Origin of the sequence: Citrobacter sp. Cpo103 (assembly GCF_030332605.1) — a bacterium.
Classification (GTDB): Bacteria; Pseudomonadota; Gammaproteobacteria; order Enterobacterales; family Enterobacteriaceae; genus Citrobacter; species Citrobacter portucalensis.
In genome coordinates this window covers 40,051-95,887 of sequence record NZ_JAOWHO010000036.1, presented here as the reverse complement: position 1 = coordinate 95,887, position 55,837 = coordinate 40,051, and the positions used below count along the sequence as shown (strand labels likewise).

The window sequence follows — 55,837 nt, the reverse complement described above, 5'->3', positions numbered from 1 at the left end:
ACATGCCGGCACTGAGTGAAAAAATTATTAATCATAATACTGCAGCGGGATTATTTATGGGGACCGCCGCCCTGGCGGGGGGTATTTTTAACGCCGCCTGCATGACATGGTAATGGACGATCATGGCAAGAAAACGTAAATCCGGAAACAAAAACAGGGGGCAAGGGCATTCTGCCATCACGCGAATTGGGCGTCCGGCGAACCCCTTTGCAAGAAAACGCAGCCGTTACAGTGGAAAATACCTGACGCTGGCCATTATGGGCGGAGCGGCATTTTTTGTCCTCAAAGGATGTGCTGATGACGGCAATAACGATGGTGATGGTACCTTTTACTCCGCGGTGAGTGAATGTATTGACGATGGCAATAGCGCCACCGTTTGTGCCGATGGCTGGAACAATGCGAAAGCAGAGTTCTACTCTAACCTGCCAAAGCAAATGAGCAAGCAGAGCTGTCAGACACAGTTTGGCGACTGTTATCTCGACAGCATCGATCAAAGCTGGGTGCCGATATTCTCCGGTTTTTTACTCAGCCGCGTCATTCGCAAAAATCGCGACGAACAATATGTTTATAGCAGCGGCGGTTCTTCCTATGCTTCGCGCCCGGTCTGGCGTACAACTTCCGGGGATTACAGTTGGCGTTCCGGTAGTGGAAAACATGATACTGCAACCAGCCATAGTTATACGACGAAGAAAGTCTCGACGGTTTCACGCGGCGGCTACGGGCGTTCGTCCAGCGCGCGTGGGCACTGGGGAGGTTAACGATGCTGCGACATGATGTCCCTGTTCGTCAGGATTTGGACCGGATCGCCTACGATCACGGCTTTGATTTTCATATTATCGATAACGAGATTTACTGGGATGAGAGCCGGGCTTACCGCTTTACGCTCCGGCAAGTGGAAGAGCAGATCGAAAAACCCACTGCGGAACTGCACCAGATGTGTCTGGATGTCGTCGAACGAGCAGTTAACGACGAACAGATTATGCAGCAACTGGCGATCCCGCCGCTGTATTGGGACGTTATTGCCGAAAGCTGGCGCAATCGCGATCCCTCCCTGTACGGCCGCATGGATTTTGTCTGGTGCGGAAATAACGCCCCGGTCAAGCTGCTGGAGTACAACGCGGATACACCAACGTCGCTTTATGAGTCAGCGTATTTCCAGTGGCTATGGCTGGAAGATGCGCGTCGCAGCGGGGTGATCACACGCGACGCCGACCAGTACAACGCCATTCAGGAGCGGCTAATCTCCCGTTTTGCTGAGCTTTATAGCCCGGAGCCCTTCTATTTTTGCTGCTGCGAAGATACTGACGAAGATCGTACCACGGTGCTGTATTTACAGGATTGCGCACAGCAGGCGGGGCAAGAGTCACGGTTTATTTACGTCGAAGATCTGGGGCTTGGCGTTGGCGGTGTTCTCACGGACCTGGATGATAACGTCATTCGTCGCGCCTTTAAGCTCTATCCCCTGGAGTGGATGATGCGAGATGAAAATGGCCCTTTGCTGCGCCATCGCCGCGAACAGTGGGTTGAGCCGTTGTGGAAGAGTGTGCTCAGCAATAAAGGGCTAATGCCTTTGCTGTGGCATTTTTTTCCCAACCATCCCAACCTGCTGCCTGCCTGGTTTGACGGTGAAACGCCACAAATTGCGGCTGGTGAAAGCTATGTACGCAAACCGATATTTTCCCGTGAAGGGGGAAATGTCACCATTTTTGATGGTCAGCAGCAGGTCGTTGAGCATGCCGAGGGTGATTACGCCGAAGAACCGATGATCTATCAGGCATTTCAGCCATTACAGCGCTTTGGCGACAGCTACACGTTGATCGGTAGCTGGATCGTGGATGATGAAGCCTGTGGTATGGGGATCCGCGAGGATAATACTTTGATCACTAAAGATACTTCTCGTTTTATTCCTCATTATATTGCTGGCTAACCGTACTTTTGTGATCTCCCTCCGTCGCGAATAATGTGGTTCTGACCATACTTAAAGCGACGGCCATTGACGGAGGGAGACACAATGCACTGGCAAACGCATACCGTTTTTAACCAACCTGTACCGCTCAATAACAGTAACTTATATTTGTCCGATGGCGCGCTGTGCGAAGCGGTTATCCGAGAAGGCGCTGGTTGGGACAGCGATCTTCTCGCCAGTATTGGTCAGCAGCTAGGGACTGCCGAGTCGCTCGAACTGGGCCGTCTGGCTAATGCTTTTCCACCTGAACTGTTGCGCTACGACCCGCAGGGGCAGCGGCTGGATGATGTGCGTTTTCATCCTGCCTGGCATTTGCTGATGCAGGGATTGTGCGCCAACCGCGTACATAATCTGGCCTGGGAAGAAGATGCGAGGCAGGGAACATTTGTTGCACGGGCCGCGCGTTTCATACTGCATGCGCAGGTTGAAGCTGGCACGTTGTGTCCGGTGACCATGACTTTTGCCGCCACGCCGCTGTTACTTCAAATGTTACCCGCCCCCTTTCACGACTGGCTTACGCCGCTGCTAAGCGACCGTTATGACTCGCATTTACTGCCCGGAGGGCAAAAGCGTGGGCTGCTTATCGGCATGGGCATGACCGAGAAGCAGGGTGGTTCAGATGTGCTGAGCAATACCACTCAGGCAGAACGTCTTGCTGACGGCTCGTATCGGCTGGTGGGACATAAGTGGTTTTTCTCCGTGCCGCAAAGCGATGCCCATTTAGTGCTGGCCCAGGCTAAGGGAGGATTATCCTGCTTTTTTGTGCCGCGATTTTTACCTGACGGGCAGCGTAATGCTATCCGTCTTGAGCGATTGAAAGATAAGTTAGGCAACCGCTCCAACGCCAGCTGCGAGGTTGAATTCCACGATGCGATTGGCTGGCTATTGGGTGAAGAAGGGGAAGGTATACGCCATATCCTGAAAATGGGGGGGATGACGCGTTTTGACTGTGCGCTCGGCAGTCACGGTATGATGCGACGTGCTTTTTCCGTCGCGATTTACCATGCTCACCAGCGGCAAGTTTTTGGCAAGCCATTGATTGAACAACCGATGATGCGCCAAGTGTTAGGTCGGATGGCGCTCCAACTGGAAGGTCAAACGGCGTTACTGTTTCGACTGGCGCGGGCCTGGGACCGTCGTGCTGATGCTAAAGAAGCGCTGTGGGCCAGGTTGTTCACGCCAGCGGCGAAATTCTCCGTTTGCAAAAGCGGTATGCCATTTGTGGCAGAAGCGATGGAAGTGCTGGGTGGGATTGGCTATTGCGAGGAGAGCGAGCTGCCGCGTTTGTATCGTGAAATGCCGGTAAACAGTATCTGGGAAGGCTCTGGCAACATTATGTGCCTTGATGTATTGCGGGTACTAACCAAACAACCCGGCATATACGAGATGCTCAGTGAAGCCTTTGCGGAAGTCAAAGGGCAAGACCGACATTACGATCGAATGGTGCGTCAGCTCCAGCAGCGTTTACGTAAACCCAGCGAGGCATTGGGGCGGGAGATTACGCAGCAGCTTTTCCTGCTTGGTTGCGGAGCGCAGATGTTGCGCTATGCCTCTCCACCAGTGGCGCAGGCCTGGTGCCAAATTATGCTTGATACGTGGGGGGGACTACGATTGTCTGAGCAGGTGCTGAACGATTTGCTTCTGCGGGCAACTGGGGGATTACGGTAATAATATGCCTGATGGCGACGCTTTCGCGTCTTATCATGTCTACAGTTCACTGTAGCTCAGATAAGTTTACGCCATCCGGCAATGTGTTAAGCATAGAGTATGGCCTGTACGCGCCAGTTGTCGGGCTGCTGATCTTCGTACATTTGAATGATCCGATACCATGAGGCACCTTGTTCATCCGCTTTTAACGCGACAACACGTTCTACATCCTGCGGATTTCCTGCAATGTTACTGACAGATATCTGGCCAATTTCGTTCAGGCCAGTAACACAGTCAGCACTGGCGAATTCGGCAGACTGCGCCGTAGTACCTACCAGTCCGGCAGAAAGCAGCAGTGAGGATAAGGCAAGTGATTGTTTCATCGTCAGCTCCATTATTCGTACCCCTACACACGGCAGGGCATTCCATCGCGATAATAAACCTCAAGCTTCCTGCTGTTGGTTTATTGTGCACAGGTAAACGCATAGGGGCGCAAAGCAATGTAAAGCTGACTAAATTTCAAACCAATGTTATTTACGATACAAAATAGCCTGTGAATACCATTGGCCTGTCACGATAGTTTCATCCACTAATAAAACCACGTAGTAATCAGCTTTAGCCGCGGCGGCTTTGGCACGGATCTCTGCCAGCGCATCATCCGGAGAGCCTCTTACCAGCGCGCTAACCGTCCCTAATCGCTGTAACCCATTACTCTGGTCACGGCGGATCTCCTGCGGGTGGTCGGCAACGGGCGGTGCGGGTTGTGGCGTTCCCTGTAGCACGCTACAGGCGCTTAAAAACATAACCAACAACAAAGAGGCAAACCGACGCATAACTCTATCTCGTTTCCTGATAGCCATAGTGTAGTGCCTTATTAATTTCCCTTTAGGGGAATGTTCCCGAATTGTTATCTCTCACGCGATTTTCGAATGAAAATGTTGCGAAAGCGTAACCCAGTTCTCAACATTATGAATCATTGCCGAACACATTCGCTTGCGTTAAGTATTGCTGCATGGCATACCAGAAAGAAAGAGGCGACAAATGATCGAAATTGAAACACGACAGTTGGCGGGTATACCTGTCCTGCACGCCGTTCCGGCTGGCAAACGCGAATGTTCACTCCCTTGTGTTATCTTCTATCACGGGTTTACCTCTTCAAGCCTGGTTTACAGCTATTTTGCCGTTGCGCTGGCTCAGGCCGGGTTCCGTGTCGTCATGCCAGATGCGCCCGACCATGGCGCTCGCTTCAAAAGCGATGCCAGGGTGCGAATGCGCCGCTTCTGGCATATTTTGCAGCAAAATATGCAGGAGTTTACGACGTTACGTGCGGCGCTGGAGGCGGAAAATTGGCTTTCAGATGAGCGGCTTGCCGTCGGTGGGGCGTCGATGGGGGGAATGACAGCATTGGGCATAATGGCGCGCCATCCTGAGGTTAAATGTGTAGCCAGCCTGATGGGTTCAGGCTATTTTACCCGGCTTGCGCAGACGCTTTTTCCCCCTTTACTGGTTCAGACCCCAGAGCAGCAGGCGGAATTTGATGCCGTTATCGCCCCGCTTGCCGAATGGGATGTTACGCATCAGTTACCACGCCTCGCTGACAGGCCGTTGCTGCTGTGGCATGGACAGGATGATGATGTGGTGCCGGCTGTTGAAACCTTCCGCTTACAGCAAGCGCTGATTCAGGCAGGTTTGGACAACAATCTGACCTGCCTGTGGGAAGCGGGCGTACGACATCGCATCACGCCAGAAGCGTTGGCCGCAACAGTGACGTTTTTCCGCCAGCACCTTTAAACGCGCATAATGCTCACGCCCTGAGCTTCAAGCTGTTGCAGAATCTCAGGGTTTGCATTTTTGCCAGTAATCAGCATGTCGATTTGGTCGGCGCGACTGAACAGCATTCCCGCACGTTCACCGACTTTACTGCTATCGACCAGTACCACCAGTTTGCCCACCACGTTAAGCATCTTCTGCTCGGCCATCGCGGTCAGCATATCCGTTTTATACAGTCCGTCCGCGGTCAACCCTTTGCCACTGGTGAACATCCAGTGCCCGGCATACAGGCTATTTTCACTGCCTTGCGGGCTAAGCGTGATGGATTGGCTTTTGTTATATTGCCCTCCCATGATGATCACGCTGTCATGCTCCTGGTCGATCAGATAGTTCGCCAGCGGCAGATAATTAGTGATGATCTGCACCGGCTTGCCGCACATTTCGCGACCCAGCAGAAAGGCGGTCGATCCGCAGTTGATCACCACGCTTTCACCTGCATTCACAAGCTGGGATGCCGCCTTGGCAATGCGAACTTTTTCATCGTGGTTCTGTGCCTGGTGCAGATTCATTGGCGTCCAGCGCGGTCGCTGCTGGGTAATAGCTTCTGCGCCGTTGCGGACTTTCTTGAGTTTGCCGCTTTCATCGAGTTTGTTGATGTCCCGGCGTGCTGTGGCGGGTGAAATCCCCAGACGCTCAATCACGTTCTCAACGGTAACAAAGCCCAACTGCGCCAGCATATCCAGCAATATTTGATGTCTTTGTGCTTCAGTCATGAGCTATTCCGATACAAATTGATTTGAAAAGATGATATTTGAAATAGCCTGGAAATACTAAAGTAAATGGGAAAAAATGCCGGGATGGCCCGGCATTTTGTGTGGATCACAAGAACGATTTAAACGGTAAATCCGGTTCAATCGTGAAGCAGTCGTCAAAGCCGCGCGGATAGTGATATTCAAAGTTATCTTTGTCCAGCGGCCAGGTGAACTTGCCACCCACCTGCCAGATAAAAGGCTTAAAGCCATACTTCAGCCGATCCTTTTTCATCTCCCACAGTACGCGGATCTCCTGAGGATCGGCCTGGAAGTTTGACCAGATATCGTGATGGAAAGGGATCACCACTTTTGTATTCAGGGCCTCCGCCATACGCAGCATGTCGGAACTGGTCATTTTGTCCGTAATACCCCGTGGGTTCTCGCCGTAGGATCCGAGCGCGACGTCGATCTGGTGCTCATTGCCATGCTTTGCATAGTAGTTGGAGTAGTGTGAATCACCGCTGTGATAAAGCGTACCGCCCGGCGTTTTGAACAGATAGTTTACGGCGCGGGCATCCATACCATCCGGCAGCACGCCTGCCGCTTTTTGATCGGCAGGAAGCGTGATCAATGCCGTACGATCAAACGCATCAAGCGCATGAATTTCAATATCTTTCACTTTCACCACATCGCCAGGTTTTACCACGATGCAGCGCTCTTTTGGTACACCCCAACCGATCCACAGATCCACACAAGTCTGCGGTCCAATAAACGGCACGTCGTCGGCACAGTTCTGCATGACGGCTGCCGCAACATTTACGTCGATGTGATCGTTATGATCGTGCGTGGCCAGCACCGCATCGATCTGACGAATGGCAAACGGATCAAGAACAAACGGCGTGGTGCGCAGGTTTGGCTGCAGCTTCTTCACGCCCGCCATGCGTTGCATCTGGTGACCGGTTTTCATCAGCGGGTTACCGTGACTCTGTTTACCCGTACCGCACCAGAAATCGACGCAGACGTTAGTTCCGCCTTCAGACTTTAGCCAAATACCGGTACAGCCAAGCCACCACATAGCGAAAGTGCCAGGTGCGACCTGTTCCTGCTCGATCTCTTCATTGAGCCAGCTTCCCCACTCCGGGAATGTGCTCAGAATCCATGATTCACGCGTGATGCTTTTTACTTTACTCATCGCAATTACCTTCATGTTTGTTCAAATTGAATCAAATTGTGATTTGTTTTGATTGATACTGACATCATTTTATCAAGAAGGCAATGCGCTGATTTTTGGTGTTGAATGGAAATATGTGAACAAATTACAAAGTGACAAGATGGTTTATATGAAATGTATTTTTGTATTTTATTGTTTTAAATGAATTTATTTTGACGTGTATGAATTTGAAGTAAATCCACTCTGCAAGTAAGAGAATTATTTGCGTACTTCATCACATTTAATCAAATTCAATCTTGTTGTGATTACTTTTGAAAATTAGAGTGAGGGCACAACATCCTGGGCATCTGTAATGAATGTTCAGCAACTTCGTCTACTGGAGATCGTTATGGAGATCCTCTACAACATCTTTACCGTCTTTTTTAATCAGGTCATGACCAATGCACCGTTGCTGTTGGGTATTGTGACCTGCCTCGGCTACATCCTGTTGCGTAAAAGTGTCAGCGTCATTATCAAAGGCACGATCAAAACGATTATCGGTTTTATGTTATTGCAGGCAGGGTCGGGCATTCTGACCAGCACGTTTAAACCGGTGGTGGCGAAGATGTCTGAGGTTTACGGTATCAATGGCGCGATCTCCGATACCTATGCCTCCATGATGGCAACCATCGAACGAATGGGCGATGCATACAGTTGGGTAGGGTACGCCGTACTGTTAGCGCTGGCGCTGAACATTTGTTACGTACTGCTACGGCGTATTACCGGCATTCGAACCATCATGCTGACTGGGCACATCATGTTCCAGCAGGCGGGGCTGATTGCTGTCTCTTTCTACATCTTTGGTTACCCGATGTGGACCACCATCATCTGTACCGCGGTGCTGGTGTCGCTCTACTGGGGCATTACCTCCAATATGATGTACAAACCGACGCAGGAAGTAACTGACGGTTGCGGTTTTTCCATCGGTCACCAGCAGCAGTTCGCCTCCTGGATTGCTTACAAAGTCGCGCCGTATCTGGGTAAGAAAGAGGAGAGCGTAGAAGATCTCAAGCTGCCAGGCTGGCTGAATATCTTCCATGACAACATCGTTTCCACCGCGATTGTGATGACCATCTTTTTCGGGGCGATCCTGCTCTCTTTCGGCATTGATGTGGTTCAGGCGATGGCGGGTAAAACCCACTGGACGGTGTATATCCTGCAAACCGGTTTTTCGTTTGCTGTCGCTATCTTCATCATCACCCAGGGCGTACGTATGTTCGTTGCTGAACTTTCAGAAGCGTTCAACGGTATCTCTCAACGTCTGATCCCCGGCGCGGTGTTGGCTATCGACTGCGCAGCCATTTACAGCTTTGCCCCCAACGCGGTGGTCTGGGGCTTTATGTGGGGCACCATCGGCCAACTGATTGCGGTAGGTATTCTGGTTGCCTGCGGCTCTTCCATCCTGATTATCCCAGGCTTTATCCCGATGTTCTTCTCGAACGCCACCATCGGCGTATTTGCTAACCACTTTGGCGGCTGGCGCGCGGCGCTCAAGATTTGCCTGGTGATGGGGATGATCGAAATCTTCGGCTGCGTTTGGGCGGTGAAACTCACCGGTATGAGCGCCTGGATGGGCATGGCGGACTGGTCAATTCTGGCACCGCCGATGATGCAAGGCTTTGCCTCCATCGGCATCGTGTTTATGGCCGTCATTATTCTGATTGCACTGGCTTATATGTTTTTCGCAGGACGCACGTTGCGCGCTGAGGAAGACGCAGAAAAACAACTGGCAGAACACTCTGCTTAATAAGGAGTTCCGATTATGACCGTACGTATTCTGGCTGTGTGTGGCAATGGGCAGGGCAGTTCCATGATCATGAAAATGAAGGTGGACCAGTTTTTAACCCAGTCAAATATTGACCATACGGTAAACAGCTGCGCTGTGGGTGAATACAAAAGTGAACTGAGCGGCGCGGATATCATCATCGCCTCTACGCATATCGCCGGTGAGATTACCGTTTCTGGCAATAAATATGTCGTTGGCGTACGCAACATGCTGTCTCCTGCCGATTTTGGGCCAAAACTGCTGGAAGTGATCAAAGCGCATTTCCCGCAGGACGTGAAGTAGGGGGCGGCATATGAAATTACGTGACTCGCTAACAGACAATAATTCCATCCTTTTGCAAGCCGAGGCCAGTACCTGGCAGGAAGCGGTAAAGCTTGGTGTGGATCTGTTGGTTAAGGCCGATGTGGTTGAACCACGCTACTACCAGGCCATCCTTGATGGCGTTGAGCAGTTTGGCCCGTACTTTGTGATTGCGCCTGGCCTGGCAATGCCGCACGGCCGTCCGGAGGAAGGGGTCAAGAAAACTGGTTTTGCGCTGGTGACGCTGAAATCACCGCTGGTGTTTAACCACGAAGATAACGACCCGGTCGATATTCTGATAACGATGGCGGCAGTTGACGCCAACACACATCAGGAAGTGGGCATCATGCAGATCGTGAATCTCTTTGATGACGAAGCCAATTTCGACCGTTTACGCGCCTGTCGCACCGCGCAGGAAGTGTTGGATTTAATTGATAACGCCACTGCGGCGGCTGTTTAAAAGGATACCAAAATGTCATTACCTATGTTGCAGGTTGCGCTGGATAACCAATCAATGTCTTCTGCGTATGAAACGACGCGTCTGATTGCCGAAGAGGTCGATATCATTGAGGTGGGAACTATTCTTTGCGTGGCAGAGGGTGTGCGCGCCGTTCGCGATCTGAAGGCGCTTTACCCGCATAAAATTGTGCTGGCGGACGCCAAAATTGCCGATGCGGGAAAAATCCTCTCCCGCATGTGTTTCGAAGCCAACGCTGACTGGGTCACCGTCATCTGCTGTGCGGATATCAACACCACCAAGGGGGCACTGGAGGTAGCGAAAGAATTTAACGGCGACGTGCAGATTGAACTGACCGGTTACTGGACCTGGGAGCAGGCCCAGGAATGGCGTGACGCAGGGATTGGGCAAGTTGTGTATCACCGCAGCCGTGATGCGCAGGCGGCGGGCGTGGCGTGGGGAGAAGCGGATATCAGCGCGATCAAACGCCTGTCCGAGATGGGCTTTAAAGTCACCGTCACCGGCGGTCTGGCGCTGGAAGATCTGCCGCTGTTTCAGGGAATTCCGATTCACGTATTTATTGCCGGTCGCAGCATTCGTGATGCCGCCTCTCCGGTGGAAGCGGCCCGTCAGTTCAAACGTTCTATCGCCCAGCTGTGGGGATAAGGAGCGACTATGTTGTCGAAACAGGTCCCGCTCGGTATTTATGAAAAGGCACTCCCCGGCGGGGAGTGCTGGCTGGAGCGTTTGCAGCTGGCGAAGGAACTGGGCTTTGACTTTGTCGAAATGTCGGTTGATGAAACCGACGCTCGCCTGGCGCGTCTTGACTGGAACCGCGAGCAGCGACTGGCGCTGGTGGCCGCAATCGCTGAGACAGGGATACGGGTACCGTCCATGTGCCTGAGCGCTCATCGTCGTTTCCCGCTTGGTAGTGAAGATGATGCGGTACGCGAACAGGGGCTGGAGATCATGCGTAAAGCCATTCAGTTTGCGCAGGATATCGGTATTCGCGTTATTCAACTGGCGGGTTACGACGTTTATTACCAGCAGGCCAATAACGAAACGCGTCGTCGGTTTCGCGATGGGCTGAAAGAAAGCGTAGAGATGGCGAGCCGTGCACAGGTGACGCTGGCGATGGAAATCATGGATTATCCACTGATGAATTCGATCAGTAAGGCGCTGGGATACGCTCACTATCTCAACAATCCGTGGTTCCAGCTGTATCCCGATATCGGCAATTTGTCGGCGTGGGACAACGATGTGCAGATGGAGCTGCAGGCGGGAATGGGCCATATCGTTGCCGTACACGTGAAGGATACCAAACCCGGCGTATTCAAAAATGTGCCGTTTGGTGAAGGGGTTGTCGATTTCGAACGTTGTTTTGCGACGCTCAAACAGAGTGGGTATTGCGGGCCATACCTGATTGAGATGTGGAGTGAAACGTCGGACGACCCGGCACGTGAAGTGGTGAAGGCGCGCGACTGGGTGAAAGCGCGTATGGCCAGCGCCGGTCTGGTGGAGGCGGTATAATGCAAAAACTCAAACAGCAGGTTTTTGAGGCCAATATGGATCTGCCGCGCTACGGGCTGGTGACGTTTACCTGGGGTAATGTCAGCGCCATCGACCGCGAACGCGGGCTGGTGGTGATTAAGCCCAGCGGCGTCGACTACCATACAATGACAGTGGACGACATGGTAGTTGTGGATCTGCACGGCAACGTGGTGGAAGGACGCTATCGTCCTTCTTCCGATACCGCCACCCATCTGGCGCTGTATCGTCGCTATTCCTCTCTTGGCGGCGTGGTGCATACTCACTCAACCCACGCGACGGCATGGGCGCAGGCAGGTCTGGCAATACCCGCGCTCGGTACGACGCATGCGGACTACTTCTTTGGTGATATTCCCTGCACCCGGGCGTTAACTGAAGCGGAAGTTCAGGATGAGTATGAGCTAAATACCGGCAGGGTGATTGTTGAAACGCTGGGGGAGGTGGAACCTTTGCATACGCCAGGCGTAGTGGTGTACCAGCATGGCCCGTTTGCCTGGGGCAAAGATGCTCACGACGCGGTACATAACGCGGTGGTGATGGAAGAAGTGGCAAAAATGGCATGGATTGCGCGCGGTATTAATCCGGCGCTCAGCCCCATCGACAGTTATCTGATGAATAAGCACTTCATGCGTAAGCACGGCCCAAATGCCTATTACGGGCAGAAGTAGGAATAAACGTTCCGGAGCCAACTCTTCATGGGGATGAGATCGGTCTGGCTTCGGGATTGTTTTGCAAAAAAAGCCCCCAGTGAAGGGGGCAAGTCAAACTGTGGCAATGTTCTCGTTGGTTATTTCTGGTGTTAACGATAAATATCTGCACTGGCGTGCATATTTCCGTTACTACCGGGTTCCCTGGTGAGGATCACGTGGTAGTAGGTTGCGCCTTGCGCATCGGTCTCTTCATTCAGGGCCTGAGTGGCTTCACTTTCAGTGGCGAAGTTATGATTTATGTAAATGACGCCTAAGCTCTGCACATCATCCATGTTCCTGGCCTGATGGTTATCAATTTTGATGGCTGCCGTTGCATTTGCACTGAGCAAAAGCACAGCCAGAAGGGTCAAAACACGGGCTCGCATATGTACCTCCTCGACTGCGGTCTCTGGTTGCCTCTCTCCTGTGAGTGATTAACTTCTGATGTAATTTTAACCGCTACCAGCGCAGTCGATAGCGACCATTTCTGATGCAGTTGTTCAAAAAATTACCGCATAGCCATCTTTTCTTTAATTAACAGTCTGCTGGTGTATACCGCTGCGGTGAAAAAATACCTGCCTTTCGCGCATAAGCTCTTACCAAATAGTCAATTTAATCGGTTGAGTACGCCGTTTATAGTGAGCCGGATAATTAATATAACTTTATGATAATAAGGCAAAAACTTATGGATACTTCATTCATGGATTTCAGCTATTTCGTGGTTATGTTTATGGTCGCGCTGGTGGCTGGCTTTATTAACGTGGTGTCGGGCGGTGGTGGATTTCTCTCTATTGGCGCACTCTTAATTTCTGGTTTACCCCCGGCTAATGCGCTGGCAACCAATAAAATTCAGGCTCTGGGTAGCTCTCTGACCTCTGGAATTTACTTTTTACGCCGGGGACATATCAACGTGCAGGAGCACAAGTATGTGTTTTTATCTGCCTTTATCGGTTCTGCGCTGGGAACGACGCTTATCCAGTTCATTGAACCGGAATTGCTGAAGAAACTGCTCCCAATCCTGATTATCGCAGTCGCCATTTACTTTATTTTTGCGCCAAACCTTAGCGAACCGAAAAGAAAGCAGCAGGTATCCCTGTTTCTCTTCTCGTTGATCGGTGGGGGATGTATTGGTTTTTATGATGGCTTTCTCGGTGCTGGGGCAGGTTCCTTTTATACCCTCAGCTATATTCTGCTGTGGGGATACAGTATTGATAAAGCGCAAATCCACTCGAATTTTATTAACCTGGCGTCGAACATCGCCTCGATTTTGTTCTTCATTTTCGGTGGTAAAATGATCTGGTCGCTTGGGCTGGTGATGTTTGCAGGGCAATCCCTTGGCGCACGTCTTGGTGCGACAGTCGTACTGACGCGCGGTAAGAAAGTCATCCGACCCATGATTGTCATTGTCTCCATTTGTATCAGCATCAAAATGCTGCTGGATATGTATTAATAGCGACATGATAAATAATCGTACAAGCACCTTGAGTTTACCTGCTGACCCCAGTATTATGACGCGTCATTTTTCAGCCGACCTTTAACACGTTCCTTGCCTCCATGGGCCTCGGCTGACCCAGACAGGAGGCTGAATAATCCGTAAGGAGCAATTCGATGCGTCATTACGAAATCGTTTTTATGGTCCATCCTGACCAGAGCGAACAGGTTCCGGGTATGATCGAACGCTACACTGCTGCCATCACTGGTGCAGAAGGTACGATCCACCGTCTGGAAGACTGGGGTCGCCGTCAGCTGGCTTACCCGATCAACAAACTGCACAAAGCTCACTACGTTCTGATGAACGTTGAAGCGCCGCAGGAAGTGATCGATGAGCTGGAAACTACCTTCCGCTTCAACGATGCCGTTATCCGCAGCATGGTTATGCGTACTAAACACGCTGTTACCGAAGCATCTCCGATGGTTAAAGCGAAAGACGAGCGTCGTGAACGTCGCGATGATTTCGCTAACGAAACCGCAGATGATGCTGAAGCTGGGGATTCTGAAGAGTAATTTCTGATGACCAACCGTCTGGCGTTGTCCGGCACTGTGTGCAGGGCCCCCCTTCGAAAGGTCAGTCCATCAGGAATTCCTCATTGCCAGTTCGTGCTTGAGCATCGTTCTGTGCAGGAGGAAGCCGGGTTTCACCGGCAGGCGTGGTGCCAAATGCCCGTTATTATTAGCGGACACGAAAACCAAGCCATTACTCACAGTATAACGGTCGGTAGCGCAGTGACCGTTCAGGGGTTCATCTCTTGCCACAAAGCAAAGAACGGCCTGAGCAAAATGGTTCTGCATGCCGAGCAGATTGAATTGATAGATTCTGGAGACTAGCCATATGGCACGTTATTTCCGTCGTCGCAAGTTCTGCCGTTTCACCGCGGAAGGCGTTCAAGAGATCGACTATAAAGATATCGCTACGCTGAAAAACTACATCACCGAAAGCGGTAAGATTGTCCCAAGCCGTATCACCGGTACCCGTGCAAAATACCAGCGTCAGCTGGCTCGCGCTATCAAACGCGCTCGCTACCTGTCCCTGCTGCCGTACACTGATCGTCATCAGTAATCGGTCACGGTCCATTAATACGACTTTGAGAGGATAAGGTAATGCAAGTTATTCTGCTTGATAAAGTAGCAAACCTGGGTAGCCTGGGTGATCAGGTTAACGTTAAAGCGGGCTATGCTCGTAACTTCCTGGTACCACAGGGTAAAGCTGTTCCTGCTACCAAGAAAAACGTTGAATTTTTCGAAGCGCGTCGCGCTGAGCTGGAAGCTAAATTGGCTGACGTTCTGTCCGCTGCTGAAGCTCGTGCTGAGAAAATCAACGCACTGGAAACCGTAACCATCGCGTCTAAAGCTGGCGACGAAGGTAAACTGTTCGGTTCCATCGGTACTCGCGACATCGCTGACGCTGTAACTGCAGCTGGCGTTGAAGTAGCTAAGAGCGAAGTTCGTCTGCCGAACGGCGTTCTGCGTACCACTGGCGAGCACGAAGTGAGCTTCCAGGTTCACAGCGAAGTGTTTGCTAAGCTGACTGTAAACGTAGTTGCAGAATAAGTTTTTATTCTGATGACCGCGTAAAAGCGCCGGCCCTGTGCCGGCGTTTTGCTTTTCTGTTCCCCCGCTTTTCTCTCTGGCTATTCTTTATCCTTTTCGGGATAATCACAAAAATAAAACATTATTTCAAAGTGGTGATGGAATGGAACCAACGCACCAACCTCTGTTTGCACGTAAAAATGTTGTCTACCTGAGCGCGGCGTTCTGCTGCCTGCTGTGGGGGAGTGCCTATCCGGCGATCAAAAGCGGATATGAGATCTTCCAGATTGCCACGGATGACATTCCCTCAAAGATTGTCTTTGCCGGATATCGCTTTCTGTTTGCGGGATTATTGCTGCTACTGCTGGCGGTAGCGCAGCGTAAACCGATTGGCCGGTTAAGTCCGCGTCAGTACGGCCAACTCACGCTGTTGGGGCTAACGCAAACCTCGCTGCAATACATCTTCTTCTACATTGGCCTGGCGTTCACGACGGGAGTGAAAGGGTCCATCATGAATGCGACCGGGACCTTCTTCAGCGTGCTGCTGGCCCATTTTATCTACCATAACGACAAACTGAGTTACAACAAAGCGCTGGGCTGTATTCTCGGCTTTACCGGCGTAATGGTGGTGAACTTTAGCAGCGGAATGGATTTTAGCTTCAGCCTGTTAGGTGACGGCTCAGTAGTGATGGCAGCTTTTATTCTCTCTGCTGCCACGCTATATGGAAAACGTATTTCTCAGACGGTGGACCCGACGGTAATGACAGGGTACCAGTTGGGCGGTGGCGGCCTGGCGTTGGTTATCGGCGGCTACGCTTTTGGCGGCACGCTAACCGTACACGGTGCATCTTCGGTGGCGATTCTCGGCTACCTGACGTTACTCTCTTCGGTCGCTTTCGCCTTGTGGAGTATTCTGCTCAAGCATAATCGCGTGGGGATGATTGCGCCGTTTAACTTCCTGATCCCGGTTTCGGGAGCAGTACTGTCGGCAATATTCCTCGGTGAAAACATTCTCGAATGGAAATATGCGGTAGCGCTGGTGCTGGTGTGTTCGGGGATCTGGTGGGTGAACAAGGTGAAACGCTGACGTTTCACCTTGATGCCTGATGGCGCTATCGCTTATCAGGCCTGGAATCGCGGGGTCACAGCGCTTAACGGGCGCGGATAAAACTGCCGTTAGGCTGGCGGGTAAACAGTACTTGCTGACCATTCCCGGTATCAATGGTTAATCCCGTCACCACGCCATTGGCATTCTGCCTGATCTGTATCATCTGACCGTCTTTCAGATTGCTCAGTGGTTTTCCGGCGCCTTCAACCTGTGCCATCGCATAGACATCGGTTGGCGGGAGGTTATGGTCACGGAATACCTGCGCCAGCGTTTTACCTGAGTCTACGCGGTAGGAGCGCCACTGCTGGTCAATTCCGCTATCCTGTTGGAAAGGTTGTGTCTGCGGCTGAGATTGCTGGACCTGAGGCTGCGCATCAGGTTCTCCTTCCTGGATTGGCTCTGGCGCAACCGGAGCGACCTGGCCGGGATCATTTTGCGGCGCGACGAGCTGTGCCTGCAGTTGAGCCTCGGTCGGTGGCTGCGACTGTGACTGTAAATCCAGCTGGGCAGTACGCGTCACCACAGGGGCATCGCTGGTGTCACTGGAAGGGAGCAGGAAACCTATCACCAACACAATAGCGGCAATAATAATGCCGCGGCGGTGCATAGGCGGTAGCGGGTCCATAATGCGAAAATTGTCCGGTGCATGCCAGATTTTCGCCAGGGTTGGTTTTAATTCAAAGCGCCCGGGCATGGCTTTCCTCCTGCTCCGCGTCTCGTTCCTCGATCATAGAGTATAGATGGCTAACGCTATGATGTTCGTCATATTACCCGCTTTCGTGACGTCAACGCGGGATATTCCTATTGTTTATGTTTCCTCGCGATTTGTCATCTGTTCCCGAGACAAAGTTTTACCGGATGCGGCATGGCTGATATGCTGCCCGCTACTTTACATCCGATGAAAGGAAATATGATGGCTAACCCGACTTTTGACACTATCGAAGCGCAAGCAAGCTACGGCATTGGTTTGCAGGTAGGACAACAGCTGAGCGAATCCGGACTGGAAGGACTGTTGCCTGAAGCGCTGGTAGCGGGTATCGCTGACGCGCTGGAAGGTAAGCACCCGGCAGTGCCGGTTGATGTTGTGCATCGCGCACTGCGTGAAATCCACGAACGCGCTGACGCAGTACGTCGCGAGCGTTTCCAGGCTATGGCGGCTGATGGCGTCAAATATCTGGAAGAAAACCGTGAGAAAGACGGTGTGAACAGCACTGAATCTGGTTTGCAGTTCCGTGTTCTGACCCAGGGTGAAGGTGCTATTCCGGCACGTACTGACCGCGTTCGCGTGCACTACACCGGTAAACTGATCGACGGTACCGTGTTTGACAGCTCTGTCGCACGTGGCGAACCAGCTGAATTCCCGGTTAACGGCGTAATCCCAGGCTGGATTGAAGCGCTGACCCTGATGCCGGTAGGTTCCAAATGGGAACTGACTATTCCTCAGGAACTGGCTTACGGCGAGCGTGGCGCTGGCGCGTCCATTCCTCCGTTCAGCACGTTGGTGTTCGAAGTTGAGCTGCTTGAGATCCTGTAAGCAGTGACTTCTGTTCCCCCCAAGGCCGGGGGGAACAAAAAAATAGCGTGAAAAGCTATAGTTACGTCGTTGTCGATATTTTATCTTGCAAATGCCCCATCAGCGTGTATTTTTGTGAGCTGGTTCGCGCTATCAGAGTGATATGACACTCACTTTAAACATTAAATTAACATTATATCTAAATCTTAGTATTCATCCCGCCAATTCTTACCTAATATCGATGAGTCCTGATAACAGGATCGTCGTATCATAGACACACTAAAGGCCGTAGAGCCTGAACAACACAGACAGGTACAGGAAGAAAAAACATGGTAGATCAGGTAAAAGTCGACACCGCTGAAGAGGCGTCGTCTGAACAGTCGCTACGGCGCAATCTCACAAACCGTCATATTCAACTTATTGCCATTGGTGGCGCTATCGGTACTGGCCTGTTTATGGGCTCCGGTAAAACCATCAGTCTCGCCGGACCGTCGATCATCTTTGTGTATATGATCATCGGTTTTATGCTGTTTTTCGTGATGCGTGCAATGGGTGAATTGCTGCTCTCAAATCTGGAGTACAAATCGTTTAGTGATTTCGCCTCTGACCTGCTCGGGCCATGGGCCGGGTATTTTACCGGTTGGACCTACTGGTTTTGCTGGGTCGTTACCGGGATGGCAGACGTGGTCGCGATTACCGCGTATGCGCAATTCTGGTTCCCCGAACTGTCAGACTGGGTCGCCTCGCTGGCGGTGATCGTGCTGCTGCTGAGCCTCAACCTTGCCACTGTAAAAATGTTTGGTGAGATGGAGTTCTGGTTTGCGATGATCAAAATCGTTGCCATCATCGGCCTGATTGTCGTCGGTCTGGTGATGGTGCTGACGCACTTCCAGTCGCCAACCGGCGTTCAGGCATCTTTCACGCACTTGTGGAATGACGGTGGCTGGTTCCCGAAAGGTCTGAGCGGCTTCTTTGCCGGCTTCCAGATAGCGGTGTTCGCGTTTGTGGGTATTGAGCTGGTGGGTACGACCGCAGCGGAAACCAAGGATCCGGAAAAATCGCTGCCGCGCGCCATTAACTCGATTCCAATCCGTATCATCATGTTCTACGTGTTCGCGCTGATCGTGATTATGTCCGTTACGCCGTGGAGCTCGGTAGTGCCAACCAAGAGCCCATTCGTTGAACTGTTTGTGCTGGTTGGTCTGCCTGCTGCGGCGAGCCTGATCAACTTTGTGGTACTGACTTCAGCTGCCTCTTCTGCAAACAGCGGCGTGTTCTCTACCAGCCGTATGCTGTTCGGTCTGGCGCAGGAAGGCGTTGCGCCTAAAGCGTTTGCCAAGCTGTCTAAACGCGCAGTTCCGGCGAAGGGTTTAACCTTCTCCTGTATCTGTCTGCTGGGCGGCGTGGTGATGCTGTACGTGAACCCGAGCGTGATTGGCGCCTTCACCATGATCACCACCGTATCGGCGATTCTGTTCATGTTCGTCTGGACCATCATTCTTTGCTCATACCTGGTGTACCGCAAGCAGCGTCCTCACCTGCATGAAAAATCAATCTACAAGATGCCGTTAGGCAAGCTGATGTGCTGGGTATGTATGGCGTTCTTCGTCTTCGTACTGGTACTGCTGACGCTGGAAGATGATACCCGTCAGGCGCTGATCGTCACGCCGCTGTGGTTCATCGCGCTGGGTCTGGGCTGGTTGTTCATCGGTAAGAAACGTATGGCAGGTACGCGATAATTGCTAAGCAGTGAGATGTAGGCCGGATAAGGCGTTTACGCCGCATCCGGCGCTGCGTTTATCAGGTCTACGTTCTGACACAAAAAAGGCCACATATGCAGTGGCCGAATTCGGACTTCAGAAAGGCGCTCTCGGGCGCCTTTTTTTATTCACCTGCGAGGGCACGCGGGAACAACACATTGTTTTCCAGGCTGATGTGTTCCATCAGGTCGTCGATCATCTCGTTAATGCCGTTATACATGGCTTTCCAGGTAGTGCAGGCCTCTGGTGGCGGCGTTACGTTATGGGTGATGTGTTTGATCACTTCTACCAGTTCACCCGCATCGTCATGTTCGCTTTCCATCACGCTGATTGGCCCCATCGCCTGGCTACCCATGCCCTGTTTGATCATCGGGAACAGGATCTGTTCTTCTTTCATCATGTGGCTGGACAGCTCTTCATGCAGCATGGTCAGGTTTTTCGCCAGACCGCGCGGTACGTTCGGTTTGTCTGCGTGAACGCGTTCAACTTTAGTGGCCTGCAGGATCAGCTCCGGCAGCTGTTCGCGGTGTCTGTCGTGATAACGCACGATGATATGGTCGATGATTTCAGCCAGAGCCACGGTACGCCAGTCTTTCTCCAGCGGCTGTTCAGCCAGCTGCGCAAGCTGCGCCTCAATAACGTCTAAATCCAGCTCTTTACGCGCGGCAGCGCGTGCCAGCGTTTGCTTACCGCCGCAGCAGTAATCCATATCGTATTTACGAAACAGGGCCGAAGCGCGAGGAATAGAGAGCGCCAGTTCACCTAAAGGTTGATCGCGATATGACATTGCCGTTACCTCATTCTCAATAATATAAGATGTATTTTAAATGCAACTTATGGCAAAGGATATAACCCTTTCGGGGTGGGGTGTTTTGTGATGGATGTCACGAAAATTTCTTATCTCGTTAAGATGCTGAATCTTATTGGAAAGGAGAGGTACGGTGAAAAAAGCCGCACGACAGGATTAAATAAGCGCACGCCGCTGCCGATAGTTAGACCTCAGACAATACCTGCATAATAAAAGGCTACAGATGTTCAAACGAATCAAAGTGATAACCTTACTTATCACCGTGTTACTCGCGCTGGGCGCAATGCAGCTCATCTCCGCGGGCGTCTTTATTGGTGCACTCAATAACGATAAGCAGAACTTTAACGTGTCTCAACTTTCCAGCCAGAACGTGGCCGAGTTTACCGATGCGTGGATTAGCCTGAACCAGGCTCGCGTCACGCTCAACCGGGGCATGCTGCGTTTACAGGGAACGATGGCCAGCGAGATTAACGGCGGTCAGTTGCAGGAGCTGGTGAACACGGCAAATCGCCTGTTGGCCGAATCGAAAGATCATTACGATAAATACTACGCTCTGCCGGAAACGCCTGGGCTGGATGAGCATCTGGCCGATCGACTGGAAGAGCAGTACGGCATCTATTCTGCGACGCTGGCAAAAATGAACGTGCTGCTGGCTGAAGGAAAGCTGGAAGAGATGTTCAAGCAGAATGCCGAGCAAAAGCAAACGGCCATGCAGGAAGTTTATCGGCAATGGCGTAGTGCGCAAACGGCGCTGGCCACTGCCGGAGTGCAGGACAATGAGAGTGATTACCAGAAGATAATCTGGCTGCTGTCCGCGGTGATGCTGATTGTCGTCACCGTGATTATCGCCAGTTGGCTGGCGATGCAGCGAGTGCTGCTCAAGCCGCTCCACGAGGTGATGGGACATATTCGCCACATTGCCGCAGGCGATTTGACGCACCCCATCAGCGCCGATGGCAGTAATGAAATGGCGCTGCTGGCAAGCAACGTCCGTGACATGCAGCAGGCGCTGGCGAATACGGTCAGCGTGGTGCGTGACGGGGCCGATACCATCTATACCGGCGCGGGTGAAATCGCCGCAGGCAGTAACGATCTCTCTTCACGTACCGAGCAGCAGGCCGCCTCTCTGGAAGAGACTGCTGCCAGCATGGAACAACTTACCGCAACCGTGAGACAGAACGCAGATAACGCGCGTCAGGCGACCAGTCTGGCAAAAAATGCTTCACAAACGGCGCAAAAAGGCGGAAACGTGGTCGATGGTGTGGTGCGTACGATGGATGAAATCGCCACCAGTTCCAGCAAAATCGCGCAAATTACCAATGTTATCGACGGCATTGCCTTCCAGACCAATATCCTTGCGCTAAACGCGGCGGTGGAAGCGGCGCGTGCGGGCGAGCAGGGACGCGGATTTGCCGTGGTCGCAGGCGAGGTTCGGACGCTGGCGCAGCGTAGCGCCCAGGCGGCGAAGGAGATCAAAGCGCTGATTGATGACTCGGGGTATCGGGTCAATGCCGGCACGGCGCTGGTGCATGAAGCGGGCGAAACGATGGCGGAAATAGTTAGCGCCGTGACCCGCGTGACCGACATCATGGGGGAGATTGCCTCAGCTTCTGATGAACAAAGTCGGGGTATCGATCAGGTAGGCCAGGCGGTTGCCGAAATGGATCGCGTGACCCAGCAAAACGCCTCGCTGGTAGAAGAGTCCGCTTCCGCCGCTGCCGCGCTTGAAGAGCAGGCCGCGCGGTTGAACCAGACGGTAGCGGTGTTTAAAGTGTCGCGCCGGATGGCGGCGTAAATGCCTTATCCAGCCTACATGAGATCGTACAATCCTTGTAGGCCGGATAAGCAGCGCCATCCGGCACATTATGATTGTGAAACCACCACGACGCTCGGTTTCTGCGGCTTGGCTCTGACGGCTATCACCACCCCAACCATCAGCAGCGCAATACCGCTAACCGTCAGCAGAGGTGGAAATTCCTCGCGCAGAATAAAGGTGTACAACAGGCCAGCCAGCGTTTCGAAGACAATCAGCGGGCCGAGGATCACCGTCGGTAATTTTTGGCTGGCGACGTTCCAGCACAATGCGCCAACCCACGAACACAATACCGCAATGGCTATCATCAGACCGATAAACACGCCCGGACGCGGACCGAAGGGCAGAGCGAAGTCCGGCGTTTGCCCGTTAAGCCACAGGCAGGCGGCAATGTAACCGACCAGAGAAACAGGCAACGTTACCAGAGCCTGGGCCGTCGCCCACATCATCGGGTGCTTATCCGGATTCTCGCGCAGCCAGCGGGCATTACGCAGCGCATACCATGCCCAACACACCACCGAGACAAGCGCCAGCGCGATGCCGGAACCATAACGCCAGCCACTAAAGTCTGGTAACCCCTGATTCAGCTCCGAGATATTCACGCACAGCAGTCCTATACCAATCAATACCAGCGCAGGCGACAGACGCCACCATGATAATTTGCCGTCACGCTGGCTGTAGAGCAGGTTAGCGAAGACCGGGATCACCACCGGTAATGTACCAATAATCATCGTGGAGACCGGTGCGCCGGTGCGCTGGATGGCGCTTGCCAGGCAAACGTAATAAATCAGATTCCCCATCATTGTTAGCGTCAGCGCAGTTACCCAGTCTTTCCGCACAAGTTGACGCAGGCGCGCACGTCCCAGCCAGGCAATCGGCAATGCGATCAGCCCCAGCGCCAGATAACGCCCCATCGACTGCAATACCGCCGGGTATTCCGGTACGATCAGCGGTCCAACAAAAATTAATCCCCACATCAGCCCGGCCAACAGGGCATACAACACACCGCTAATCATTTTTGACATCCACATCGTTTAACAATGAGTCGAGTGTAGGCAGGAAAAATGCCGCCGTATTGTATGAGATTGCTGATCAACGCCGGACGACTTGTTTCTGATAACGTACCGGCGTAATGCCGTAGCGATGAGTAAACGCGCGGGTGAGATGCGACTGGTCGGTGAGGCCGGTTGCGGCGGCGACCTCTGCGGCGGGCATACCGTAAGTGAGAAAACCTTTGGCTCGCCATAGGCGGATCGCCATCAGCATCTGATGCGGCGTGACGTGGAAATGAGATTTAAACTGGCGCTGAAAATGCCAGGGACTCAGCGATGCAACCCGCGCCAGCTCGTCGAGCGTGACCGGATGCATATAATTATCGTGCAGATACTCGCGTACCCGTTCAAAGCGATGCGCCCCCTCCGTCAATACCGGCGCATGGCGGGCCAGTGGCTGGAACGTGTCGATCAGATCGAGTAGGAGTCCTTTTTGCGCCAGCGGATCTTCCGTGTTCCACAGGCTGTGGATCAGCGAGCAGATCTGGCGCGAGCGCAGCGGATCGTGACGCGTTACGTCATGAAACCACCAGTGGCGGATCCCGGTGACCTCTTCCAGAAGGTAGGGTTCAAGATAAATCATCCGATAGCGCCAGCCGTCGGCGGTTTCGGCTTCGCCGGTATGCAGCTCATCGGGATTCATGGTGACGACGGAATGGGCGGGGGCAACATACTGCGTGCCGCGATAGCGAAAACGTTCGGCTCCGACTTCTATCGCGCCAATGCCAAACGCTTCATGGGTGTGCGGCTCGAAAGCGTAACGCGAGATGTGCGCATGATACAGCTCAACGCCCGGCACCTGCGCCAGATGGCGAAAGCGGGCGCTGTCTTTCTCATCAATAAACTGCTCAGGTACACCTTGCACGTTTTCTCTCCCCACGCATCATCCTGTCATTATCAGAGAGGATGCGCGGGGATGCCACCACAATTAACTAATTTTTAACACTTACACGATGCCTTTGACACTGTCAGCCAACGAGGTGGTCGGGCGACCAATCAGTTTGCTCAGCGTATGGCTGTCGTCGAACAGACCGCCTTTGGAGGCGCCAGTGTCTGAGTCAGCCAGCATGTCCGCCAGCCCGGCAGGCAGGCCTATACCTTTAAGTGCGGCGGCAAAATCTGCTTCGCTCAGGTTCTGATACACCACTTTTTTACCACTCTGTTTTGCCAGCTCGGCAGCCAACTGGCTCAGGGTCCAGCCTGCGTCGCCCGCCAGCTCATAAGTTTTACCGGAATGAACGTCTTCACTGATGACGCGCGCGGCGGCAGCGGCATAGTCGGCGCGGGTCGCTGAGGCGATTTTGCCTTCACCTGCAGCCCCGATAAACACGCCGTGTTCCAGTGCAGCCGGTGCGCTGGCGAGATAGTTTTCGGTGTACCAGCCGTTACGCAGCAGCGCGTATGCGATACCGGATTCAGCCAGCATCTTCTCGGTTGCCACATGCTCATCAGCCAGCCCCAGCGGGGAGGTGTCGGCGTGCAGCAGGCTGGTGTAGGCGATGAATTTCACGTGCGCGGCTTTCGCTGCGTTAATCACGTTGCGATGCTGCGAGGCGCGTTGTCCCACTTCGCTGGAGGAGATTAGCAGTAGCTTGTCGATACCCTGTAAGGCAGCCGTCAAGGCGGCTTCATCGCTGTAATCCGCCTGACGAACGGTAATGCCCTGCTGGCTAAGCGCCGTCGCTTTAGCGGGATTACGCACAATTGCCACAATCTGGCTGGCAGGAACGGTTTTCAGCAGAGATTCAATAACATGTTGGCCCAGTTGGCCGGTGGCGCCGGTAATTGCGATCATGGAGTGACTCCTTGGTATTGGTCTTGTGTTTAATCACGCTAACACCTAAACTTACTTTTAGTAAGTACGCACAAAAAGGTTAGTATGAAAATGACAGCTTCGACGCTCTCCCAGCAGTTACGTGATGGCAACTTGTTTGCCGAACAGTGTCCCTCCCGCGAGGTGTTAAAACATGTCACCAGCCGCTGGGGCGTGTTGATTCTGGTGGCGCTGCGCGACGGTACGCACCGTTTCAGCGATTTGCGCCGTAAGATGGGCGGGGTCAGTGAAAAGATGCTGGCGCAATCCCTGCAAGCGTTAGAGCATGACGGGTTTATCAATCGGGTGTCGTATCCGGTGGTACCGCCGCACGTGGAGTATAGCCTGACGCCGTTGGGTGAGCAGGTGAGCGATAAAGTTGCCGCGCTGGCGGACTGGATAGAACTGAATTTGCCGCAGGTTTTAGCGCAGCGGGACGAACGGGCTGCGTAGTTTTGTAGGCCGGATAAGACGCTATTGCGCCGCATCCGGCACGAAAATTACTTACTTAAATCCAGCTGATAAATAGCGAAACCGATGTCATCGGTCGCGACTTTCTTCAGCGGATACTGGCCTTTCTCTTTAATAAATGCCGCGGCTTTATCAGACGGTGATGTTTCAAAGCGAATATCCAGTGGTGTGTCGCTATGAATTGGCGCCAGACGCCAGTTGTTATCTGCCGCCGGGTGAATTTCACCGGTACGCTTCGTCTCTGCACCAATCCACGCCGCCAGCACCGAGCGGTTTTCATCCGGAGAGGCAAACGCGATATGGCTGTCGCCGGTTCCGGCAAACTTACCGCCGTAGGCGCGGTAGTTGTTGGTCGCGACGAGGAAGGTGGCATTCGGATCGATTGGTTTGCCGTTAAAGGTCAGATTTTTAATACGTTCCGCTTTCGGGTTAATGGTCTGACATTCACCGTCGTAGCGGGCGGGTTGTGAAACATCAATCTGATAATTCACGCCGTCAATCACGTCGAAGTTATAGGTACGGAAGCCATCCCAGTTAATCAACGACTGTGGTTTGCTGCTGTGGATATCAATCTGATTGAACTGCCCGGCGGAACATTCCAGCCATTCTTTCACCTCTTTACCGCTGGCTTTCACCACCACCAGAGTGTTGGGATAGAGATACAAATCAGCGGCGTTACGGAAGGTTAACTGACCTTTTTCGACTTCTACGAAGCTTGCCGGATCGTTCTTGCGTCCACCGACCTTAAACGGCGCGGCGGCGGAAAGTACCGGCAGTTTTGCCAGATCCGGATCGCCCTGAATAAAGTGTTCCACATAGGCTTTCTGCGCGTTGTTCACCACCTGTACGGTCGGGTCATCCTGTACCAGCGCCAGATAGCTGTACATGTTGTCGGCGGATTTACCGATCGGTTTGCTGACAAACTCACGCGTGGCGTCGTGATCGGCTTTCAGGATCTCAACGATTTTTTTGTCTTCTGCTGCCAGTGATTTTTTTGCTGCGGCGTCATAGATCGGGCGCGCCTCGGCTTTCGCCTGAGTGACCTGCCATTTACCGCTGTCGTTATTCAGCACTAAATCCACCACGCCCAGGTGATCGCCCCACATACCCGGCATCACAGCAGGAACCCCATTCAGCGTACCTTTTGTGATATCTGCGCCTTTAATATTGGCAAAGTCTTTACCCGGGAAGACGGCGTGAGCGTGACCAAACATAATGGCATCCACGCCCGGTACTTCACTGAGGTAATAAACGGAGTTTTCCGCCATCGTTTGATATGGGTCGGCAGAAAGCCCGGAGTGAGCAACCACCACCACGACATCGGCGCCTTTTTCTCTCATTTCCGGAACGTATTTGCGTGCAGTTTCCGTAATGTCGTTCACCGTGACTTTGCCGCTGAGGTTGGCTTTATCCCAGGTCATAATCTGCGGTGGCACAAAGCCGATATAGCCAATCTTCAGCGTTTGCTTGTTCCCTTCCTTGTCGACCACCTCAGTGTCTTTGATCAAGTAAGGCGTAAATAGCGGCTTCTTGGTCTTAACGTCGATGATATTGGCGTTAACGTAAGGGAATTTCGCCCCGGCCAGCGCGTTGTGCAGATACTCCAGACCGTAGTTGAATTCATGGTTGCCGAGGTTACCCACCGCGTAATCCAGGGTATTCAGCGCCTTATATACCGGGTGTGTTTCGCCCGCTTTCAGCCCCTTGGCCGCCATGTAATCCCCGAGCGGGCTGCCCTGAATCAGATCGCCATTATCAACCAGCACGCTGTTTTTGACTTCACCACGCGCAGCGTTGATAAGACTTGCCGTACGTACCAGACCGAATTTTTCAGTCGGTGTATCTTTGTAATAATCGAAATCCATCATATTGCTATGCAAATCAGTGGTTTCCATGATACGCAGATCGACGGTCGCGGCATTGACGCTGGCTGCAATCAGCGTTGCCAGAAGCGTTGCACTAAACTTAATCATCAGGGGCATCCTTTTAAGATCTAAACCACAAAAGAAAATGTATATAAATCTTCTTGCTTACAGAACTGTGAATCATGACATGAATATAGCGTTTAAAACCGCAGACGCTATCACAGTTGGCGGATCCCCTGACGATCGGGTATAAGTAAAACAACGAGTTAACACCACTGACAGAAACGAGGTGGAGAATGCTAGAACATGTATGCCAGCTTGCACGGAACGCGGGCGATGCCATTATGCAGGTCTACGATGGAATCAAACCGATGGAGATTACCAGCAAGCAGGATGATTCTCCGGTCACGGCGGCAGATATCGCCGCGCATACGGTGATCCTCGAAGGATTACTGGCGCTGACGCCGGATATTCCGGTTCTGTCTGAAGAGGCGCCTCCTGGCTGGGATGTTCGCCAGCATTGGCAGCGCTACTGGCTGGTGGACCCGCTGGACGGGACCAAAGAGTTCATTAAGCGTAACGGTGAATTTACCGTCAATATTGCGCTAATCGAGAAAGGAAAGCCGGTTCTGGGCGTGGTTTACGCGCCGGTAATGAAAGTGATGTACTGCGCAGCAGAAGGTAAAGCGTGGAAAGAAGAGTGCGGCGTACGCAAACAAATTCAGGTTCGTGACGCGCGTCCGCCGCTGGTGGTCATTAGCCGCTCGCATGCCGACAATGAGTTAAAAGAGTATCTGCAACAGTTGGGTGAGCACCAGACCACCTCGATTGGCTCATCGCTGAAGTTCTGCCTGGTGGCGGAAGGGCACGCACAGTTGTATCCGCGTTTTGGGCCAACCAACGTGTGGGACACCGCCGCTGGCCATGCCGTTGCCGCCGCAGCCGGAGCGCACGTTCACGACTGGCAGGGGAAACCTCTGGATTACACCCCACGTGAATCGTTCCTCAACCCCGGCTTCCGCGTCTCTATTTACTGAGTAATTTGTGCAGCAGGGCAATTACCTGCTGCACCTCTTCCTGCGTTAATGCGCCATCTTTTGCCCACTGCACGCGTCCGTCCTTGTCGAGTACGACGATAGCGGAGCTCTCTTCATCCAGTTGCCAGGCTTTACGCGCAATGCCATTACTGTCGACAATGAATTGCGACCACGGGTAGAGCTTCTTATTGCTCTCCAGACTGCTGCGCACAAACATACCGGAGCCGGGAATGGCGTCATCCGTGTTGACGATAGTGGTGGTCTGGTATTTGTCGTGAGGCAGGTTGGCGGCTTTGATTGCCTCGATCAGCGTCGCATTTTTCTCTTTGGCGGAGGTGCGTCCGGCAATGTGTTGCACAATTCGCACTTTGCCTGGCAACTGCGCGCTATTCCAGCTTTTGTAGCTAAACTTATCGTTATCGAGAATCAGTTCGCCGCGATCGGCGATCCCCACCGGCGGTACGCGCTGGTCAGTCTCAAACTTATGTGCGGAGGCAATCATCGGCAGTAGCAGGCACGACAGCGCCAGCAGTTTTCGTAAGGTCATAGTTTTTCCTTCTTTCTTTTATTTTGCAGGTGATCCGACCACTTGGGTCTGGAATTTAATCATATGCGCGAATGATGCTTTTTCCCGCAAGCGCGATGCCAGTTTGCGGACGGGCGCACAAATCCTGCGAAAAATGAAGGCTTATACTGAAGACAGCGAAGCGTTGAAAAGATAATTCTGAATAATTGTAACTTGAAGGTAAATAAACTTATACACGCTGGAAACATCAACGAGATAGTCTATAGTCATAGGGCATTAAAATTTGCGCCTGAGGATTGTCGGACCGATTGTGGTACCGCAAAGGCGTAATGCTCAGCAGGAGACAACAATGAAAATTTTCCAACGATACAACCCGCTGCAGGTGGCGAAGTACGTGAAGATCCTGTTTCGTGGACGGTTATATATCAAGGATGTAGGCGCTTTTGAATTTGATAAGGGTAAGATTCTTATCCCAAAAGTGAAGGACAAACTGCATTTTTCCGTGATGTCCGAAGTTAACCGTCAGGTCTTGCGTCTGCAAACTGAGATGGCTTGATCAAAGTGCTATGCAGTAGTTAAAAAAACGGCTCCTGATGGGAGCCGTTGATGTTTCTGTAGGGCGTTAAGACGCCTTTGCCTCTTCTTTTGCATCTGGCAGTTTTGGTACCAGAACAGTAGGTTTGCTGTCCAGACGCGTCACCAGCAGCTGATCGATCTTGTAGTTATCGATATCCACCACTTCAAATTTGTAGCCTGAATACTTCACCGAGTCGGTGCGTTTCGGGATTTTACGCAGCATGAACATCATAAAACCACCAATGGTTTCATAGTTGCCAGACTGCGGGAATTCGTCGATATCCAGCACGCGCATCACGTCATCAATCGGTGTACCGCCGTCGACTAACCATGAGTTTTCATCACGTGCCACAATCTGCTCTTCCAGACCCTGACCTACCAGATCGCCCATCAGCGTCGTCATAACGTCGTTGAGGGTGATAATCCCCACCACCAGCGCGTACTCGTTCATGATGACGGCAAAGTCTTCACCTGCGGTTTTGAAGCTTTCCAGCGCTTCAGAGAGCGTCAGCGTGTCCGGGACGATCAGCGTATTGCGGATCTGTACGCCGCTGTTCAGCGCCATGCTTTGGTTCGCCAGTACGCGGTTGAGGAGATCCTTTGAATCAACATAACCAATGATGTGGTCGATATCTTCGTTACACACCAGGAATTTGGAGTGCGGATGTTCCGCCACCTTGTTTTTCAGGCTTTGCTCATCTTCATGGAGATCGAACCAGATAATATTCTCGCGCGAGGTCATTGAAGACGGGACGGTACGGGATTCCAGTTCGAACACATTTTCAATCAGCTCATGCTCCTGCTTGCGCAGAACACCCGCCAGCGCACCCGCTTCGACTACGGCGTAAATGTCGTCCGAGGTGATGTCGTCTTTACGCACCATTGGGATCTTAAACAGACGGAAAATGTTGTTTGCCAGACCGTTAAAGAACCATACCAGCGGGCGGAAGACCAGCAGGCAGAAGCGCATCGGGTTGATGATACGCAAAGCCACAGCTTCTGGCGCAATCATACCGATGCGTTTCGGGGTTAAATCCGCGAACAGGATGAACAGGCCAGTAACCAGCGAGAACGACAGAATAAAGCTTAACTGTTCGGACAGCTCTGGAGTGAAGTACTTCGAGAAAAGGCTGTAAAACGCCGGGGAGAATGCTGCATCACCGACGATACCGCCGAGAATGGCGACCGCGTTAAGGCCAATTTGCACGACGGTAAAAAACATGCCGGGGTTTTCCTGCATCTTCAAAACACGTTGTGCGTTTACGTTGCCTTCATCGGCAAGCAGTTTAAGTTTTATTTTGCGTGATGCAGCAAGCGAGATCTCAGATATCGAGAAAAACGCACTCACGGCGATCAGGCAGAGAATGACTAAAATACTGTTTAACATATCTTATCCGACCGTTCAGGTCAGATCCTCGGAAGGGAGAAGTTGATAAATCCGTGTGAAATACACATTGAAAACCGGCTCGTGGAAGTGAGCCGGTAAATTCAGAAGCTAGTATAGCGTAAGGCACTGTAAAGTCGCCAGAGGGGGAAATTATCCTTGTGGCGGCAGGCAAACACCAATACCACCAATGCCACAATATCCGTAAGGATTTTTGTGCAGATACTGCTGGTGATCGTCCTCGGCATAATAGAACGGGGTTGCCGTAGTGATTTCCGTGGTAATGGTGCGCTCGTCGCCTGCGGCGGTCATTGCTGCCTGAAAACGCTCAAGGCTGGCCTGTGCGGCGGCGGTTTGTTCCGGCGTTAACGGGTAAATGGCGGAGCGATACTGCGTGCCCTGGTCGTTCCCCTGACGCATGCCTTGAGCCGGGTCGTGATTTTCCCAGAACACCTGCAGCAGTTGTTCGTAGCTGATAACATGCGGGTCATAGACGATGCGTACCGCTTCGGCATGCCCGGTATCGCCAGAACAGACTTCCCGATAGGTTGGGTTTGGGGTGTAGCCGCCGGTGTACCCGGCCGCCGTGCTGTAGACCCCTGGCAATGACCAAAATAAACGCTCAACGCCCCAGAAGCATCCCATGGCGAAATAAGCTATCTCCATACCGTCGGGCACATTGGTCATCGAATGTTGGTTAACCGCATGCAGCGTTGCCACTGGCATCGGGGTGTTGCGTCCAGGTAGCGCATCTGCTTGAGTAACAAGATGCTTTCTATCAAATAAACTCATGGCCGTTCTCCCGAAATCAGTCATTTGGGTTAAGGTTGTAACGAGACGCGTCTTTGCCCACAATAAACGGCGTGAATACGTCTAGAGTTAAACATAAGAAATATTTGGGTTGTCGTCTGTTTTTCAACTCTTATTGTTGATTTTTTGTTAAGCCGAGGAACGGCATAGTATTTTTTTCCAGGGGTGGGAAAAAAGGATATTCAGGAGAAAATGTGCCACATATCCGTCAGTTATGTTGGGTGGGATTACTGTGCTTAAGTGGCTCCGCCGCCGCCGCGAATGTACGCTTACAGGTCGAAGGATTATCAGGACCGCTGGAGAAAAACGTCCGTGCGCAGCTGTCCACGATTCAAAGTGATGAAGTCACTCCAGACCGACGCTTTCGTGCGCGCGTTGATGATGCCATCCGCGAAGGGCTAAAAGCGCTGGGCTACTTTGAGCCGACCATTGATTTTGAACTGCGTCCACCGCCGGCGAAAGGCCGCCAGGTGCTGATTGCCAAAGTGACCCCCGGCGAGCCGGTGCTGATTGGTGGCACTGAGGTGATTTTGCGCGGTGGCGCGCGTACGGATAAAGATTATCTGGATCTGCTGAAAACGCGCCCGGCAATCGGCACCGTGCTGAATCAGGGGGACTATGACAACTTCAAAAAGTCACTCACCAGCGTGGCGCTGCGTAAAGGTTATTTCGACAGTGAATTTAATAAAAGCCAGCTTGGAATAGCGCTTGAGCGTCGCCAGGCGTTCTGGGATATCGATTACAACAGCGGCGAACGCTATCGCTTTGGGCATGTCACTTTTGAAGGCTCGCAAATTCGCGATGAGTATCTGCAAAATCTGGTGCCCTTTAAAGAAGGTGAAGAGTACGAGTCGAAAGATCTGGGCGAACTGAACCGTCGTCTGTCAGCGACCGGATGGTTTAATTCCGTGGTCGTCGCACCGGAGTTTGATAAAGCCCGCAAAACCAAAGTGCTGCCGCTGAAAGGCGTGGTCTCACCGCGAACCGAAAACACCATCGAAACCGGGGTCGGCTATTCAACTGACGTCGGGCCACGGGTGAAGACCTCGTGGAAAAAGCCGTGGATGAACTCCTACGGCCATAGCCTGACGACCAGCGCCAGTATCTCGGCGCCAGAGCAGGTGCTTGATTTCAGCTATAAAATGCCGCTGTTAAAGAACCCGCTGGAACAGTATTACCTGGTACAGGGCGGCTTTAAGCGTACCGATTTAAACGACACCGAGCAGGATTCCACAACGCTTGCGGTTTCCCGCTACTGGGACCTCTCCAGCGGCTGGCAGCGCGCGATTAACCTGCGCTGGAGTCTCGACCACTTTACCCAGGGTAACGTCACCAACACCACTATGCTGCTCTATCCGGGCGTGATGATCAGCCGGACGCGCTCACGCGGCGGCCTGATGCCTGTCTGGGGCGACTCTCAGCGTTATTCCATTGATTACTCCAACACGGCCTGGGGTTCAGACGTTGATTTCTCCGTCTTCCAGGCGCAAAACGTCTGGATCCGCACGCTGTACGACAGGCATCGCTTTGTGATGCGCGGCAACCTCGGCTGGATTGAAACCGGAGACTTCGACAAAGTACCGCCGGACCTGCGTTTCTTTGCCGGGGGCGATCGCAGTATTCGCGGCTACAAATACAAATCTATTTCGCCGGAAGGCAGCGACGGCAAGCTGAAAGGGGCCTCTAAGCTGGCAACTGGCTCGTTGGAATACCAGTACAACGTGACCGGTAAATGGTGGGGCGCGATGTTTGTCGATAGCGGTGAAGCGGTCAGCGATATTCGCCGAAGCGATTTCAAAACCGGTGCCGGGGTCGGCGTACGCTGGCAATCACCAGTGGGACCTATCAAGCTCGACTTTGCCGTCCCGGTCGGCGACAAAGATGAACATGGTTTACAGTTTTACATCGGTCTGGGGCCTGAATTATGAGTTTATGGAAGAAGATAAGCCTCGGCGTGCTGATTTTTATCCTGCTGTTGTTAGGCACGGTGGCGTTCCTCGTCGGTACCACCTCGGGCCTGCATCTGATCTTCAAAGCAGCTAATCGGTGGGTTCCGGGTCTGGAAATTGGTCAGGTCACCGGCGGCTGGCGGGATCTATCACTGAAAAATATTCGCTACGACCAGCCAGGCGTGGCGGTGAATGCTGGTGAAGTGCATTTGGCCGTGGGGCTTAACTGTCTGTGGGACAGCAGCCTGTGCGTCAACGATCTGGCGCTGAAAAACATCAACGTGGCAATCGACAGCAAAAAGATGCCGCCATCCGCGCCGGTAGAGGAAGAAGAGAGCGGTCCGCTTAATCTTTCCACGCCTTACCCCATCACGCTTTCGCGCGTGGCGCTGAACAACATCAATATCAAAATCGATGACACCACGGTTTCAGTGCTGGATTTTACTTCCGGCCTGAACTGGCAGGAAAAAACGCTGACGTTGAAGCCAACGTCATTACAGGGGCTGCTGATTGCTCTGCCTAAAGTGGCGGAAGTGGCACAGGAAGAGGTTGTCGAACCGAAGATTCAAAACCCGCAGCCGGATGAAAAGCCGCTCGGCGAAACGCTAAAAGATCTGTTCTCAAAGCCGGTACTGCCGGAAATGACCGATGTCCATCTGCCGCTCAATCTCAATATTGAAGAGTTTCACGGCGAGCAGCTGCGCGTGACTGGGGATACGGATTTAACGGTACATAGCATGCTGCTGAAAGTGAGCAGCATAGACGGCAACATGAAGCTCGACGCGCTGGATATCGACTCTAATCAGGGAACGGTAAAAGCCAGCGGCACGGCGCAACTGACCGACACGTGGCCGGTTGATATTACGTTAAACAGCACGCTAAACATCGACCCGTTAAAAGGCGAAAAGGTGAAGCTGAAGGTTGGCGGCGCGCTGCGCGAACAGCTGGAAGTCGGCGTCAATCTGTCTGGTCCGGTGGATATGGACCTGCGTGCGCAGACGCGCCTGGCAGAAGCCGGATTGCCGCTAAACATTGAGGTGGTGAGTAAGCAGGTTTACTGGCCGTTTACCGGTGAGAAACAGTTCCAGGCCGATGACATCAAGCTCAAACTGACCGGCAAGATGACCGACTATACGCTGTCGATGCGTACCGCCGTGAAAGGTCAGGATATTCCTCCGGCTATTATCACGCTGGACGCCAAAGGCAACGAGCAACAGATCAATCTCGATAAACTCAGCGTTGCGGCGCTGGAAGGGAAAACTGAGCTGAAAGCGCTGGTGGACTGGCAGCAGGCGATCAGCTGGCGCGGGGAGCTAACGCTGGATGGTATCAATACCGTGAAAGCGATCCCGGACTGGCCGTCAAAACTGAATGGCCTGGTGAAAACGCGCGGCAGTCTGTACGGCGGAAGCTGGCAGATGGAGGTTCCGGAGCTGAAGCTGACCGGCAACGTGAAACAGAACAAGGTCAATGTGAACGGTTCGCTGAAGGGGAATAGCTACCTGCAGTGGACGATCCCGGGCCTGCATCTGGAGCTGGGACGTAACAGTGCGGACGTAAAAGGCGAACTGGGGGTTAAAGACCTTAACCTCGACGCGACGATTGATGCCCCAAGCCTGGATAACGCGCTGCCGGGGCTGGGCGGTACGGCGAAAGGGCTGGTAAAAGTTCGCGGTACGGTTGAAGCACCACAGCTGCTGGCGGATATTACCGCCCGTGGTCTGCGCTGGCAGGAACTTTCCGTTGCTCAGGTGCGCGTCGAAGGCGATGTGAAATCGGCCGAGCAAATCGCCGGTAATCTCAACGTTCGCGTAGAGCGGATTGTACAACCTGACGTGAATATTGGTCTGGTGACGCTCAACGCCAAAGGCAGTGAAAAGCAGCATGAGCTGCAGTTACGCATTCAGGGTGAGCCGGTTTCCGGGCAACTGGATCTTGCCGGGAGCTTTGATCGCAAAGAACAGCGCTGGAAAGGAGAGTTAAGCAATACCCGTTTCCAGACGCCGGTCGGTCCGTGGTCGCTCAACCGGGCTATCGCGCTGGATTATCGTAATCAGGAACAGAAAATTAGTATCGGGCCGCACTGCTGGAACAACCCGAATGCGGAGCTGTGCGTACCACAAACCATTGATGCCGGTGCAGAAGGTCGCGCGGTGGTGAACCTTAACCGCTTCGACCTGGCTATGCTAAAACCGTTTATGCCGGAGACAACCCAGGCCAGCGGTGTGTTCACTGGCAAAGCTGATGTGAGCTGGGACACCACCAAAGAGGGGCTGCCACAGGGGCAGGTCACCCTGAGCGGACGTAACGTCAAGGTCACGCAAAGCGTGAATGATGCCTCGCTCCCCGTAGCGTTTGAAACGCTGAATCTGACCGCCGACCTGCACAATAACCGTGCCGAGTTGGGCTGGCTGATTCGTCTGACCAACAACGGGCAGTTTGACGGGCAGGTGCAGGTAACGGACCCGCAAGGGCGTCGTAATCTGGGCGGTAACGTCAATATTCGCAACTTCAATCTGGCGATGGTGAACCCCATCTTCTCGCGCGGTGAAAAAGCGGCAGGGATGATCAACGCCAACCTGCGGCTGGGCGGAGATGTGCAAAGCCCGCAGTTGCTCGGACAGCTGCAACTGAGCGGTCTGGATATTGACGGTAACTTCATGCCGTTTGACATGCAGCCAAGCCAGTTAGCTGTTAACTTCGCCGGAACACGCTCAACGCTGGCGGGCGTGGTGCGTACGCAGCAGGGCGAAATAAACCTGAGCGGCGATGCCGACTGGAGTCAGATAAACAACTGGCGGGCGCGCGTTGCGGCTAAAGGCAGCAGGGTACGTATTACCGTACCGCCGATGGTCCGCCTGGACGTATCGCCGGACGTGGTCTTTGAAGCTACACCAAGCCTGTTTACTCTCGATGGCAACGTGGATGTGCCGTGGGCGCGTATCGTGGTACATGACCTGCCGGAAAGCGCGGTTGGGGTTTCCAGCGATATGGTCATGCTTAACAACAATCTGCAGCCCGAGAAACCGCAGACCGCCGGTATTCCGATCAACAGCAATCTGAACATCCACGTTGGTAACAACGTGCGTCTTGACGCCTTTGGTCTGAAAGCGCGTCTGACGGGCGATCTGAAAGTGGTGCAGGATAAGCAAGGTCTGGGGCTTAACGGGCAAATTAATATCCCGAGCGGTCGCTTCCACGCCTATGGTCAGGATCTGATTGTGCGTAAGGGCGAGCTGTTGTTCTCCGGTCCGCCGGATCAGCCGTTGCTCAACATCGAAGCGATTCGTAACCCAGATGCCACCGAAGACGATGTGATCGCTGGTGTTCGCGTCACCGGTACCGCCGATGAACCGAAGGCGGAGATCTTCTCCGACCCGGCAATGTCGCAGCAAATGGCGCTTTCCTACCTGCTACGTGGACAAGGGCTGGATAGCGAACAAAGCGATAGCGCAGCGATGACTTCAATGCTTATTGGTCTGGGGGTTGCACAAAGTGGTCAGGTTGTGGGTAAAATCGGGGAGACATTTGGCGTAAGCAATCTGGCACTGGACACGCAAGGGGTGGGCGACTCATCTCAGGTGGTTGTCAGCGGATACGTACTGCCAGGTCTGCAGGTGAAATATGGTGTGGGTATATTTGACTCCTTAGCGACACTCACGCTACGTTATCGTCTGATGCCTAAGCTATATCTGGAAGCAGTGTCTGGCGTAGATCAGGCACTTGATTTGCTCTATCAGTTCGAGTTTTAGCAATGCGAATATTTGTCTACGGCAGTTTACGAACCAAACAAGGCAACAGCCACTGGATGACCAATGCCCTGTTGCTGGGAAATTTCAGTATCGATAACTACCAGTTGTACAGCCTGGGCCACTATCCAGGCGCGGTTCCGGGAAATGGAACAGTACACGGGGAAGTTTATCGTATTGATAACGCCACGCTGGCAGAGCTTGACGCTCTGCGTACCCGCGGCGGTGAATACGCACGCCAGTTAATTCAAACGCCGTACGGAAGTGCATGGATGTACGTGTACCAACGTCCGGTTGATGGCTTAACGCTGATTGAAAGCGGTAACTGGTTAGACAGAGACCAGTACTGATATATCGCCTACCAGAATAAACAACGCCGCCTTCGGGTGGCGTTGTTTATTAAAGGCTTAAAACTCCACGCGCGCGCCGAGGTTATAGCGGCGTCCTTCCACCTGCGCGGATTCATTCCATGCAGTCGTCAGTTTCGGATCCTCATCCAGCACGTTGTAGATCCCTGCCATCAGCTGCGTGTGCTTATTGAGCTTATAACGTACGCCTACGTCGACCATCGTGTAGTCATCGTACTTATAGTTATTGCCGCTGTTGCGGTTACTGCTGCGGTAATTCACCGTACTCCATACGTCCAGACTCTGCGTTGCCGCCCAGTTCAGCGACAGGTTCGCCATATGGCGCGGATAATCGTTGAGCGCGTAGCCTTTGTTTACGCCGCTTTTCTGTTCGCTGTGGTTCCAGGTGTAGTTAGCGTTGGCTTTCACATCTGCGCTAATCTGCCAGTCGGCATTCAGTTCTATACCGTACACGTCCGCCTTGCTGACGTTGAAGTATTTACTGACGGAGTCCGCCTTGTAGCCATTCACGGAGCACTGATTCGTCGATGTGGTTTCGCAAATGGTTTGTTCAGCAATTTTGTCTTTGAACTGCGTATAGAAGACGGTGCTATCCAGCGACAGCGCATTCCCCGTCCAGTAGAGGCCCAGCTCAGAGTTAACGCTTTGTTCTGGTTTCAGATCGTCGTTACCGACGGTCAGGAAGGGATAAGGTACAGTCGAGCCGTATGGGGTGACAAAGTCGCTGGATGTCGCACGCAGCTCAGGTTTTTTATAACCTGCGGAAACGCCGCCCTTCAGCGCCCAGTCATTGCTGAAGGCCCAGTTACCGTACATTTTCGGCGTAATATGTGTGCCAAAGTTATCATCCTGGTCCATACGCGCTGATGTGGTCAGGATGAAGTCGTCAATGCTCCAGCCGTCTTCAGCAAACAATGCCCAACCGTTACGGCTGATTTTTGTCACTGGCTCAGATCCGGGCAGCGTTTTGTTGGCCACATCAAAGCGGTCATTCAGCTCTTCGCGGGTGAAATTCGCCCCAACGGTCAGTTTATGGTTGTCGAGCGTGAAGGTGGTTTGCGAATTGGCGACGTAGTTCTCCATCTGCACATACTGCGGCGACTGGCTGTCATAAACGTACTTCGAACGGCCTTTTTCATAGTTTATGTAGTTGGTCGTTGCGATGGTGTCGTCGGCATACCAGCCGGTATGCGTTAGGGTGGCGGCGTTACGATCGAACAGCCATGACCACGGCGCGCCGCGCTTCTGGGTACGGTTTTTCTCCTGCTCACCGGTGACCACATTGAGGTCGAACAGGTTATTTTCGCTAGCGGCCAAGCCCAGCGTCATATCAACGGATTTACGGTTGTGTTTGCCGAAATAGTTATTGCGATCGTCATCGCGACGGTCGAGCCAGTCGGCCGCTACGCTAAGGCCGAGAACATCGGGCACAATCGGCCCCATGGTAAACAGATTCATCTGGCTGGTATTACCCAAATACTGGTGTTCCTGAAGCCAGGTATTGGCGGCAATTGCCGTTGTCCACTCTTTTGCACCATACGGTTTTTTAGTAATCACGTTGACCACACCGCCGATGGCATCTGAGCCGTACAGCGAGGACATGGGCCCGCGGATAACTTCGATACGCTCAATGGCCTCCATCGGCGGTAAGAAGTTGGCTTCAGTACCGATGTCATGCCCGTAAGGGCGAGATTCACCGGTATTTTGTTTGACGCTGTTGACCATAAACGCGGTATAGGACGGGTCCATGCCGCGGATCATAATGCTGCCAGCGTTCATGCCGCTGCTGTTAGTGACCGAGACGCCAGGAAGGTTTTTAATCGCTTCACCAATGCTACGGTCCGGCTGAATATCCAGCGTTTTACGATCGATAACGGAAATGGTGGCTGGCGCTTCGCGCTTTTGCTGCGAGAACCCAGATGCGGTGATCACCATTTCATCTTCGCTATTGCGTGAGGTTTCGGTGAGTTCTTCTGCCTGAGTGGGGAAAATAACACCGCCTGAGAATGCAACGATCCCTGTCAGCGTAATAAGTTGACGCGTTTTCATAATATAGATACCTGAAAAGTAAAAAATAAAAGCATCACCTTGCAGCCCAGAAAAGCTGCAAGGTGTCAGAAGCGTTTTTAATTATTAATATTTGGAGAGGTCGATTTTCAGCACGTAGTCGGGCTTCACACCTGCCATTTTTTCCGGCTGTTTGACGCTGACATACAGGGTGTTGGCATCAGACGAGAGCGCCAGGCTGTTAGGTAACGCATTGGTTTCAATGCTTTGTTTTACCTGATAAGTCTTGCTGTCCACAATGCTGATGCGTTTTGCATTTCGGTGGGTGATATACACTTCCTGGCGTTTTTCGTTATATATCACCGCCAGCGAGTTGATAACCTTAATGGGGGCAATAACCTTACCGGTATTAATATCAACAACCAGTACATCCGCTAAATCAGGATCGGTCAGGAATGCGCGATTATTTTTTGCATCCAAAGCAATATTCAGGAAAAAATGTTTTTTGCCGGGCTCAATGCTAAAGCGGCTAATAATTTGATGGTTGGTGGTATCCAGTGTAATAAGTTCGTTGCGGCCATTTACGACATACAGGCGGTTCTTATTTGCATCGACGGCCATGCCGGTCGGATACTGGCCCATGTTTTCAAGGGTAGCGATTTTCTCGCGCTTTTGCGTATCCACCACCCAGACAATGCCTTTTTCAGCCACGCCGGAAACGTACAGGCGGTGATGCTGTTTATCGAGCACCATTTCGCGGGTATGGACAATTTCTTTCGTGTTTTTGGCTTCGCTCAGTTGCAGTATCGCCAGCTCTTTACCGCTGCGGGTATCAATGAGCGTGACGGAACCCTCCAGCGTGTTACCCACGTACAGCACCTGATTTTCTTCATCCAGGGCAGTGGCAAAGGCACGACGGCTGGTTTCGATAACTTCAGTCGTGGTGAGTTTCTCCAGATCGAGTTTATAGATAAGCCCGCTGGTTTTATCTTTATCAAACGACGGCGACGAGGCAGCAAAAAGCGTATTCTGCTGGCTATCAACCGCCAGTTCATACACGCCGTTGCCAACGTCGCGGGTCAGAAAATCTTTCTCAGGTAGCGTCTGTGCCACGCTGGACAGGCTGGTAAATAACAGTGCTATGGCGAGAGCCACGCAGGAATAGCGTTTCAGGGACTTCACATTGTGGAGGTTCATTGACTTTTATTCACATTTATTTACATGCCGAGAATGATAATGAGATCTAATCTCATTCGCAATTAACATAAATGAAATGTGACTACCCAATCTGGTAGGTCAAAAAGAAAACAGCGAAGGGGAGGGGGAAAAGAAAGTAGAAATTAAAAAACCCTTACTAACCAGGGGCTGGCGTTCAGGGCTTTACGCTAACGCGAACTTACTTCTTCGCGCGCTCGAAGGAAGCAACGATTTCAGCTTTAGCAGCTTCAGCGTTGTCCCAACCGTCAACTTTCACCCATTTGCCCGCTTCGAGATCTTTGTAGTGTTCGAAGAAATGGGTGATCTGCGCTTTCAGCAGTTCCGGCAGGTCGGTCACATCTTTGATGTGATCGTATTCTTTGCTCAGCTTGGTGTGCGGTACCGCAACCAGTTTCGCATCTTCACCGGATTCGTCGGTCATTTTCAGTACGCCAACCGGACGGCAGCGGATCACTGAACCTGGCTCCAGCGGGTACGGAGTCGGGACCAGAACGTCTACCGGGTCACCATCCAGAGACAGGGTGTGGTTGATGTAACCGTAGTTGCACGGATAGAACATCGCGGTGGACATGAAGCGGTCAACGAACAGGGCGCCGCTCTCTTTGTCAACTTCGTATTTGATCGGATCTGCGTTCGCAGGGATCTCGATAACAACGTAGATATCTTCCGGCAGGTCTTTACCGGCAGGGACGTTGAGTAAGCTCATGTCTGTTTCCTTTAAATAAGCTATGGCAAACAAGTGGCGGGTATTATAGCCAACTCGCGCGGAATGTCTCCGCTTGTTTTCGCTTTCTCTGCGTGCATTTTCTTCTTTTCACCTCTCTCTCGTGACAGAAAAATCCATATCTTCAGCCGCATTTTTCATAGTGAGATGAAAGCGATTACAAAGTTGTGATTAACGTTTTATTTACTTTTTTGAAGTGTGATGTAACGCAATCCGTTACATGCTCAATTGTCTATAGTTTTTTCGCAACGGTTAATTAACCAACAATAATCACCCTACGAGGACGCACTTATGTGGAAGCGCTTACTTTTAGTCACAGCAGTTTCGGCAGCCATGTCGTCTATGGCAATGGCAGCCCCTTTAACCGTAGGATTTTCGCAGGTTGGTTCTGAATCCGGCTGGCGCGCCGCAGAAACCAACGTCGCGAAAAGCGAGGCCGAAAAGCGGGGAATTACGCTGAAAATCGCTGATGGCCAGCAAAAGCAGGAAAACCAGATTAAAGCAGTCCGCTCATTTGTTGCGCAGGGCGTCGACGCCATCTTTATTGCGCCAGTCGTGGCAACGGGTTGGGAGCCGGTGTTAAAAGAAGCTAAAGATGCCGACATTCCGGTCTTTTTGCTCGATCGTTCCATCGATGTAAAAGACAAATCTCTCTATATGACCACGGTCACCGCCGACAACGTGCTGGAAGGTAAATTGATCGGCGACTGGCTGATTAAACAAGTGGACGGCAAGCCGTGTAACGTCGTTGAGCTGCAAGGGACCGTTGGGGCCAGCGTGGCGATCGATCGTAAGAAAGGCTTTGCTGAAGCTATTGCCAGTGCGCCAAACATCAAAATTATTCGCTCTCAGTCCGGTGACTTCACCCGCAGTAAAGGGAAAGAAGTGATGGAGAGCTTTATCAAAGCGGAAAACAACGGCAAGAACATCTGTATGGTTTACGCCCACAACGATGACATGGTGATCGGTGCGATTCAGGCGATCAAAGAAGCGGGCCTGAAACCTGGCAAAGATATTCTCACCGGTTCTATCGATGGCGTACCGGATATCTACAAAGCGATGATTGACGGCGAAGCCAACGCCAGCGTCGAACTGACGCCGAATATGGCCGGCCCGGCATTCGACGCGCTGGAGAAATTCAAAAAAGACGGCACGATGCCTGAGAAGCTGACCATTACCAAATCGATCCTCTATCTGCCGGATACGGCGAAAGAAGAGTTAGAGAAGAAGAAAAACATGGGCTACTAAGCCTTCATGAAAATGCCGGGGGCGCTGCGCTTGCCCGGCCTACATTACGCTCTTTTGTAGGCCGGATAAGCGTAGCGCAATCCGGCGTGATGCAGGGGGAACCATGACCACCGACCAACATCAGGAAATCCTCCGCACCGAAGGATTAAGCAAATTCTTTCCCGGCGTCAAAGCGTTGGATAACGTGGATTTCAGCTTGCGTCGCGGTGAAATTATGGCGCTGCTGGGAGAAAACGGAGCCGGCAAATCGACGCTCATCAAAGCGCTGACCGGCGTTTACCATGCCGATCGTGGCACTATCTGGCTCGAAGGCCAACCGATTTCCCCCAAAAACACCGCCCATGCCCAGCAACTGGGGATTGGCACCGTGTACCAGGAAGTGAACCTGCTGCCCAATATGTCGGTTGCCGATAACTTATTTATTGGTCGTGAACCGCGGCGCTTTGGCCTGCTCCAGCGCAAACAGATGGAAAAACGCGCGACGGAGCTGATGGCGTCATACGGTTTTTCCCTCGACGTGCGCGAGCCGCTGAACCGCTTTTCCGTGGCGATGCAACAAATCGTCGCCATCTGTCGGGCGATCGATCTCTCCGCGAAAGTGCTGATCCTCGATGAGCCGACCGCCAGCCTTGATACCCAGGAAGTTGAAATGCTGTTTGGCCTGATGCGACATCTACGCGATCGGGGCGTCAGTCTGATCTTCGTCACCCACTTTCTCGATCAGGTTTATCAGGTCAGCGATCGCATTACCGTTCTGCGTAACGGCGGCTTCGTTGGCTGCCGTGAAACCCGAGAACTGCCTCAGATCGAACTGGTCAAAATGATGCTGGGCCGTGAACTGGATACCCATGCACTACAGCGTGCGGGCCGCACGTTGCTGAGTGATAAACCGGTGGCGGCATTCAGCGGCTTTGGCAAAAAAGGCACCATCGCGCCATTTGATCTACAGGTGCGTCCCGGTGAGATCGTCGGTCTCGCCGGACTATTGGGATCCGGGCGAACGGAAACGGCGGAGGTGATCTTCGGTATTAAACCCGCCGACAGCGGAAGTGCGCTGATCAAAGGCAAACCGCAGACCTTGCGATCGCCACATCAGGCTTCGTGTCTGGGGATCGGTTTCTGTCCGGAGGATCGCAAAACGGATGGCATTATTGCTGCCGCTTCGGTGCGGGAAAACATCATTCTGGCATTGCAGGCACAGCGCGGCTGGCTGCGGCCTATTCCCCGTAAAGAGCAAAACGAGATTGCCGATCGGTTTATCCGCCAGCTTGGTATTCGTACTCCAAACGCGGAGCAACCGATCGAATTTCTCTCCGGAGGCAATCAGCAAAAAGTATTGCTCTCGCGCTGGTTACTGACCAAACCGCAGTTCCTGATCCTCGATGAACCCACGCGTGGGATCGACGTTGGCGCGCATGCGGAGATCATCCGCCTGATCGAAACGCTGTGCGCGGATGGTCTGGCGCTGCTGGTGATTTCATCCGAACTGGAAGAGTTAGTGGGCTATGCCGATCGGGTCATTATTATGCGCGATCGCAAACAGGTGGCTGAGATCCCACTGGCTGAACTGTCCGTACCGGCAATCATGAACGCCATTGCGGCCTAAGGAGACTATGGTGATGCCTCAATCTCTCCCTCAATCCAATCCGTCTAAACGGCGGTTCCGTTGGCCAAAGGGGATGCCACAGCTGGTGGCGTTACTGCTGGTGCTGCTGGTGGATAGCCTGGTCGCCCCGCATTTCTACCAGGTGATTTTGCAGGATGGTCGGCTGTTCGGTAGCCCGATTGATATTCTCAACCGCGCCGCTCCCGTGGCGCTGTTGGCGATTGGTATGACGCTGGTGATTGCCACCGGCGGTATCGACCTTTCCGTGGGGGCCGTCATGGCTATTGCCGGTGCCACTACTGCGGCGATGACGGTGGCCGGGCACAGTCTGCCGGTGGTTCTGCTTGCCGCCTTAGGCTCCGGCATTCTGGCTGGGCTGTGGAACGGGATTCTGGTGGCCATCCTCAAGATTCAACCGTTCGTCGCCACGCTAATCCTGATGGTGGCCGGGCGCGGGGTGGCGCAGCTTATCACTTCCGGGCAGATCGTCACCTTTAACTCGCCCGAACTGTCATGGTTTGGCAGCGGCTCGCTTTTACTATTCCCCACGCCGGTAATTATTGCACTGCTCACGCTGGTGGTGTTCTGGCTGCTGACGCGGAAAACGGCGCTGGGTATGTTTATCGAAGCGGTGGGTATCAACATTCGTGCGGCAAAAAACGCCGGGGTGAACACCCGCATTATCGTGATGCTCACCTATGTGCTGAGCGGTCTGTGCGCGGCTATCGCTGGCATTATCGTCACGGCGGATATCCGGGGGGCAGATGCCAATAACGCCGGATTATGGCTGGAGCTGGATGCCATTCTGGCGGTGGTTATCGGCGGCGGCTCGCTGATGGGCGGGCGCTTTAACCTGCTGCTGTCGGTGGTAGGCGCGTTGATTATTCAGGGCATGAACACCGGGATTTTGCTGTCGGGCTTCCAGCCGGAACTGAATCAGGTGGTCAAAGCCGTGGTGGTGTTGTGTGTGCTGGTCGTGCAGTCGCAACGCTTTATCAGCCTGATAAAAGGAGTGCGTGGTCATGATAAAACGTAATTTACCGCTGATGATCACCCTCGGCGTGTTTGTGCTGGGTTATCTCTACTGCCTGACGCAGTTTCCCGCTTTTGCTTCCACCCGGGTCATTTGCAATATCCTGACCGATAACGCCTTTCTGGGCATCATTGCCGTAGGCATGACCTTCGTGATCCTCTCTGGCGGGATCGACCTTTCCGTTGGCTCGGTGATCGCCTTTACCGGCGTATTTCTGGCAAAGGCCATTGGTTATTGGGGCATTTCCCCGCTGCTGGCGTTCCCATTGGTTTTGCTGATGGGCTGCGCGTTTGGTGCGTTTATGGGGTTACTGATTGATGCGCTGAAGATCCCGGCATTTATTATCACCCTGGCGGGAATGTTCTTCCTGCGCGGCGTCAGCTATCTGGTCTCTGAAGAATCTATCCCAATTAATCATCCGGTTTATGACACGCTCTCAAGCCTGGCATGGAAAATTCCCGGCGGTGGTCGCCTGAGCGCGATGGGATTGCTGATGCTGGCGGTTGTCGTCATCGGCATATTCCTGGCGCACCGTACGCGCTTTGGTAATCAGGTTTACGCGATTGGCGGCAACGCCACCTCTGCCAACCTGATGGGCATCTCAACTCGCAGCACCACCATCCGCATTTATATGCTGTCTACCGGGCTTGCGACGCTTGCCGGCATTGTCTTTTCCATTTACACCCAGGCGGGCTATGCGCTGGCGGGCGTTGGCGTCGAACTGGATGCGATAGCCTCAGTGGTGATTGGCGGAACGCTGCTCAGCGGTGGGGTCGGTACAGTGTTAGGGACGTTGTTTGGCGTCGCCATTCAGGGGCTGATCCAGACCTACATTAATTTTGACGGCACATTAAGTTCCTGGTGGACGAAGATCGCGATTGGCATTTTATTGTTTATATTTATAGCGTTACAACGCGGTCTGACGGTGCTTTGGGAAAATCGTCAAAGCTCGCCGGTGACCCGAGTGGGTACGGCGGCAACACCAAAGTAACATCCTGATTTTGCACAAAACATTTAAATACCTAAACTTTTTCCGGTTGTAGTCGATAGGTTCTGTACAGGTCTGTTTTAACCCTACAACCGGAAATATAACGATGCCAAAATCCCTTTCAATTCGATCAAGTTTGTTGGTGTTATTGTCTTTGCTGACGTTCCTTCTGTTACTGACCGGTGGTATGGGGCTATATGCCTCTACGCGCGTCATTACCTCATTGATCTATCACGGTATTATGAGCACTGCGATGTTGGCTGCTATCGCATTGCTGGCGGTTATTTGGTTTATGCTGCGAAATAAGTTTCTCAAACCGTTGGATACTATGGTTGAGCAACTGGAACGCCTGGCAACGGGGGACTTGTCGCCGGTTACCGCGCTGTCAGCCAGCGCCGAATTCAACCGTCTGAACGCGGCAATGGATGACATGCGCCATGCGCTGGGCGACTCGGTACAGCGCGTACGCGATGCCAGTTCGCAAATTGATATTGGCAGTCGTGAACTGACGGCCGGGAACCAGCATCTGGCGCAACGCACTGAATCCACAGCCACTTCGCTGGAGCAGACCGCCGCCAGCATGGAAGAACTCACGGCGACGGTGAAACAGAATGCGCAGAACGCGGAACAGGCGCACCAGCTGGCAAAATCGGTGTCGGATACCGCCGATCGCGGTAGCGAAATGGTGTGCTATGTGATCGAGAAAATGCGCGATATTTCAGGAAGTTCCAGCCGAATCGCCGACATCCTCAGCGTGATTGATGGCATTGCTTTCCAGACCAATATTCTGGCGCTCAATGCTTCCGTTGAAGCGGCGCGAGCTGGTGAGCAGGGGCGGGGCTTTGCGGTTGTTGCTGGTGAAGTGCGTAATCTGGCCAGTCGCAGCGCCGAGGCGGCCAAAGAGATCCGTACGCTAATCAGCGATTCGCACACCCATGTGGGGGAAGGCAGTGAACTGGCGCAGCAGGCGGGCGAAACCATGGATGAAATCGCGACCGAGGTTATGCGTATGACCAAACTGATGCGTGAAATTGCCAGTGCGTCCCAGGAACAGAGTCGCGGCATAGAGCAGGTGAATATCGCGGTGATTCAGATGGATGAAACGGCACAGCAAAACGCGGCGCTGGTACAGCAGTCTTCAGCGGCTACCCGCTCGCTGGAAGAGCAGTCTTCAGCGCTAATCGAAGCAATGGCCGTATTTAAGCTACAGAAAGCGTAACCGGACGATGGATTTTGTAGGCCGGATGGCAACGCTACGCGTTTTATCCGGCCTACGTCCGTGCGATGAATGATACTTACGCGTCCGGGAACTCGCGGATAAAGCGTTCTACATCTTCAACCATATGGTCGTTACCCACGAAGAAGGAGCGGCGCTGGTGCAGACTTTCTGGGGTGATATCCAGAATGCGTTCTTTACCATCGCTGGCTTTGCCGCCCGCCTGCTCGGCCAGGAAGGCCATCGGGTTGCATTCATACAGCAGACGCAGTTTCCCTTGCGGATGGCTGGCGGTGCTTGGGTACAGGTAGATCCCGCCTTTCAGCAGATTGCGATGGAAATCCGCAACCAGAGAGCCAATGTAGCGCGAGGTATACGGGCGCTGGGTTGGCTTATCTTCTTCCTGGCAGAATTTAATGTACTTCTTCACGCCGTTCGGGAATTTGATGTAGTTGCCTTCGTTAATGGAGTACGTGCTGCCTTTCGCCGGGAAGCGCATACGTTCCTGGCTGAGGCAGAATACGCCCAGAGAAGGATCGTAGGTGAAGGCATGTACGCCACAGCCGGTGGTATACACCAGCATGGTGGAAGAACCATAAACAACGTAACCTGCAGCAACCTGCTTGTTGCCCGGTTGCAGGAAATCCTCTTCCGTGACCGGTGTGCCGACTGGGGTTACGCGGCGGTAAATAGAGAAAATCGTACCGACAGAGACGTTAACATCGATGTTGGATGAGCCATCCAGCGGATCCATTAGCACAACGTATTTAGCGTGTTCACAGCCTTCAAAGACGACGATTTCATCTTCTTCTTCTGAGGCAATGCCCGCCACAATGTCGCGCGCCTTCAGTGCAGCTTTCAGTTTTTCGTTCGCGAACAGATCGAGTTTTTGCTGAACCTCTCCCTGCACGTTCTCAGCACCGCTGGCACCCAGGATATCGACCAGACCGGCCTTATTGATATCGCGGTGGATGATCTTGGCGCCCAGCTTTATTGCCGACAACAAAGCAGTGAGTTCACCGGTAGCATGAGAAAACTCGTGCTGCTTTTCGACAATAAATTCACCTAACGTTTTCATAACACTTTCCCTGCAATTTATGTGGAGTAAAGCGACCGCAACAATATTAACAAATATTTCCATTGCTGCGCTTAGGTGAATCGCGCCAGCAAACTGCGGAATATCCTGAAATGCGTTTCTCACTTGCCGGACATGTGCGTAAAATGGCCCCCAGATTAAAAAAGGATAGTGACGTATGCGCATTCATATTTTGGGAATTTGTGGCACTTTCATGGGCGGTCTGGCGATGCTGGCGCGCTCGCTCGGTCATGAAGTAACCGGTTCGGACGCCAATGTGTATCCGCCGATGAGTACCTTACTTGAGAAGCAAGGCATTGATCTGATTCAGGGTTACGATGCCAGCCAGCTCGACCCACAGCCGGACCTGGTGATCATTGGCAATGCTATGACCCGTGGTAATCCGTGCGTGGAAGCGGTGCTGGAAAAGAACATTCCGTACATGTCCGGCCCGCAGTGGCTGCATGACTTTGTCTTGCGCGATCGCTGGGTACTGGCGGTTGCGGGTACGCACGGCAAAACCACTACCGCCGGAATGGCGACCTGGATCCTCGAAGCCTGCGGCTATAAACCTGGCTTTGTGATCGGCGGCGTTCCGGGCAACTTTGAGGTTTCCGCGCGCCTCGGCGAGAGCGACTTCTTCGTGATTGAAGCGGATGAGTACGACTGTGCGTTCTTCGACAAGCGTTCTAAATTCGTGCATTACTGCCCGCGCACGCTGATCCTCAATAACCTTGAGTTCGATCACGCGGATATCTTTGACGATCTGAAAGCTATTCAGAAACAGTTCCACCATCTGGTGCGTATCGTGCCGGGCCAGGGACGCATCATCTACCCGGAAAACGACATCAATCTGAAACAGACGATGGCGATGGGCTGCTGGAGCGAACAAGAGCTGGTGGGCGAACAAGGTCACTGGCAGGCGAAAAAACTGACCACCGATGCCTCCGAGTGGGAAGTGTGGCTGGACGGTGAAAAAGTCGGCGAAGTGAAGTGGGGCCTGGTGGGCGAGCACAACATGCACAACGGCCTGATGGCGATTGCAGCCGCGCGTCATGTTGGCGTCGTGCCTGCGGATGCGGCCAATGCATTGGGCTCGTTCATCAACGCCCGTCGCCGTCTTGAGCTGCGCGGTGAAGCCAATGGCGTGACGGTGTATGACGATTTTGCCCATCACCCGACGGCCATTCTGGCAACGCTTGCGGCACTGCGCGGTAAAGTGGGCGGCACGGCGCGCATCATCGCTGTGCTGGAACCTCGCTCGAACACCATGAAAATGGGCCTGTGCAAAGATGACCTGGCGCCGTCGTTAGGGCGTGCAGACGAAGTGTTCCTGCTGCAACCCCCGCACATTCCGTGGCAGGTCGCAGAAGTCGCTGAAGCCTGCGTTCAGCCGGCACACTGGAGCGGCGATGTGGATGCACTGGCTGATATGGTGGTGAAAACCGCGCAGCCTGGCGATCACATTCTGGTGATGAGCAACGGCGGGTTTGGCGGCATTCATCAAAAACTGCTGGATGGTCTGGCGAAGAAAGCTCAGGCGGAAGAAGAGTAAAAAATGCCCGGTGGCGCTACGCTTACCGGGCCTACAACGGATCGTAGGCCGGATAAGGTATTTGCACCGCCATCCGGCACTTTCGGCGGACGAAGAGGTTAGGCCTCGTTTTCCGCCAGTTCACGCAGATACTGGAAGATCTGGCGGGAAGATTTTGGCGGCTTGTTGCCCGCTTTTTCTTTCCTGGCGTTACGCACCAGCGAACGCAGTTGCTGACGGTCGGCGTCAGGCCACAGGTTCATCACTTCTTCGATAGCTTCATCGCTACCGTCAACCATACGGTCACGCAGTTGCTCCAGCTTATGGAAGACAACGACCTGTTGGTTGTGACGGTTTTTCAGCTTGTCCAGCGCCTGACGGATAGGATCAACATCGCGCTGGCGCAACATTTTGCCAATCAGCTGCAGCTGACGACGGCGACCTTCCATCTTAATACGCTGGGCCAGCTCAATCGCGGCACGTAAATCCGCATCGAGCGGGATTTTATCCAGCGCGTTTTTCCCCAGTTTTACCAGTTCCACACCCAGGTGTTTTAACTCCTCGGCGTCACGTTTTATTTCACTTTTACTGACCCAGATAATTTCATCGTCTTCGTCTTCGATGTCATCACCGGGAACGTCGTCGAGCCAGTCTTCGGGCTGCTTAGTCATGTCAGGCTCCTTAAAAAAAGAGGCTAATGTTACCAGTTAAGATGCGCACTGAAAAACGGTTCTCTGTTAGACTTCAGAGAAACTCTCTCTACATTATGGCATTTGCGATGAAAGTAATCTCACAAGTTGAAGCGCAGCGTAAGATTCTGGAAGAAGCAGTCTCGACGGCACTGGAATTAGCGTCAGGTAAGTCGGATGGCGCGGAAGTCGCTGTGAGCAAGACCACGGGTATTAGCGTCAGCACCCGTTATGGTGAAGTGGAGAACGTCGAATTCAATAGCGATGGTGCACTGGGGATTACGGTTTACCATCAAAACCGTAAAGGCAGCGCATCGTCCACCGATTTAAGCCCGCAGGCGATTGCACGCACCGTGCAGGCCGCGCTGGACATTGCACGTTACACTTCGCCGGACCCGTGTGCGGGCGTGGCAGATAAAGAACTGCTGGCCTTTGATGCGCCCGATCTGGACCTGTTTCACCCGGCGGAAGTTTCCCCTGATGAAGCTATCGAACTGGCTGCTCGTGCAGAACAGGCGGCGTTGCAGGCTGACAAACGTATCACCAACACCGAAGGCGGCAGCTTTAACAGCCACTATGGCATCAAAGTGTTTGGCAACAGCCACGGCATGCTGCAGGGCTATTGCTCCACGCGCCATTCCCTTTCCAGCTGCGTAATCGCAGAAGAAAATGGCGATATGGAGCGTGATTACGCCTACACCATTGGCCGGGCGATGGGCGATCTGCAAACGCCGGAGTGGGTGGGGGCTGACTGTGCTCGCCGTACCTTATCTCGCCTGTCTCCGCGTAAACTTTCCACCATGAAAGCACCAGTGATTTTCGCCAATGAAGTGGCGACCGGACTGTTCGGACACCTGGTTGGCGCGATTGCTGGTGGCTCGGTGTACCGCAAATCCACCTTCCTGCTCGACTCGCTGGGCAAGCAAATTCTGCCGGAATGGCTGACCATTGAAGAACATCCGCACCTGCTGAAAGGGCTGGCGTCGTCGCCGTTCGACAGCGAAGGCGTACGGACCGAACGCCGCGACATTATTAAAGACGGCGTGCTGACTCAGTGGCTGCTGACCAACTATTCCGCACGTAAGCTGGGGCTGAAGAGCACCGGTCATGCAGGCGGGATCCACAACTGGCGAATTCCGGGACAGGGTCTAAGCTTCGAGCAGTTGCTTAAAGAGATGGGCACAGGTCTTGTGGTTACCGAGCTGATGGGACAGGGCGTAAGCGGCATTACCGGCGATTACTCGCGCGGCGCGGCGGGCTTCTGGGTCGAAAACGGCGAAATTCAGTACCCGGTGAGTGAAATTACCATCGCCGGTAACTTAAAAGAGATGTGGCGTAATATCGTCACCGTCGGCAACGATATTGAAACGCGCAGTAATATTCAGTGTGGTTCGGTCCTGTTGCCGGAGATGAAGATCGCCGGGCAATAATATCCGTCATACTTCAAGCTGTGGCGTGAATTATTGAGGGTATCTGGCGTTTGTTTATTTTTGAATAATAAAAAAGGAAGTGAGCAATGCGTAAACACCTGTTAGCGATCGTCGCAGCTTCAACGCTGGTTCTTGGTTCTTCTGCGTTTGCAGCCGATCTTGAAGACGATATGGGGATCCTCAACGACAACCTGAAAATCGTCGAAAAAACGGATAATGCGACTGAACTGAAAGATGCGTTAACCAAAATGCGTGCAGCCGCACTGGACGCGCAAAAGGGAACGCCGCCGAAGCTGGAAAACAAATCCCCGGACAGCCCGGAGATGAAGGATTTCCGCCACGGCTTTGACACGCTGATCGGTCAGATCGACGGTGCGTTGAAGCTGGCGAACGAAGGTAAAGTTAAAGAGGCGAAAGCCGTTGCGGAAGAGCTGAAAACTACGCGCAACGAAAACCACAAGAAGTTCCGCTAATCTGCGCTATCCGGCCTGCATACCCGTAGGTCGGATAAAACCCCCGCTACTGCACGTCCCATAAGTAAACGCTATCCCCATCACATTTTTTCATTTTTATCGTCCATTCATTGTTCGCACTTCCTTCCATTTTTCTGCTCGCTCTTGCGATCTCAATCACATTCTTCCAGTGATAAATCGTGGTTCCAGCCCTTTTTGCGGCACAGATCACTATCGCTGCACACCTTTCCACTTCGAAGTGGAAAACAACTCGCTACAAACTTATAACCTCCGTCGCTAATTTACCCTCAGAGACATTAACGGGGTAAGACGAGTGAATAACGGAGCTGTAATGAATGACATGGGGGAATCGGTGGAACTGGCCGACCGCATGCTGGCGCAGGTGTATGCCTTGCTGCGAGAACGCAACATTATTCCCAACGCCGTACAGGAACAGATGCTGACGTCGCATGTTCGCGCCATGGCGCACCGCTCGGTAACGGGTGAACCCTTACCAGAGGTCGATGCCAGCTTGTTTGATGAAATATCTGCCGAATCAATGGCGCTTGCCCGCGACGTGGTCGCCGAGTTTGGCAATCTTCCTGAGGAAGAGGCCTGGCTGCTGTCGGTGCACTTCGAAGTCGCGAAAGACAACCTTTAAGGAGCAAAAGATGGAACAGATTACCGTAGTGATTGGCGATCGTCTGGGTAAAGGCCAGAAAGTGGCGGCAGGCGTAGAGAAAGCGGGTGGCCGTGCCGTTGTGGTGCCGGGCGTTGCAGCAGATATGAAGCTGGGTGACGTGATGAAAGCGGAAAACGCCACCTTTGGTATCTCGTTTTGTGGCAGTGGTGGTGCGGGTGCGATTACCGCGCAGACCAAATACGGCTACAAGGCGAAATACGGCATGCGCTCGGTCGATGAAGGGGTAACCGCCATCAACGAAGGGTGCAACGTACTGGGATTCGGCTTTATGGATAAAGAAGAGCTCGGCGAGCGCCTGGTGCAGGCGTGGCAAAAGAAACACGGCGCTTAAGCATGAAAGAGCAATTCACCACCACGGTGAGAGTCACGGGTAAGGGCGAGACTAAAGCTCGCGCCTTTGCCGATGCCCTGAACCACGTTCAGGCTGCGGTGATGAAAGCGTCGCCGCATATCTTACTGCGTATTGAGCCACAGGATGTGCAGGTTGTTCAAGCGCGTGAATCGGTGCGTAAAGAGGCATTTTTATTCCTCTTTTTGCGCCGGGAAAGACGCACTTTCAGCGTGGAGCTGGACGTGACCGTCAACGTGACTGCCATCAATCTCGACAAGGTGGATTTCGTTACGCAACGCTGATTTTTCTATTAAAAGGCATAATTATGTTCCTGATAATATTAATAAAATCGCTCATCATCGGCGCGTTGGTTGGCGTTGGTGTCGGCGCTGGGGCTGCACGCATGTTTCATGCGCCTACCACTCAAGGGATGGGCGCGTTTCGTACTCTGGGAGAACTGAATTCCTGCGAAGGAGATCCAGCTTCTCACTTCTCGTTCGGCCTGGGCTTCTTCTTTAATGCCTGGGCTTCCTCCGTTGCGGCGGGGGCGTTCACGCAGGACGTCGACCATCGCATCATCCCTAACTGGGGCGCCGCCGCGCTGATGATTAAAAATCGCAACGTCGGTGAAACGCTGCACGACCCCAAACGCATGGCAATTGCCTGCGGCGTTATCGGGATGATCGTAGTGACCTTCCTGAACCTCACCGCATCATCCGTACCGGAAGCGTTGCAAGTTACCGCCGTCAAGGTGCTGGTGCCCGCGGCTAACCTGCTGGTTAACACCGTGATGCCAGTGATCTTCTGGCTGGCGGCGATCGACGCTGGTAAGAAATCCGGCTTCTGGGCCACCGTTTTTGGCGGCGCGGCGCAGCTGATTATGGGCAACGCCGTTCCGGGTCTGGTTCTCGGCATTCTGATCGGCAAAGGTGTTGAAGAGAGCGGCTGGAACCACGTCACGAAAGTGATGATGGTGGCTATCGTCGCGCTGTTTGTCCTGAGCGGCTTCTTCCGTGGCTTCGACATGAAGATGATCGAATCCTTCCATCTGACCGTGCCTAACTGGCTCGAACTTATCCACAACTCGCTCAGCGGCAAATAACGGAGGTCATCATGGAACAGAATAAAGGTTTTTGGTTCGCTGACTGGTCGTTCCCGATCTTCGTGGGCCTGCTCTCCTCTGGCGTATTTGCCGGAACACACATGTACTACCTGTACGGTATTGGCGCATTTAACGAAGTGGCTTTTGTGGCGATGCTGAAGGCGGGAATGGATACCGGCTCCTACGGGGCGGTGGCGGCATTTGGCGCAAGCTTCCTGTTTGCCCGCATCATTGAAGGTTCGCTGGTGGGGATTTTGGACATCGGCGGGGCGATTCAGACCGGGGTCGGATTAGGTGTTCCGGCGCTGCTGCTGGGCGCGGGCATTATCTTCCCGGTCGCCAACTTCGCCGCCTCGCTGGTCACCGGTCTGGTGATTGGTCTGGCGATTGGCTACATCATCATCCTGGCGCGTAAGTTCACCATCAACCAGAGCGACTCAACCTACGGTGCGGACGTCATGATGGGGGCCGGTAACGCCTCCGGCCGCTTCCTCGGACCGTTGATTATCCTTAGCGCGATGACGGCTTCTATTCCTATCGGAATCGGTTCTCTGGCGGGCGCGCTGCTGTTTTATCTGTGGCAAAAACCGATTACCGGCGGGGCGATCCTCGGCGCAATGATCCTCGGGTCCATCTTCCCGATTGCTATTAGCTGATGGTGTGTCGTTGTAGGCCGGATAAGGCGCAGCCGCCATCCGGCAATGACGCCTGATGGCGCTGCGCCTTA

58 protein-coding genes (1 of these 58 cut by a window edge) are annotated in these 55,837 nt (G+C 53.0%); 39 read left to right on the top strand and 19 right to left on the bottom strand.

Features of this window, described 5'->3' with window-relative positions:
* From OGX89_RS23455 to OGX89_RS23440, 4 genes are all read left to right on the top strand, one after another.
* Window positions 1–113 carry the end of a DUF350 domain-containing protein gene (locus OGX89_RS23455; protein WP_003830474.1) on the top strand. The gene continues 286 nt to the left of window position 1, outside the view, so only the last 113 of its 399 coding nucleotides appear in the window; its start codon lies off the left edge, out of view; it ends in the stop codon at window positions 111–113.
* A gap of 9 nt (window positions 114–122) precedes the next feature.
* A complete protein-coding gene (locus OGX89_RS23450; RefSeq protein ID WP_003830472.1) occupies window positions 123–758 on the top strand; it encodes a DUF1190 domain-containing protein in 636 nt (211 codons plus the stop codon).
* Between the two features lie 2 nt (window positions 759–760).
* Window positions 761–1,927 carry a glutathionylspermidine synthase family protein gene (locus OGX89_RS23445; protein ID WP_126957064.1) on the top strand — a complete coding sequence of 389 codons (1,167 nt, stop codon included), beginning with the start codon at window positions 761–763 and terminating at the stop codon, window positions 1,925–1,927.
* 84 nt (window positions 1,928–2,011) lie between these two features.
* The gene (locus OGX89_RS23440; protein ID WP_286561235.1) at window positions 2,012–3,634 is read left to right on the top strand and encodes an isovaleryl-CoA dehydrogenase; all 1,623 of its coding nucleotides are present in this window, start codon (window positions 2,012–2,014) and stop codon (window positions 3,632–3,634) included.
* Window positions 3,635–3,720: 86 nt separating this feature from the next.
* Here OGX89_RS23440 and yjfN read toward each other — a convergent pair whose 3' ends face one another.
* Window positions 3,721–3,996: a DUF1471 family protease activator YjfN gene (gene yjfN / locus OGX89_RS23435; protein ID WP_003830465.1), complete on the bottom strand. Its 276-nt coding sequence runs from the start codon at window positions 3,994–3,996 to the stop codon at window positions 3,721–3,723.
* Window positions 3,997–4,143: 147 nt separating this feature from the next.
* The gene (gene bsmA / locus OGX89_RS23430) at window positions 4,144–4,473 is read right to left on the bottom strand and encodes a biofilm peroxide resistance protein BsmA (RefSeq protein ID WP_057066585.1); all 330 of its coding nucleotides are present in this window, start codon (window positions 4,471–4,473) and stop codon (window positions 4,144–4,146) included.
* A gap of 181 nt (window positions 4,474–4,654) precedes the next feature.
* On the opposite strand from bsmA, the gene yjfP reads away from it, so the two are divergent.
* On the top strand, window positions 4,655–5,404 hold the full coding sequence (gene yjfP, locus OGX89_RS23425) for an esterase (RefSeq protein WP_063941654.1): 750 nt from the start codon (window positions 4,655–4,657) through the stop codon (window positions 5,402–5,404).
* Here the strand turns inward: yjfP and ulaR are convergent.
* Complete coding sequence (gene ulaR, locus OGX89_RS23420; RefSeq protein WP_003025646.1) at window positions 5,401–6,156, bottom strand: HTH-type transcriptional regulator UlaR; 756 nt, start codon at window positions 6,154–6,156, stop codon at window positions 5,401–5,403. The two genes, yjfP and ulaR, sit on opposite strands and share 4 nt — an antisense overlap.
* A gap of 106 nt (window positions 6,157–6,262) precedes the next feature.
* Complete coding sequence (ulaG, locus tag OGX89_RS23415; RefSeq protein WP_003025649.1) at window positions 6,263–7,327, bottom strand: L-ascorbate 6-phosphate lactonase; 1,065 nt, start codon at window positions 7,325–7,327, stop codon at window positions 6,263–6,265.
* 367 nt (window positions 7,328–7,694) lie between these two features.
* Between ulaG and ulaA the strand changes: the two genes are divergently transcribed.
* The 6 genes from ulaA to OGX89_RS23385 are packed head-to-tail and all read left to right on the top strand — an operon-like array spanning window position 7,695 to window position 12,104.
* Window positions 7,695–9,092, top strand: a complete 1,398-nt coding sequence (ulaA, locus tag OGX89_RS23410; protein WP_003830456.1) for a PTS ascorbate transporter subunit IIC — start codon at window positions 7,695–7,697, stop codon at window positions 9,090–9,092.
* A 15-nt stretch (window positions 9,093–9,107) separates the two neighbouring features.
* A complete protein-coding gene (gene ulaB, locus OGX89_RS23405; protein WP_003025655.1) occupies window positions 9,108–9,413 on the top strand; it encodes a PTS ascorbate transporter subunit IIB in 306 nt (101 codons plus the stop codon).
* Window positions 9,414–9,423: 10 nt separating this feature from the next.
* Entirely contained in the window at window positions 9,424–9,891 is a 468-nt protein-coding gene (gene ulaC / locus OGX89_RS23400; RefSeq protein WP_003830454.1) for a PTS ascorbate transporter subunit IIA, read from the top strand.
* Window positions 9,892–9,903: 12 nt separating this feature from the next.
* Window positions 9,904–10,554 (top strand): 3-keto-L-gulonate-6-phosphate decarboxylase UlaD, encoded by a 651-nt coding sequence (gene ulaD, locus OGX89_RS23395; RefSeq protein WP_003025660.1) that lies wholly within the window; start codon window positions 9,904–9,906, stop codon window positions 10,552–10,554.
* A 9-nt stretch (window positions 10,555–10,563) separates the two neighbouring features.
* Complete coding sequence (locus tag OGX89_RS23390) at window positions 10,564–11,418, top strand: L-ribulose-5-phosphate 3-epimerase (RefSeq protein ID WP_003830452.1); 855 nt, start codon at window positions 10,564–10,566, stop codon at window positions 11,416–11,418.
* Window positions 11,418–12,104, top strand: a complete 687-nt coding sequence (locus tag OGX89_RS23385; protein ID WP_063941652.1) for an L-ribulose-5-phosphate 4-epimerase — start codon at window positions 11,418–11,420, stop codon at window positions 12,102–12,104. The genes OGX89_RS23390 and OGX89_RS23385 overlap by 1 nt, the downstream gene beginning before the upstream one ends.
* 131 nt (window positions 12,105–12,235) lie before the next feature.
* Here OGX89_RS23385 and yjfY read toward each other — a convergent pair whose 3' ends face one another.
* A complete protein-coding gene (yjfY, locus tag OGX89_RS23380; RefSeq protein ID WP_003025668.1) occupies window positions 12,236–12,511 on the bottom strand; it encodes a DUF1471 family protein YjfY in 276 nt (91 codons plus the stop codon).
* Between the two features lie 299 nt (window positions 12,512–12,810).
* Here yjfY and OGX89_RS23375 point away from each other — a divergent pair, with 299 nt between their 5' ends.
* From OGX89_RS23375 to OGX89_RS23345, 6 genes are all read left to right on the top strand, one after another.
* On the top strand, window positions 12,811–13,575 hold the full coding sequence (locus tag OGX89_RS23375) for a TSUP family transporter (RefSeq protein WP_003830447.1): 765 nt from the start codon (window positions 12,811–12,813) through the stop codon (window positions 13,573–13,575).
* Between the two features lie 158 nt (window positions 13,576–13,733).
* The gene (rpsF, locus tag OGX89_RS23365; protein WP_003025672.1) at window positions 13,734–14,129 is read left to right on the top strand and encodes a 30S ribosomal protein S6; all 396 of its coding nucleotides are present in this window, start codon (window positions 13,734–13,736) and stop codon (window positions 14,127–14,129) included.
* Window positions 14,130–14,135: 6 nt separating this feature from the next.
* Window positions 14,136–14,450: a primosomal replication protein N gene (gene priB / locus OGX89_RS23360; RefSeq protein WP_003025674.1), complete on the top strand. Its 315-nt coding sequence runs from the start codon at window positions 14,136–14,138 to the stop codon at window positions 14,448–14,450.
* A gap of 4 nt (window positions 14,451–14,454) precedes the next feature.
* On the top strand, window positions 14,455–14,682 hold the full coding sequence (gene rpsR, locus OGX89_RS23355; RefSeq protein ID WP_000135199.1) for a 30S ribosomal protein S18: 228 nt from the start codon (window positions 14,455–14,457) through the stop codon (window positions 14,680–14,682).
* Window positions 14,683–14,723: 41 nt separating this feature from the next.
* The gene (gene rplI, locus OGX89_RS23350; protein ID WP_003025676.1) at window positions 14,724–15,173 is read left to right on the top strand and encodes a 50S ribosomal protein L9; all 450 of its coding nucleotides are present in this window, start codon (window positions 14,724–14,726) and stop codon (window positions 15,171–15,173) included.
* A 142-nt stretch (window positions 15,174–15,315) separates the two neighbouring features.
* Window positions 15,316–16,239 carry a DMT family transporter gene (locus OGX89_RS23345; protein WP_008786017.1) on the top strand — a complete coding sequence of 308 codons (924 nt, stop codon included), beginning with the start codon at window positions 15,316–15,318 and terminating at the stop codon, window positions 16,237–16,239.
* A 64-nt stretch (window positions 16,240–16,303) separates the two neighbouring features.
* On the opposite strand, the gene OGX89_RS23340 is transcribed toward OGX89_RS23345, so the two are convergent.
* Window positions 16,304–16,954, bottom strand: coding sequence for a LysM-like peptidoglycan-binding domain-containing protein (locus OGX89_RS23340; protein WP_003830442.1), 651 nt, complete (start codon window positions 16,952–16,954; stop codon window positions 16,304–16,306).
* A 219-nt stretch (window positions 16,955–17,173) separates the two neighbouring features.
* Here OGX89_RS23340 and bamJ point away from each other — a divergent pair, with 219 nt between their 5' ends.
* Window positions 17,174–17,794, top strand: coding sequence for a BamJ family beta-barrel-assembly machinery protein (gene bamJ / locus OGX89_RS23335; RefSeq protein ID WP_032934269.1), 621 nt, complete (start codon window positions 17,174–17,176; stop codon window positions 17,792–17,794).
* Window positions 17,795–18,102: 308 nt separating this feature from the next.
* Window positions 18,103–19,512, top strand: coding sequence for a D-serine/D-alanine/glycine transporter (cycA, locus tag OGX89_RS23330; RefSeq protein ID WP_003830438.1), 1,410 nt, complete (start codon window positions 18,103–18,105; stop codon window positions 19,510–19,512).
* Window positions 19,513–19,657: 145 nt separating this feature from the next.
* Here the strand turns inward: cycA and ytfE are convergent, their stop codons facing one another.
* Window positions 19,658–20,320, bottom strand: a complete 663-nt coding sequence (gene ytfE, locus OGX89_RS23325; RefSeq protein WP_003025690.1) for an iron-sulfur cluster repair protein YtfE — start codon at window positions 20,318–20,320, stop codon at window positions 19,658–19,660.
* A gap of 244 nt (window positions 20,321–20,564) precedes the next feature.
* Between ytfE and OGX89_RS23320 the strand changes: the two genes are divergently transcribed.
* Complete coding sequence (locus tag OGX89_RS23320) at window positions 20,565–22,136, top strand: methyl-accepting chemotaxis protein (RefSeq protein ID WP_126957068.1); 1,572 nt, start codon at window positions 20,565–20,567, stop codon at window positions 22,134–22,136.
* A gap of 68 nt (window positions 22,137–22,204) precedes the next feature.
* Here the strand turns inward: OGX89_RS23320 and OGX89_RS23315 are convergent, their stop codons facing one another.
* The 3 genes from OGX89_RS23315 to OGX89_RS23305 all read right to left on the bottom strand — a co-directional run bounded on the left by OGX89_RS23315 (window position 22,205) and on the right by OGX89_RS23305 (window position 25,001).
* Window positions 22,205–23,170, bottom strand: coding sequence for a DMT family transporter (locus OGX89_RS23315; RefSeq protein ID WP_063941648.1), 966 nt, complete (start codon window positions 23,168–23,170; stop codon window positions 22,205–22,207).
* Window positions 23,171–23,246: 76 nt separating this feature from the next.
* The gene (locus OGX89_RS23310; RefSeq protein WP_126957070.1) at window positions 23,247–24,071 is read right to left on the bottom strand and encodes an AraC family transcriptional regulator; all 825 of its coding nucleotides are present in this window, start codon (window positions 24,069–24,071) and stop codon (window positions 23,247–23,249) included.
* Between the two features lie 81 nt (window positions 24,072–24,152).
* Window positions 24,153–25,001 carry an SDR family oxidoreductase gene (locus OGX89_RS23305; RefSeq protein ID WP_126319441.1) on the bottom strand — a complete coding sequence of 283 codons (849 nt, stop codon included), beginning with the start codon at window positions 24,999–25,001 and terminating at the stop codon, window positions 24,153–24,155.
* Window positions 25,002–25,091: 90 nt separating this feature from the next.
* Here OGX89_RS23305 and OGX89_RS23300 point away from each other — a divergent pair, with 90 nt between their 5' ends.
* Window positions 25,092–25,472 (top strand): winged helix-turn-helix transcriptional regulator, encoded by a 381-nt coding sequence (locus OGX89_RS23300; RefSeq protein ID WP_032934267.1) that lies wholly within the window; start codon window positions 25,092–25,094, stop codon window positions 25,470–25,472.
* A gap of 47 nt (window positions 25,473–25,519) precedes the next feature.
* Here the strand turns inward: OGX89_RS23300 and cpdB are convergent, their stop codons facing one another.
* Window positions 25,520–27,463: a 2',3'-cyclic-nucleotide 2'-phosphodiesterase gene (gene cpdB / locus OGX89_RS23295; protein ID WP_126957072.1), complete on the bottom strand. Its 1,944-nt coding sequence runs from the start codon at window positions 27,461–27,463 to the stop codon at window positions 25,520–25,522.
* Between the two features lie 188 nt (window positions 27,464–27,651).
* Here cpdB and cysQ point away from each other — a divergent pair, with 188 nt between their 5' ends.
* Window positions 27,652–28,392, top strand: a complete 741-nt coding sequence (gene cysQ / locus OGX89_RS23290; RefSeq protein WP_003830423.1) for a 3'(2'),5'-bisphosphate nucleotidase CysQ — start codon at window positions 27,652–27,654, stop codon at window positions 28,390–28,392.
* Here the strand turns inward: cysQ and OGX89_RS23285 are convergent.
* Entirely contained in the window at window positions 28,382–28,939 is a 558-nt protein-coding gene (locus OGX89_RS23285; RefSeq protein ID WP_003830421.1) for a YtfJ family protein, read from the bottom strand. The two genes, cysQ and OGX89_RS23285, sit on opposite strands and share 11 nt — an antisense overlap.
* Window positions 28,940–29,267: 328 nt before the next feature.
* Here OGX89_RS23285 and OGX89_RS23280 point away from each other — a divergent pair, with 328 nt between their 5' ends.
* Complete coding sequence (locus tag OGX89_RS23280) at window positions 29,268–29,474, top strand: DUF1107 domain-containing protein (RefSeq protein ID WP_003025710.1); 207 nt, start codon at window positions 29,268–29,270, stop codon at window positions 29,472–29,474.
* 66 nt (window positions 29,475–29,540) lie between these two features.
* On the opposite strand, the gene paeA is transcribed toward OGX89_RS23280, so the two are convergent.
* Complete coding sequence (gene paeA, locus OGX89_RS23275) at window positions 29,541–30,881, bottom strand: polyamine export protein PaeA (protein WP_003830418.1); 1,341 nt, start codon at window positions 30,879–30,881, stop codon at window positions 29,541–29,543.
* A gap of 150 nt (window positions 30,882–31,031) precedes the next feature.
* On the bottom strand, window positions 31,032–31,670 hold the full coding sequence (msrA, locus tag OGX89_RS23270) for a peptide-methionine (S)-S-oxide reductase MsrA (protein ID WP_003830412.1): 639 nt from the start codon (window positions 31,668–31,670) through the stop codon (window positions 31,032–31,034).
* A gap of 212 nt (window positions 31,671–31,882) precedes the next feature.
* On the opposite strand from msrA, the gene tamA reads away from it, so the two are divergent.
* The 3 genes from tamA to OGX89_RS23255 are packed head-to-tail and all read left to right on the top strand — an operon-like array spanning window position 31,883 to window position 37,736.
* On the top strand, window positions 31,883–33,616 hold the full coding sequence (gene tamA / locus OGX89_RS23265) for an autotransporter assembly complex protein TamA (protein ID WP_003025718.1): 1,734 nt from the start codon (window positions 31,883–31,885) through the stop codon (window positions 33,614–33,616).
* Window positions 33,613–37,389, top strand: a complete 3,777-nt coding sequence (tamB, locus tag OGX89_RS23260) for an autotransporter assembly complex protein TamB (RefSeq protein ID WP_126957074.1) — start codon at window positions 33,613–33,615, stop codon at window positions 37,387–37,389. Before tamA ends, tamB begins: the two co-directional genes overlap by 4 nt.
* A 2-nt stretch (window positions 37,390–37,391) precedes the next feature.
* Complete coding sequence (locus tag OGX89_RS23255; RefSeq protein ID WP_003025723.1) at window positions 37,392–37,736, top strand: gamma-glutamylcyclotransferase family protein; 345 nt, start codon at window positions 37,392–37,394, stop codon at window positions 37,734–37,736.
* Between the two features lie 57 nt (window positions 37,737–37,793).
* Here the strand turns inward: OGX89_RS23255 and OGX89_RS23250 are convergent, their stop codons facing one another.
* From OGX89_RS23250 to ppa, 3 genes are all read right to left on the bottom strand, one after another.
* Window positions 37,794–39,803: a TonB-dependent receptor domain-containing protein gene (locus OGX89_RS23250; RefSeq protein ID WP_003830404.1), complete on the bottom strand. Its 2,010-nt coding sequence runs from the start codon at window positions 39,801–39,803 to the stop codon at window positions 37,794–37,796.
* Window positions 39,804–39,887: 84 nt separating this feature from the next.
* Window positions 39,888–40,958, bottom strand: coding sequence for a 7-bladed beta-propeller protein YncE (yncE, locus tag OGX89_RS23245; RefSeq protein ID WP_126957076.1), 1,071 nt, complete (start codon window positions 40,956–40,958; stop codon window positions 39,888–39,890).
* A 199-nt stretch (window positions 40,959–41,157) separates the two neighbouring features.
* The gene (ppa, locus tag OGX89_RS23240; protein WP_003025726.1) at window positions 41,158–41,685 is read right to left on the bottom strand and encodes an inorganic diphosphatase; all 528 of its coding nucleotides are present in this window, start codon (window positions 41,683–41,685) and stop codon (window positions 41,158–41,160) included.
* Window positions 41,686–41,994: 309 nt separating this feature from the next.
* Here ppa and ytfQ point away from each other — a divergent pair, with 309 nt between their 5' ends.
* From ytfQ to OGX89_RS23215, 5 genes are all read left to right on the top strand, one after another.
* Entirely contained in the window at window positions 41,995–42,951 is a 957-nt protein-coding gene (gene ytfQ / locus OGX89_RS23235; RefSeq protein WP_003025728.1) for a galactofuranose ABC transporter substrate-binding protein YtfQ, read from the top strand.
* Between the two features lie 103 nt (window positions 42,952–43,054).
* The gene (ytfR, locus tag OGX89_RS23230) at window positions 43,055–44,557 is read left to right on the top strand and encodes a galactofuranose ABC transporter, ATP-binding protein YtfR (protein WP_003830398.1); all 1,503 of its coding nucleotides are present in this window, start codon (window positions 43,055–43,057) and stop codon (window positions 44,555–44,557) included.
* Window positions 44,558–44,570: 13 nt separating this feature from the next.
* The gene (gene ytfT, locus OGX89_RS23225; protein ID WP_003830397.1) at window positions 44,571–45,593 is read left to right on the top strand and encodes a galactofuranose ABC transporter, ATP-binding protein YtfT; all 1,023 of its coding nucleotides are present in this window, start codon (window positions 44,571–44,573) and stop codon (window positions 45,591–45,593) included.
* Window positions 45,580–46,581 carry a galactofuranose ABC transporter, permease protein YjfF gene (gene yjfF, locus OGX89_RS23220; RefSeq protein WP_008786036.1) on the top strand — a complete coding sequence of 334 codons (1,002 nt, stop codon included), beginning with the start codon at window positions 45,580–45,582 and terminating at the stop codon, window positions 46,579–46,581. The genes ytfT and yjfF overlap by 14 nt, the downstream gene beginning before the upstream one ends.
* Window positions 46,582–46,684: 103 nt before the next feature.
* Window positions 46,685–47,797: a methyl-accepting chemotaxis protein gene (locus OGX89_RS23215; protein ID WP_003830393.1), complete on the top strand. Its 1,113-nt coding sequence runs from the start codon at window positions 46,685–46,687 to the stop codon at window positions 47,795–47,797.
* A 76-nt stretch (window positions 47,798–47,873) separates the two neighbouring features.
* On the opposite strand, the gene fbp is transcribed toward OGX89_RS23215, so the two are convergent.
* Entirely contained in the window at window positions 47,874–48,872 is a 999-nt protein-coding gene (gene fbp / locus OGX89_RS23210) for a class 1 fructose-bisphosphatase (protein ID WP_003830390.1), read from the bottom strand.
* Window positions 48,873–49,047: 175 nt separating this feature from the next.
* On the opposite strand from fbp, the gene mpl reads away from it, so the two are divergent.
* Window positions 49,048–50,424 (top strand): UDP-N-acetylmuramate:L-alanyl-gamma-D-glutamyl-meso-diaminopimelate ligase, encoded by a 1,377-nt coding sequence (gene mpl / locus OGX89_RS23205; RefSeq protein WP_003830388.1) that lies wholly within the window; start codon window positions 49,048–49,050, stop codon window positions 50,422–50,424.
* Window positions 50,425–50,522: 98 nt separating this feature from the next.
* Here the strand turns inward: mpl and yjgA are convergent, their stop codons facing one another.
* Complete coding sequence (gene yjgA / locus OGX89_RS23200; RefSeq protein ID WP_008786039.1) at window positions 50,523–51,074, bottom strand: ribosome biogenesis factor YjgA; 552 nt, start codon at window positions 51,072–51,074, stop codon at window positions 50,523–50,525.
* 95 nt (window positions 51,075–51,169) lie between these two features.
* On the opposite strand from yjgA, the gene pmbA reads away from it, so the two are divergent.
* The 7 genes from pmbA (at window position 51,170) to OGX89_RS23165 (ending at window position 55,766) form a co-directional block, all read left to right on the top strand.
* Window positions 51,170–52,522 carry a metalloprotease PmbA gene (gene pmbA, locus OGX89_RS23195; protein WP_003830385.1) on the top strand — a complete coding sequence of 451 codons (1,353 nt, stop codon included), beginning with the start codon at window positions 51,170–51,172 and terminating at the stop codon, window positions 52,520–52,522.
* A gap of 86 nt (window positions 52,523–52,608) precedes the next feature.
* A complete protein-coding gene (cybC, locus tag OGX89_RS23190; RefSeq protein ID WP_003025756.1) occupies window positions 52,609–52,995 on the top strand; it encodes a cytochrome b562 in 387 nt (128 codons plus the stop codon).
* A 331-nt stretch (window positions 52,996–53,326) separates the two neighbouring features.
* Window positions 53,327–53,635, top strand: coding sequence for a glycine dehydrogenase (locus OGX89_RS23185; RefSeq protein WP_003025758.1), 309 nt, complete (start codon window positions 53,327–53,329; stop codon window positions 53,633–53,635).
* A gap of 10 nt (window positions 53,636–53,645) precedes the next feature.
* A complete protein-coding gene (locus OGX89_RS23180) occupies window positions 53,646–54,008 on the top strand; it encodes an SFCGS family glycine-rich protein (protein WP_003830384.1) in 363 nt (120 codons plus the stop codon).
* Between the two features lie 2 nt (window positions 54,009–54,010).
* On the top strand, window positions 54,011–54,310 hold the full coding sequence (locus tag OGX89_RS23175; protein WP_003025762.1) for a DUF4312 family protein: 300 nt from the start codon (window positions 54,011–54,013) through the stop codon (window positions 54,308–54,310).
* Between the two features lie 23 nt (window positions 54,311–54,333).
* Window positions 54,334–55,110: a DUF4311 domain-containing protein gene (locus OGX89_RS23170; protein WP_003025764.1), complete on the top strand. Its 777-nt coding sequence runs from the start codon at window positions 54,334–54,336 to the stop codon at window positions 55,108–55,110.
* A gap of 11 nt (window positions 55,111–55,121) precedes the next feature.
* A complete protein-coding gene (locus OGX89_RS23165; RefSeq protein ID WP_003830379.1) occupies window positions 55,122–55,766 on the top strand; it encodes a DUF4310 family protein in 645 nt (214 codons plus the stop codon).
* Window positions 55,767–55,837: the final 71 nt, after the last annotated feature.

Excerpts from the sequence above, each read along its gene's own strand:
- OGX89_RS23315 (WP_063941648.1), bottom strand. The coding sequence starts at position 23,170 with ATGATTAGCGGTGTGTTGTATGCCCTGTTGGCCGGGCTGATGTGGGGA.
- OGX89_RS23215 (WP_003830393.1), top strand. The coding sequence starts at position 46,685 with ATGCCAAAATCCCTTTCAATTCGATCAAGTTTGTTGGTGTTATTGTCT.
- yncE (WP_126957076.1), bottom strand. The coding sequence starts at position 40,958 with ATGAACCTCCACAATGTGAAGTCCCTGAAACGCTATTCCTGCGTGGCT.
- pmbA (WP_003830385.1), top strand. The coding sequence starts at position 51,170 with ATGGCATTTGCGATGAAAGTAATCTCACAAGTTGAAGCGCAGCGTAAG.
- priB (WP_003025674.1), top strand. The coding sequence starts at position 14,136 with ATGACCAACCGTCTGGCGTTGTCCGGCACTGTGTGCAGGGCCCCCCTT.
- OGX89_RS23165 (WP_003830379.1), top strand. The coding sequence starts at position 55,122 with ATGGAACAGAATAAAGGTTTTTGGTTCGCTGACTGGTCGTTCCCGATC.
- ytfQ (WP_003025728.1), top strand. The coding sequence starts at position 41,995 with ATGTGGAAGCGCTTACTTTTAGTCACAGCAGTTTCGGCAGCCATGTCG.
- OGX89_RS23285 (WP_003830421.1), bottom strand. The coding sequence starts at position 28,939 with ATGACCTTACGAAAACTGCTGGCGCTGTCGTGCCTGCTACTGCCGATG.
- yjfP (WP_063941654.1), top strand. The coding sequence starts at position 4,655 with ATGATCGAAATTGAAACACGACAGTTGGCGGGTATACCTGTCCTGCAC.
- OGX89_RS23255 (WP_003025723.1), top strand. The coding sequence starts at position 37,392 with ATGCGAATATTTGTCTACGGCAGTTTACGAACCAAACAAGGCAACAGC.
- ulaC (WP_003830454.1), top strand. The coding sequence starts at position 9,424 with ATGAAATTACGTGACTCGCTAACAGACAATAATTCCATCCTTTTGCAA.
- cysQ (WP_003830423.1), top strand. The coding sequence starts at position 27,652 with ATGCTAGAACATGTATGCCAGCTTGCACGGAACGCGGGCGATGCCATT.
- OGX89_RS23175 (WP_003025762.1), top strand. The coding sequence starts at position 54,011 with ATGAAAGAGCAATTCACCACCACGGTGAGAGTCACGGGTAAGGGCGAG.
- ppa (WP_003025726.1), bottom strand. The coding sequence starts at position 41,685 with ATGAGCTTACTCAACGTCCCTGCCGGTAAAGACCTGCCGGAAGATATC.
- bsmA (WP_057066585.1), bottom strand. The coding sequence starts at position 4,473 with ATGGCTATCAGGAAACGAGATAGAGTTATGCGTCGGTTTGCCTCTTTG.
- OGX89_RS23375 (WP_003830447.1), top strand. The coding sequence starts at position 12,811 with ATGGATACTTCATTCATGGATTTCAGCTATTTCGTGGTTATGTTTATG.
- msrA (WP_003830412.1), bottom strand. The coding sequence starts at position 31,670 with ATGAGTTTATTTGATAGAAAGCATCTTGTTACTCAAGCAGATGCGCTA.
- OGX89_RS23250 (WP_003830404.1), bottom strand. The coding sequence starts at position 39,803 with ATGAAAACGCGTCAACTTATTACGCTGACAGGGATCGTTGCATTCTCA.
- OGX89_RS23180 (WP_003830384.1), top strand. The coding sequence starts at position 53,646 with ATGGAACAGATTACCGTAGTGATTGGCGATCGTCTGGGTAAAGGCCAG.
- cpdB (WP_126957072.1), bottom strand. The coding sequence starts at position 27,463 with ATGATTAAGTTTAGTGCAACGCTTCTGGCAACGCTGATTGCAGCCAGC.
- OGX89_RS23440 (WP_286561235.1), top strand. The coding sequence starts at position 2,012 with ATGCACTGGCAAACGCATACCGTTTTTAACCAACCTGTACCGCTCAAT.
- ulaB (WP_003025655.1), top strand. The coding sequence starts at position 9,108 with ATGACCGTACGTATTCTGGCTGTGTGTGGCAATGGGCAGGGCAGTTCC.
- OGX89_RS23340 (WP_003830442.1), bottom strand. The coding sequence starts at position 16,954 with ATGCCCGGGCGCTTTGAATTAAAACCAACCCTGGCGAAAATCTGGCAT.
- rpsF (WP_003025672.1), top strand. The coding sequence starts at position 13,734 with ATGCGTCATTACGAAATCGTTTTTATGGTCCATCCTGACCAGAGCGAA.
- bamJ (WP_032934269.1), top strand. The coding sequence starts at position 17,174 with ATGGCTAACCCGACTTTTGACACTATCGAAGCGCAAGCAAGCTACGGC.
- cycA (WP_003830438.1), top strand. The coding sequence starts at position 18,103 with ATGGTAGATCAGGTAAAAGTCGACACCGCTGAAGAGGCGTCGTCTGAA.
- ulaA (WP_003830456.1), top strand. The coding sequence starts at position 7,695 with ATGGAGATCCTCTACAACATCTTTACCGTCTTTTTTAATCAGGTCATG.
- OGX89_RS23320 (WP_126957068.1), top strand. The coding sequence starts at position 20,565 with ATGTTCAAACGAATCAAAGTGATAACCTTACTTATCACCGTGTTACTC.
- rpsR (WP_000135199.1), top strand. The coding sequence starts at position 14,455 with ATGGCACGTTATTTCCGTCGTCGCAAGTTCTGCCGTTTCACCGCGGAA.
- OGX89_RS23170 (WP_003025764.1), top strand. The coding sequence starts at position 54,334 with ATGTTCCTGATAATATTAATAAAATCGCTCATCATCGGCGCGTTGGTT.
- ulaR (WP_003025646.1), bottom strand. The coding sequence starts at position 6,156 with ATGACTGAAGCACAAAGACATCAAATATTGCTGGATATGCTGGCGCAG.
- ytfE (WP_003025690.1), bottom strand. The coding sequence starts at position 20,320 with ATGTCATATCGCGATCAACCTTTAGGTGAACTGGCGCTCTCTATTCCT.
- rplI (WP_003025676.1), top strand. The coding sequence starts at position 14,724 with ATGCAAGTTATTCTGCTTGATAAAGTAGCAAACCTGGGTAGCCTGGGT.
- paeA (WP_003830418.1), bottom strand. The coding sequence starts at position 30,881 with ATGTTAAACAGTATTTTAGTCATTCTCTGCCTGATCGCCGTGAGTGCG.
- OGX89_RS23390 (WP_003830452.1), top strand. The coding sequence starts at position 10,564 with ATGTTGTCGAAACAGGTCCCGCTCGGTATTTATGAAAAGGCACTCCCC.
- mpl (WP_003830388.1), top strand. The coding sequence starts at position 49,048 with ATGCGCATTCATATTTTGGGAATTTGTGGCACTTTCATGGGCGGTCTG.
- fbp (WP_003830390.1), bottom strand. The coding sequence starts at position 48,872 with ATGAAAACGTTAGGTGAATTTATTGTCGAAAAGCAGCACGAGTTTTCT.
- ytfR (WP_003830398.1), top strand. The coding sequence starts at position 43,055 with ATGACCACCGACCAACATCAGGAAATCCTCCGCACCGAAGGATTAAGC.
- OGX89_RS23280 (WP_003025710.1), top strand. The coding sequence starts at position 29,268 with ATGAAAATTTTCCAACGATACAACCCGCTGCAGGTGGCGAAGTACGTG.
- tamB (WP_126957074.1), top strand. The coding sequence starts at position 33,613 with ATGAGTTTATGGAAGAAGATAAGCCTCGGCGTGCTGATTTTTATCCTG.
- OGX89_RS23305 (WP_126319441.1), bottom strand. The coding sequence starts at position 25,001 with ATGATCGCAATTACCGGCGCCACCGGCCAACTGGGCCAACATGTTATT.
- OGX89_RS23385 (WP_063941652.1), top strand. The coding sequence starts at position 11,418 with ATGCAAAAACTCAAACAGCAGGTTTTTGAGGCCAATATGGATCTGCCG.
- OGX89_RS23450 (WP_003830472.1), top strand. The coding sequence starts at position 123 with ATGGCAAGAAAACGTAAATCCGGAAACAAAAACAGGGGGCAAGGGCAT.
- yjfN (WP_003830465.1), bottom strand. The coding sequence starts at position 3,996 with ATGAAACAATCACTTGCCTTATCCTCACTGCTGCTTTCTGCCGGACTG.
- ulaG (WP_003025649.1), bottom strand. The coding sequence starts at position 7,327 with ATGAGTAAAGTAAAAAGCATCACGCGTGAATCATGGATTCTGAGCACA.
- yjfY (WP_003025668.1), bottom strand. The coding sequence starts at position 12,511 with ATGCGAGCCCGTGTTTTGACCCTTCTGGCTGTGCTTTTGCTCAGTGCA.
- OGX89_RS23445 (WP_126957064.1), top strand. The coding sequence starts at position 761 with ATGCTGCGACATGATGTCCCTGTTCGTCAGGATTTGGACCGGATCGCC.
- cybC (WP_003025756.1), top strand. The coding sequence starts at position 52,609 with ATGCGTAAACACCTGTTAGCGATCGTCGCAGCTTCAACGCTGGTTCTT.
- yjfF (WP_008786036.1), top strand. The coding sequence starts at position 45,580 with ATGATAAAACGTAATTTACCGCTGATGATCACCCTCGGCGTGTTTGTG.
- OGX89_RS23345 (WP_008786017.1), top strand. The coding sequence starts at position 15,316 with ATGGAACCAACGCACCAACCTCTGTTTGCACGTAAAAATGTTGTCTAC.
- ytfT (WP_003830397.1), top strand. The coding sequence starts at position 44,571 with ATGCCTCAATCTCTCCCTCAATCCAATCCGTCTAAACGGCGGTTCCGT.
- yjgA (WP_008786039.1), bottom strand. The coding sequence starts at position 51,074 with ATGACTAAGCAGCCCGAAGACTGGCTCGACGACGTTCCCGGTGATGAC.
- ulaD (WP_003025660.1), top strand. The coding sequence starts at position 9,904 with ATGTCATTACCTATGTTGCAGGTTGCGCTGGATAACCAATCAATGTCT.
- OGX89_RS23300 (WP_032934267.1), top strand. The coding sequence starts at position 25,092 with ATGACAGCTTCGACGCTCTCCCAGCAGTTACGTGATGGCAACTTGTTT.
- OGX89_RS23185 (WP_003025758.1), top strand. The coding sequence starts at position 53,327 with ATGAATGACATGGGGGAATCGGTGGAACTGGCCGACCGCATGCTGGCG.